This window comes from Sphingomonas sp. Leaf230 (assembly GCF_001421745.1).
Lineage (GTDB): Bacteria > Pseudomonadota > Alphaproteobacteria > Sphingomonadales > Sphingomonadaceae > Sphingomonas.
On sequence record NZ_LMKW01000008.1, the window covers coordinates 518,191 to 574,745 of the forward strand.

The following is a 56,555-nucleotide window of genomic DNA, read 5'->3' on the forward strand; positions in this document are numbered from 1 at the left end:
ACGACGATGTCCGCTTTCCGCGCCGCCGCGGCGGCCGCCTTGACGTCCTTGCCGTCGAGATACGTCACGGTCGCGCCGGTCCGCGCCTGCAACGCCTTCATCGGCGACGACGCGTGATACGTCTTCGGCCCCGGGAACCCACTCGGGAATTCGTCCGCCACGATCAAGCCGTTGGCCGGCGCGTTGTGCGAATAGACCTGGCTCGAACCGCCACCCGACAGCACGCCGACATCGGCATGCGCGCCGATCAGCAGGATCGACTTGGCCGTCTTGGCGATCGGCAACAGCCCCGCGGTGTTCTTGAGCAGGACGATGCCCTCTTCCGCATCCGCGCGGGTCACTGCAGCATGCGCCGCGTAATCGATCGCCGTGGCGCGATCACCCGCCACGACCTTGTCGAACGCTCCTACGGAAAACATCCCCCACAGTACGCGCCGCGCCATGTCGGTCGCGCGCGCCTCAGTCACATGACCGTTGTTGACCGCCTCGCGCAGCGCATCCGCGAAGTACGCCGAGCGATCGAACGCCCAGCCAGATTGCTGGTCGAGCCCGGCGTTTGCCGCTTCGCTAGTCGAATGCGTCGCGCCCCAGTCGGACATGACATAGCCCTTGAAGCCCCAGTCGCGCTTCAGGACGGTGTTGAGCAGCCAGTCGTTCTCGCATGCATAATGACCGTTCACGCGGTTGTACGAGCACATCACCGAGCCGGGCTGGCCGACCTCGTTGGCGATCTCGAACGCGAGCAGGTCGGACTGGCGCGCGGCCTGTTCGCCGATCTTGTGATCGATGTTGTTGCGGTTCGTCTCCTGCCCGTTGAACGCGTAATGCTTCATCGTCGATACGACGTGCTGCGACTGGATCCCCTTGATCTCGTGCCCGGTGATGACGCCCGCCAGCAACGGATCCTCACCGCCATATTCGAAATTGCGGCCGTTCCGCGGCTCGCGCGTCAGGTTCATCCCGCCCGCAAGCTGCACGTTGAAGCCCGACAGGAATGCCTCGTTGCCGATCATCGCGCCGCCGGCTTGCGCCAGTTCCGGGTTCCAGGTCGCCGCGGTAGCGATCCCGGAGGGCAGCGAGGTGCGCAGGCGCGGCGTCGGCCCGCGCTGGCTGGCGACACCGACGCCGGCATCGGTCTGCCACTGGCTGGGGATGCCGAGCCGCGGGATGCCGGGCACGATCCCGGCGGACGCGGCCAGGCCGTCCTTCGGATAGACCCAGTTCTTGACCGGCGTCTTCAGCCAGTCGGCATTGGTCGCAAAGTAACCGAAGGTGAGCTGCAGCTTCTCGTCGAGCGTCATCTCCTTGAGGAGCAGATCGACGCGCGCATCGGCCCCCAGCGCAGTGTTCATCCAGGGCCGCGCCTTGGGAGCCTCGGTCCGCGCCGCCGCCGCACCGGGTGCGTTGTTGGTCGTTTGCGCTACCGCGGGCAGTGCGATCGCCAGCACCGATCCCGCGAGCAAACGGACGAACAGGGCGCGGGAACGAAATGCGGTCATGGCTTCACTTTCACGAGAATCTAGTATGCCATGTGTGCCGCGTTCGTCGCGTTACCGCAACCAGCCGTCGCAAGGGCTCCCTTCCCTGAAAGGGAGGGGTTGGGGGTGGGTCGGTTTCCGGATCGTGGAACGTCGGCGACCCAAGCCGGCCTACCCACCCCCTGCCCCTCCCTTTCAGGGAGGGGGGCAGAAGGAGGCGCAACGCTCTACCGAACGTCAGCGAGCGCCTCCGCCATCAGCCGAAAGTCCTTCCTCGCGTGGCGCGGGTGCGATCAGGCCTGGCCGAACCCGCCCCCGCCTGGTGTCTCGATCGCGAACACGTCGCCGGCGTGCATGTCCACCTTGGCCGTCGAGCCGAGCCGTTCGACGCCGCCATCCGCGCGCTCGACCGATGCCGAGCCGAGCCCGCCACTGTCACCGCCGGCCATCCCGAACGGCGCCACGCGGCGGCGGTTGGCGAGGATGCAGGCGGTCATGTCTTCGAGGAAGCGCACGCGCCGCGTCGCCCCGTCGCCGCCGTTATGCGCGCCTGCCCCACCCGAGCCGCCGCGGATCGAGAATTCCTCCAGCAACACCGGGAAGCGCGTTTCGAAGACTTCCGGGTCGGTCAGCCGGCTGTTCGTCATGTGCGTCTGGATCACCGAGGCGCCATCGAAGCCGGGGCCCGCGCCTGCCCCGCCGGCGATCGTCTCGTAATATTGGTGCACGGCGTTGCCGAAGGTGAAGTTGTTCATCGTCCCCTGGCTGGCGGCCATCGCGCCGAGCGCGCCGAACAGCGCGTCGGTGACGACCTGGCTAGTCTCGACGTTGCCGGCGACGACCGCCGCCGGATAGCGCGGGTTGAGCATCGAGCCTTCGGGCACGCGGATCGTCACGCCGCGCAGACAGCCGTCGTTGAGCGGCACGGCCTCGTCGATCAGCGCGCGGACGACGTAGAGCACCGCCGCGCGGACGATCGAGACGGGGGCGTTGAAGTTGGTCGGGCGCTGGTCGCTGGTGCCGGCGAAATTAACCTCCATCGTCGCGGCATCGCGATCGACGCCGACCGCCACGCGGACGACGGCGCCATCGTCCATCTCGTAGGCGAACGTGCCGTCGTCGAGCGTCGCAATCAGGCGGCGGACCGCGGCGTCGGCATTGGCCTGGACATGCTCCATGTAAGCAGCGACGACGTCCGTGCCGTACTCGTTCGCGAGTCGTATGAGACCAGTCGCGCCGCGTGTGCAGGCTGCCAGCTGTGCGGCGAGATCAGCGATATTCTGGTCGACGTTGCGTGCGGGATAGGGGCCGGACGCGAACACCGCGCGCAATTCCGCTTCGAGGAAGCGACCTTCGTCGACCACCAGCACGTCGTCGAGCAGCACGCCCTCTTCCTCGACCGAGCGGCTCTCGGGCGGCATTGATCCGGGCGTGATACCGCCGACGTCTGCGTGATGCCCGCGGGCGGCTACGAAGAATGCCGGCGCATCGCCGTCATCGTCTGCGAAGACCGGCATGATGACGGTGATGTCAGGCAGGTGCGTGCCGCCGCGATACGGCGCGTTGAGCGCGTAGGCATCGCCGCGGCGGATACCGCGGCCGTCTGCGCCGCCGCCTCGTGCGTCGATGATCGTGCGGATGCTCTCGCCCATCGACCCCAGGTGAACTGGAATGTGCGGCGCGTTCGCGACGAGGTTGCCGTGCGCGTCGAACAGAGCACAACTGAAGTCGAGGCGTTCGCGGATGTTGACCGAGGCCGCGGAACGCTGGAGCGCGGCGCCCATCTCCTCGGCGATGCTCATGAACAGTCCGGCGAAGATCGCGAGCCGGACGGGATCGGACTCGGTGCCGACGCTGGCACCGATACGGGGGGCGATGCGGTCGAGGATCAGATTGCCGATCGGATCGACGCGCGCACGCCAACCGGGCTCGACGATGGTGGTCGAGACGCTGTCGAGGATCAGCGCGGGGCCATCGATCGCGTGTCCGGCGGGGAGGCCTTCGCGGGCAAGGACGGGCGTGTCGTGCCATGCGCCGGCCATGTAGACGGGCGCGACCGACAGCGGCGCGGCTGGCTCTTCGGGGAACGCGACGAGCGCGGCGTCGATCGGCGGACTCTCGGCGATCGCCTCGGCGACGATCCGGTCGGCGATCAGCGGTGCTTCGCTGGCAAACCCGAACTGCGCGATGTGCGCGACGTCGAACGCGGCGATCATCACGGCCGGTTCATCGAGATCGAGTTCGATGGTGTGGTCGGTCTGGCCTCGGCGAAGATGCACGCGGCGTTCGATCCGGACGTAGTCCGCCGTGACGCCCTGCGCTACCAGTGCTTCGCGCGCGGCCTCCGCCAGCCCGTCCAACGCTTTGACGATCTCAGCGTAATTCGCGAACGCCGCGCCCGACGTAGCCTCGCGAAGAACCCGGCGGTCGGCCAGCCCCATTCCGTATGCCGACAGCACCCCGGCCAGCGGGTGGATCATCACCCGGTCCATCGCCAGCGCATCGGCGACGAGGCACGCATGCTGCCCCCCGGCCCCGCCGAAGCACGCCAGCGTGTAGCGCGTCACGTCATGCCCGCGCGCGACGGAGATCGTCCGGATCGCATTCGCCATGTTCGCCACCGCAACCGCGATGAACCCTTCGGCGGCGACCTGCGGATCAAGCGGCAGTTCCGCGAACCGGGCAGCCACCGCCTCGGCATCGAGCGGCTGGTCGCCTGCCGGCCCGAACAACGCCGGGAAGAATTCGGGGCGAACCTTGCCGAGCATCACGTTGCAATCGGTGACGGTGAGCGGCCCACCGCGGCGGTAGCACGCCGGCCCCGGCACCGCGCCTGCGCTCTCGGGGCCGACGATCAGCCGCTCGCCATCGAACCGACAGATCGAGCCGCCGCCCGCCGCGACGGTGTGGATCCGCAGCATCGGCGCGCGGATGCGGGCGCCAGCAATCAGTGTCTCGGTGTCGCGTTCGTAGGTGCCGGCATAATGCGACACGTCCGTCGAGGTGCCGCCCATGTCGAAGCCGATGATCTGTTCGAACCCGGCCTCACGCGCGGTCGCGGCCATGCCGACGATGCCGCCCGCGGGGCCCGAGAGGATCGCATCCTTGCCGCGAAAGCCTGCGCCGTCGACCAGTCCGCCCGACGACTGCATGAACAGCGCGCCCTGCCCCAGCGCGTCGCTGAGCCCTGCGACATAGCGATCGACGACCGGCGACAGATACGCATCGACGACGGTCGTATCCCCGCGCCCGATCAGCTTTATGAGCGGCGCGACGCGGTGACTGACCGAGATTTGGGTGAAGCCGATCTCAGCCGCGATTGCCGCCAGCGCTTCCTCGTGCGCCGTGAAGCGATAGCCGTGCATAAGAACAATCGCGACCGCGTGAAGTCCACTATCAAAAGCAGCCTGCAAGCCCGCGCGCGCCGCGTCGACGTCGAGCGGACGGAGCACGTCGCCCTCCGCCCCGACCCGCTCGTCGATCTCCACGACATGCGCAAACAGCGGCGGTGGGCGGTTCACGTCTCGCGCGAAGATGTCGGCGCGTTCCTGGTGCCCGATCAGCAGCGCATCGCCGAACCCGCGGGTGATCGCGAGACACGTCGGCTCGCCCTTGCGCTCGAGCAGCGCGTTGGTCGCGACCGTCGTCCCGATCCGCAGTTCAAGCGGCACGTCCGCCCCGTCGGTCAACCGCCGGATCGCCTCGACCGCCGCATCATCATAGCGTTCGGGATCTTCCGACAGCAGCTTGGCGGTGACGATCCGCCCATCGGGTTGCCGCGCGACGACATCGGTGAACGTGCCGCCGCGGTCGATCCAGAACTGCCATGTGGTCATCGGTTACTCAGCCCAGAAATTGCGTCATCCGCGCCGCGGGATCGGTCCACGCGACCCCGCGATCGTCGAGCCATGAATCGTCGTAATAGGTGCAACCATAGCGGTCGCCGCCATCGCACAACAGCGTGACGATGCTCCCCGTCTCGCCCGCCGCCGCCATCTCCTCGACGATCTGCGCGCACGCCCAGAGGTTGGTCCCGGTCGAACCACCAACGCGCCGCCCGAGCCGGTCGGACAGCGCGCGCATCGCACCGATACTGTCGGCGTCCTCGACCGCGATCATCCGGTCGATGACGCTCGGCACGAAGCTCGGCTCGACCCTCGGCCGCCCGATCCCCTCGATCCGCGACGCGCACCCCTCCGGCAACGCAACCACCGATCGGTCCTCGAAATGGCGGTGAAACACCGAGTGCACCGGGTCCGCGACGCACAGTTTCGTGTCGTGCCGGCAATAGCGGATGAAGCGCCCGATCGTCGCCGACGTGCCGCCCGTCCCCGCGCCGCAGACGATCCAGGACGGGCACGGATGCTCCTCCTCGGCCATCTGTGCGAAGATGCTCTCGGCGATGTTGTTGTTGCCGCGCCAGTCGGTTGCCCGCTCGGCGTAGGTGAACTGGTCAAGATAATGCCCGCCGGTTTCCGCCGCGAGCCGGTGCGAGACCGCGTAGACCGTGCGCGGATCGTCGACCATGTGGATCTCGCCGCCGTGAAAGCGGATCGCGTCGAGCTTTGGCTTGGCGGTCGTCGCGGGCACTACGGCAATGAACCGCAGCCCCAGCATCCTGGCGAAATACGCCTCCGACACCGCGGTCGACCCCGACGAGGATTCGATCACCGTCGTCTCCGGCCCGATCCATTCGTTGCACAGCGCATACAGGAACAGCGACCGCGCGAGCCGGTGCTTGAGACTGCCGGTCGGATGCGAACTCTCGTCCTTCAGGTACAGCACAATGCCGGGATACCGCGGCAAATCCACCCGAATGAGGTGCGTGTCGGCGGACCGGTTATAGTCCGCCTCGATCCGCCGCACCGCCTCCGACAACCAGCGCCGGTCGACGCGCTTCCCCGTCATTGCAGGCGTCATTGCAGCCCGTGACGAACCAGCATCGCGGTCGGCTCTGGGTCACGCCCGCGGAACGCACGGAAGCTGTCCGCCGCCGGCCGCGTCGCACCGCGCGCGAGCACTTCCTCGCGGAACCGGTCGCCGGTCTTGCGATCGACCAGGCCAGCCTCCGCGAACGCCTCGAAGCCATCGGCTGCCAGCAATTCGGCATAGAGATAGCTGTAATAGCCCGACGCATAGCCGCCTGCGAAAATGTGGCTGAACGCGTGCGGGAAGCGGTGCCATTCCGGCGGGCGGATCACCGCCACCTCGTCGCGCACCGCCTCGATCACCTCGATCGGATCGCTGCCCATCGTGCCGAGATGCAGCAGCAGGTCGAACAGCGCGAACTCGACCTGGCGCAGGATGAACATCCCCGCCTGGAAATGCCGCGCCTTCACCATCCGCTCGAACAGGTCGGCGGGGAGCGTCTCGCCGGTCTTGTAGTGGCCCGACATGCCGGTCAGCACGTCCTTGTCCCAGGCGAAATCCTCCATCAGCTGGCTCGGCAGCTCGATCGCGTCCCACTCGAACCCGTTGGTGCCGGCGATGCTCGGCCGGTTCACCTTGGTGAAAAGCAAATGGATGCAGTGGCCGGTCTCGTGCAGCAGCGTGGTCACGTCGTTGTGGCTCAGCAGCGACGGCGTCTCGCCCCCATCCGGCGCAAAATTGCAGACGAGATACGCGACCGGCACCGTCACGGTATTGCCGTCGTGCAACCGCGGCCGCGCCTGCGCCATCCATGCGCCACCACGCTTGCCGGTACGTGCGTGCAGGTCGAGGTAGAGACCCGCGAACACCGTCCCTGTCTCGTCCACCACGTCGAAGAAGCGTGCGTCGTCGTGATACAGCGACACGTCGTCACGCTCGACCAGCTTGATGCCGAACAGCCGCTGCATCAGAATCTGCCAGCCTTCCATCACGCGCTCGACCGGGAAATACGCCTTCACCACCTGCGCATCGACCGCGTAGCGATCCTGCCGCAACCGGTTCGACACGAAGCCCGCATCCCAGGGCTCGAAATCGGCGATCCCCAGATGTTCGGCGGCAAACGACTTGAGCTCGGCGAGGTCGCGCTTCGCCGCCGGCTTCGCCCGCCGCGCCAGATCGCGCAGGAAGGCGATCACCTCGGCACCATTCGGGGCCATCTTGGTCTCCAGCGACCACGCGACCGGATCGGTGAAGCCGAGCAGCTTGGCGCCCTCGTGCCGCAGCTCGAGGATCCGTGCGATCCGCGCGCTGTTGTCGAATTCGCCCGCGTTCGGCCCCTGATCCGACGCGCGTGTCGCGAATGCACGGTACATGCGGGCGCGCAACTCACGGTTCTCGGCGAAGGTCAGCACCGCGTTGACGCTCGGCTGTTGCAGCGTGACCAGCCAGCCCGCCTGCCCCTTCGCCTTGGCGGCATCCGCGAACATCGCCTTGTCCGCGTCCGAAATCCCCGCGAGATCGGCCTCATCCGTCACCAGTTCCGACCACGCATCGGTCGCATCGAGCACCGCGCTGCCGAACTCGTTCGACAACCCCGACAGCTCGACCGAAATCTCGCTGAACCGGTCCCGTGCCTCAGGCTCCAGCGCCACGCCCGACAGCGTGAAGTCGCGGATCGCCTGCTCCACCGCGACCCGGTCTTCGGTGGCCAAATCGGCAAACTCGGGCGACACGCTCAGCGCCACGAACACCTCGTACAAATCGCGGTTCTGCCCGACCTTCATGTCGTTCTCGACGAGCCGCTTCTGCCCCTCGGAATACGCCGCGCGCAGCTCGGGCGTGTCCGCGACGCCGTGCAGATGCGACACCGCCGACCATATCGCGCCGATCTCGGTATTCGCGCGCTCGTACGGCAGCCACGCACCCGCGAAATCGGTCGGCCGCGCGGTCGTCAGCGCCTCGACCATCGCCTCATGCCGCGCGATCGCCTCGTCGAGCGCAGGCGCGATCTGGTCGGGCGACAGCTCGGCGAAACGGGGCAGCGACAGCGTATCGAGAAGCGGGTTCGTCGGGGCAGTCATGAGAAATCCTTCAGCATTCGACGACGTTGACGGCCAGGCCACCAAGCGACGTCTCCTTATATTGCGAGCGCATGTCCTCACCGGTCTGGCGCATCGTCTCGATCACCGCATCGAGGCTGACGATATGGCGACCGTCCCCCCGCAGCGCCAGATACGCGGCGTTGATCGCCTTGATCGCACCCATCGTGTTGCGCTCGATGCACGGGATCTGGACCAGCCCGCCGATCGGATCGCAGGTCAGGCCGAGGTTATGCTCCATCCCGATCTCGGCGGCATTCTCGATCTGTTCGTTGGTCCCGCCGAGCGCCGCGACGAGCGCGCCCGCCGCCATCGAGCAGGCGACGCCGACCTCGCCCTGGCACCCCATCTCCGCCGCCGAAATCGACGCGCGCTTCTTGTAGAGAAACCCGATCGCCGCCGCGGTCAGCAGGAAATCATGCGCACCCTTCGGCGTAGGGTCCTTCGTAAACGTTTCGTAGAAGCGCAGCACCGCCGGCAACACACCCGCCGCACCATTGGTCGGCGCGGTCACGACGCGGCCACCCGCCGCATTCTCCTCGTTCACCGCGAGCGCGTACAGGCTGACCCACTCGAACACGGCCGAGGGATCCGCCGCGGTATCGCGCGCCTGCAATCCCTCGAACAGCGCCTTCGCCCGCCGCGGCACCTTCAGCCCGCCCGGCAAAATGCCACCCTGCCGACACCCGCGATCGATCGACGCAAACATGGCGCCGCGGACGGCGTCGAGGAACGCATCTGTCTCGCTCTCAGGCCGCCACGCGATCTCGTTCTCGCGGACGATATCGGCGATCGTCATGCCGGTGGCATCGCCGGTCGCGAGCAGCTCCGCCCCCGACGAGAATGGCCGCGGCAACAGGATGTTCGCCTTCACCGGCCCCGAGCCCGCCTCGACGATCGCCCCGCCGCCGATCGAGAAATAGGTCCGCTCGACGCTCCGCCCGTCGCCGAACGAGGCGGTGAACGTCACCGCGTTAGGATGCCCCGGCAGGAACGTCTGCGCATGGAACAGAAGGTGCTGGCTCTCCTCGAACCCGATCTCCACTCGCTCGGCCAGCATAAGCCGCCCGCTAGACCGGATCGCTGCCAGCCGCACCGGGATCAGGTCCGGATCGATCGTCTCCGGCTGCGCGCCGCTCAGGCCCAACATCACCGCACTGTCGGTCGCATGCCCCCGCCCGGTCAGCGCCAGCGAACCATAAAGGTCGACGCGCACCGCCACCGGCTGCTCGTCCGCGACCAGGTCGGCGAACAACCACGCAGCACGCATCGGCCCGACGGTATGCGAACTCGATGGCCCGATCCCGATCGTGAACAGGTCGAGGATGCTGATCGCCTGGTGGCAATCGGGGCGAGCGCGAGTCTGCTCGTCCGGGCGATCAAAGGTCAGCGGGGTCATGCATCGCCGTTACGAGACTATACCCCGCGCCGTCCATCCGAAGCTGACTCAGCGCCTATTCCCCCGCCCATTTCTTGAGCCCATTCCGTGAGCAGCGTGTACGCGATCGCATAAGGCGGCGGCGCGACGAACGGCCCCTCCTCCCCACGCAACACCGCGCGCACCATCTCGCGCGGCACCCACATCGCATCCTCGAGCTCGTTCACGTCGAGCGTGATCGCATCGTCCTCGGCCTCGGCGACGCACGCCATCATCAACGAAGACGGAAACGGCCAGGGCTGGCTCGCGATATAGCGCACCTTGCCGACCCGAACGCCCGACTCCTCGAGGATCTCACGCGCGACCGCCTCCTCGATCGACTCGGCCGGCTCCACGAAACCGGCGAGCGCGGAATACCGCCCCGGCGGCCACCCCTTGCCGCGCCCGAGCAACGCACGCCCGTCATGCTCGGCGATCATGATCACCACCGGATCGACGCGCGGGAAATGCTCGGTCCCGCAGTTCGGACACTTCCGCGCCCACCCCGCCCGGAACATTTCGGTCGGCGAACCGCACTTCGCGCAAAAACCATGCCGGACATGCCAGTCGATCACGCTCCGCGCACCAGCGTACGTCGCCGCCTCACCGGGCGCGAGCGACGCCAGCACCGCCATCAGCGCAGGCGACCGCATCGCTGGTGCATTGTCGACGCGCATGCCCGCCAACAGCGCCGCGAAATGCGGCCGCCCGGTCTCGTCGAGCCCGAGCAGGATCGGCTCGGCATCGTCCGGCATGTCCGCCATCGACGTCCAGGCGAGGTGCCCGTCGTCGGTCGTGCCCGGCAGCAACCCGTCGAGCACCAGCAACCGCGCACGCCAGTCGCGCTGCGCCGCCTCCAGCCCTTCCGGATCGTGACGCAATGCATCGGACCGGTCGAGCGTCCCGCCGGTAAACCCAGGTGCGTCCATCACGCTCATCGGCGCAACCTCGCCGCATCCTGCATCAGCGCCGCGACCACCTGCTGGCGGAGCGGTATCCGGTCCGCCGGGAAGTAATTGACCATCACGTTGCCGCGCGAATGCTTCGCCGGATCGACCCATGCGATCGTGCCCGCCGCACCACCCCAGGCATAGGTGCCCTTGCCCGGTCCGTTCGGCGTATCCGCGAGCACCACCGAACCGCCCGCACCGAAGCCCATGTTGCTCCCCTGCGTCCCTCCGGTGCCGCCGCCGATACCGCCGAACACGACGCCCGCCGGCAACAGGTTCGACGTCGCCAGCGCGATCGTCTCGGGCTTCATCACGCGCACGCCGTCGAGCGTGCCGCCGTCCTGGATCATGTGCAGGAACCGATCGTAATCGCGCGCCGACATCACCAGTCCCGCGCCGCCGTACGGAAAGCTCGGTTTCTGCGCGAACACCGAGTTCGCCGCCGGATCGAGCGGCGTCCGCGTATCGCCGACGAACGCGTAGTTGGTAGCGAGCCGCCCGATCTCGCTCCGCGGCACCTGCCAGAAACTCGACTTCATCTTCAGCGGATCGAACAGCCGCGTCTGCACGAACCGTTCGAAGCTCATGCCGCTCGCGACCTCGATCACCCGACCCATCACGTCCAGCCCGATCGAATAGCTCCACTTGGTACCCGGATCCGCGATCAACGGCAGCGTCGCGACGCGGTTGACGAACTCCTCGAGCGACTTCGGCCGGACGGGCCGCATCTTCTCTTCCATCGCCGCACTGACCGACAGCGGCAGAATCCCGAGCCGCTCATATTCCTTGAGCAGCGGCCCCTTGGTGACGATCGTGTAGCCGAGCCCCGCGGTATGCGTCAGCAGGTTGCGGATCGTGATCGGCCGCGTCGCCGGGCGCGTGGCGAGCGACGTGTCGGGGCTGGTCGCCACCTTCATGTCCTTGAACGCCGGGATGTATTTGCTGACCGGATCGTCGAGGTTGAGCTTGCCGTCCTCGACCAGCATCATCGCCGACATCCCGGTGATCGGCTTGGACATCGAATAGACGCGCCACAGCGAATCGGGGCCTGCCGCCGGAGCATTGGGGGCGTCGCTGATCTTCCCCGCTGACGGGAACAGCGTGGGACCGTCGCCGGCGCCGAACGCACCGACGATCCCCGGCATCTTGTCCTGCGCGACATAGCTGTCGAACAACGCGGACGTGGCAGGCAGCAGCGCGTTGACCGGGATCGTCATCCGCGGCGTCGGCCGAGCCTGCGGGCTGACCTGCTGGCGCGATTGCGCCTGCTGGGCATAGGCCGTGGCGGCGGCCAGCGCAACAAGTCCGCCAGTCGAAATCCAGTGCACCAGTTTCATGCAGCTCTCCGTATGGTCTTGCCGGCTTTGGCGAAAACGGTCGGGAGCCCGGCGGTATCCAGCTCGTCGATCGGCCACCATTCGCTTGCCGTTGGAACGCGCGGTTGATGCGCCTCGACCGTCGCCACCGCAAGCGTCAGTTGCAGATCGAAATGCGTAAATCCGTGCGCGACGGTTGCGTCCAACATCCGCCAATCGGCCTGCGCCGGCGCATCCTCGAAACCGGGGGGAACATCACCCCAAGGCCCGGTCGGAAACGCCCTCATCCCGCCCAGCAGACCCTTGTCCGGCCGCCGCACCAGCAACACCTGCCCGTCGCGCTCCAGCCAGAAGATCGTCCCGTACCGCTGGGGCTTGGCCGCCTTCTTCGCCTTCACCGGCAACCGCTCGGGCGCGCCCTGCTTGAAGCCTTCGCAAAACGCGCGGATCGGACACAGCAGGCACTTCGGCGCGCGCGTCGTGCAGATCCCCGACCCCAGATCCATCATCGCCTGCGCGAAATCACCCGCCCGAGCATCCGGCGTGATCGAATCCGCCGCCACCCGAATCGCCGGTCGCGCAGCCGGCAAAGGCGTCTGAATCGCAAACACTCGCGCGACCACCCGCTCGACATTCGCATCGACCACCACCGCGCGCTCGCCAAACGCGATCGCCGCCACCGCTGCGGCCGTGTAAGCGCCGAGCCCAGGCAGCGCGCGCAGCTCCACCTCGGTCCGCGGAAACTCCCCGCCATGCTCGGCCACCACAGCCTTCGCCGCCTTCACCAGATTGCGCGCCCGAGCATAATAGCCAAGCCCCGCCCAGGCCGCCATCACATCGGTGTCATCCGCCGCCGCCAGACTCGCGAAATCCGGCCACCGCGCGGTCCACGCGAGGAACCGCGGCGTCACCGCGGCCACCGTCGTCTGCTGCAACATCACCTCGGACAGCCACACCCGGTACGGATCGATCGTCTCGCCCGGCTTCGCGCGCCACGGCAGGTCGCGGCGATGCGCGTCATACCAGTCGAGCAGGGCCCCGGAGACCGAAGAGCGCTTGGCGTTCACGCGTCGCCTATGGCATGGGTTCGCAGATGAGCAAGCCGCCCGTTTCTGTGCCAAAATCTGCGACGCCCAAGCCGGCGACGACCAAGTCTGCGTCAGGGCGCATTAAAGGCAGGACCGACCCCGACGCCCCGCGCGAGAACCGCTCACGCGCGGTCGCCGAGCTGTTGCCCGCGATCGGCGGCGCGGCATTCCGGCGATTCGGCTTCGTCCAGTCGTCGATCGTCAGCCGCTGGCCCGAGATCGTCGGCGCGAAACTGGCGGGCGCGAGCATCCCCGAATCGATCCGCTTCCCGGTCGGCAAGAAACAGGACGGCGTCCTGACCCTCACCGTCCGCGGCGCGCACGCACCGATGATGCAGCACATCGCCCCCGAGATCATCGAGCGCGTGAACCGCTTCTTCGGCTACGCGGCCATCGTGAAGGTCGCGATCCGCCAGGGCGAGGTCGCCGCCCCCGTCCCGCGGAAGGCCCCGCCTTCGATCCGCCCAGTCCCCGTCGATCTCGGTATGAGCCTGAAGGGCATCGCCGATCCGGAACTGCGCGCCGTCCTCGAATCCCTCGCCGCCGGCGTCGCCTCGACGCACGGCCTTCCCAGGATCAACTGATGCGCGTCCTCCTTGCCGTCTCCGCCCTCTTCCTCCTGACCGGCGCCGCGCCCAAGCGCGACTGGTCGCAGACCGCGCGCATCCTCCCCTCGGGCGCCTACCTGATCGGCAACCCCGCCGCGCGCGTGAAGCTGGTCGAATACGCCAGCTACACCTGCTCGCACTGCGCCGACTTCTCGGTAAAGTCCGAACCCGTGCTGAAGCGCCAGATGATCGCGTCCGGCTCGACCAGCCTAGAAGTCCGCAGCTTCATCCGCGACCGGCTCGATCTGGCAGCAGCGATCCTCGCCCGCTGCACCGGCCCGAGAGGCTTCTCCGCCACCTCGTCCGCGATCTTCGCCGCACAGCCGCAATGGCTCGAGCGCGGAATCGAATACCAGCAAGGCAACGCCGCGCGCCTGAACATGTACCCGGCAGCGGCCCAGATCCGCGCCAACGCAGACGGCTCCGGCCTGACCGCGTTCGTCAAGGCACGCGGGCTCTCGGACGCGGCGATCAACGCGTGTTTCGCCAACCAGCCCGAGATCGACCGCATCGTCAAACTGACTGCCGACGCGCCGAAGGAGATCGACTCGACGCCGACCTTCTACCTCAACGGCAGACTCGTCCCGCACGTCGGCTGGGAACAGCTCGAACCCGCGCTCCGCAAGGCAGGCGCCCGTTAATTCACGTGATCCACTGGAGTAACCCGATGAAGTTCCTGACCACGCTCGCCGTCCTGCCGCTCGCGCTCGCCGCCTGCTCGAAGAACGACTCGACCGGTAACGTCGACCAGCCCGCCGCCGCGCCCGTCGCGGCCGCCGCAGCCCCCGCCGGCCAGAACTGGACCGAGACCGTCGTGAAGACCCCCGAGGGTTACCTGATGGGCAACCCGAACGCGCCGATCAAGCTCGTCGAATACGGCGCACGCTCGTGCCCGACCTGCGGTGCGTTCGGCCGCGAAGCGTACAAGCCGCTGACCGAAAAGTACGTCTCGACCGGGAAGGTCAGCTTCGAATTCCGCGACTTCCTCGTCCACGGCGCGCCCGACGTGGCGCTGACCCTGCTCGGCCAGTGCGGCGGCGTCGCGCCGTTCTTCCCGATCCTCGAGCAGATGTACGGCAACCAGATCGCCTTCCTCGACAAGCTCCAGGCGATGACCCCCGACCAGCAGAAGGCGCTCGCCAACCAGCCGCCGACGGTCGTCGCGACCAAGCTCGCCGAACAAATGGGCGCGATCGATTTCGTCAAGCAGCGCGGGATCCCGGAGGCGAAGGCGCGCGCCTGCCTCGCGGATCAGAAGCAGCTGGAAGTAATGGCCAAGCCGACCGAGAATGCGATGCAGGCCGGGACGGTTACGGGCACGCCGACGTTCCTGATCAACGACAAGAAGCTCGATCAGGTCGTGAGCTGGGATCAGATGGAGAAGGCGCTGAAGGCGGCTGGGGCGTAAGCTAACCCCGCCACCAGTAACTACCACCCCGGCGAAGGCCGGGGCCCAATTGGAAAGGTCGCAGTAACGGAGCGCAACTTTCGTTAGCGCCGTCTCCCAATTGGGCCCCGGCCTTCGCCGGGGTGGTGCAATGTTGGCGCACTCAGTCGAATGGCAGCAGCTCCTTCCGTGTTCTCCCGCGAAGGCGGGAGCCCAGTCTGGGTCCCCGCCTTCGCGGGGAAACAAGGTTTAGGGCTCCGTTCGCGATAGGATCCAACTTTAGTCGTCGGGGGGCGCAAGAAATGCAGATCAAGCGCCTCCGCATCACCGGCTTCAAGAGCTTCGTCGACCCCGCCGACCTCCGCATCGAACCCGGCCTAACCGGCGTCGTCGGCCCGAACGGTTGCGGTAAATCCAATCTCCTCGAAGCCCTCCGATGGACGATGGGCGAAGCGAGCGCGAAATCCCTGCGCGGCGCCGGCATGGAAGACGTCATCTTCGCCGGCACCGCCACCCGCCCGCCGCGCGACTTCGCCGAAGTCTCGATCCTCGCCGAAATTGCCGGCGACGAACGCGAGATCGTCCGCCGGATCGAACGCGGCGCCGGCTCCGCCTACCGGATCGACGGCCGCGACGTCCGCGCGAAAGACGTCGGCCTCCTCTTCGCCGACGCCGCCACCGGCGCGCACTCCCCCGCGCTCGTCAGCCAGGGCAAGATCGGCGCGGTCATCGCCGCCAAGCCTGCCGACCGCCGCGCGATGCTCGAGGAAGCCGCCGGGATCGCCGGCCTCCACGTCCGGCGGAAAGACGCCGAGGGCAAACTCCGCGCCACCGAAGCCAATCTCGCCAAGGTCGACGAGATCATCTCCGGCCAGGACGCGCGCGCCGCCACGCTGAAGCGCCAGGCCCGCGCCGCCGAACGCTACCGCCTGATCTCTGCCCAGATCCGCGTCGCCGAAGCGCGCACAGTGTTCGCCCGATGGCGCGAAGCCGCCACCGCAGCCGACGCCGCCAAGGCCGAAGCCGCCACCGCCGAAACCCGCGTCCGCGCACTCACCGACGCCGAACGCGCAGCCGCCGCAGCACAGCATCGCGCGATCGAAGCCGTCTCCGCCGCCCGCACCGCAGCGCTCATCGCGCGCGACCTCGTCGGTGATCTCGCGCACCGACTTGCCGCGCTCAAAACCGACAAGGCCAGCGTCGAGCGCAGGATCGCCGACCTGACCGACGCCCGCACCCGCATCGCCGAGGACCGCGCCCGCGAAGGTTCACTCGCCAGCGACGCCGCCGCCGCGCTCGCCCGCCTCGCCGACGAGGCCAAGGCGCTCGACACTGCGATCGCCGACGCCACCGCCGCGATTCCCCATCTCGACGCAGCACTCGCCGAAGCCGAACGCACCGCCCGTGACGCCGAAGTCTCCCTCGCCCAGGCACTTGCCACGCAAGCCCGCGACGCAGCCGAAGTCCGCGTCGCCAGCGCCGCGCTCGCCGCCGCCCGCACCCGCGCCGACCGCGCCGACCGCGATGCCGCCCAGATCACCGCCGCTCTCCGCGCCCTCGGCGACCCCGTTCCGCTAGCCGCAGAGCGCGAAACCGCCGCCGAAGCCCGACGCGCCGCGACCGCCGCCGCAGAGTCCGCCCGCCAGGCCATCGCCCAGGCAGACACCGACGAAGCCGCCGCGACCAGCGCGCGAGACGCCGCCGAAACCACCCGCGCCACCGCTCGCGCAGACCTCGCCGCGATCGACAGCGAAGTGACCGCTCTCACCAAGGCAACGCAGCGCAACGGCCGCGACCGATTGCTCGACCACGTCTCGGCCAAGACCGGCTACGAACGCGCGCTAGCCGCCGCACTCGGCGACGATCTAGACACCAACCTAGACGCATGGGCCGGCGCCAAGCCCCACGAAGACGACCCCGCCGCACCCGCCGACACCGAACCGCTGGCAAGGCATGTCGAAGCGCCCCCCACCCTCGCCCGCAGGCTCGCGCAGGTCTTCGTCGTCGACACCGACCGCCAGCAACACCTCGCCGTCGGCCAACGCATCGTCACCCGAGACGGCCAACTCCGCCGCTGGGACGGCTTCACCACAACCGGCACCGGCGCGGCCGCCGCCGAACGCCTCGTCCGCCGCAACCGCCTCGCCGCGCTCCAGGCCGCCCGCCCCACTGCGGCCAAGGCGCTGGAAGACGCCGAACGAACCCGCGCCGCGATCGACGAGCGCATCGCCCAGGCTAGAGGCCAGTCGCAAACCGCCCGCGCCACCCTGCAACGCGCCGAAACCGCCGCGCGCGACGCCCTCCGTCAAGAAGACCGCGCCGCCGCCGCGCTCGAACGCCTCGCCACCCAGCGCACAGACCTCGACGTCCGCGCGCACCGTATCGCCGACGACGTCGCCGACGCGCACGCCGACCGCGCCCGCGCCGAAGCCGCGATGGCCGCCGTCCCCGACGGCACCGCCAACGCGCGCCAAGTCGCCGCGCTCCAATATGATACCGAACGCGCCCGCGCCGCTGTCGCGCAGGCCCGCGCCGATCGCACCACGCTCGACCGCAGCATCGCCGCCCACCGCGAACGCCTGGCCGCCGCGCAAGCCGACACCCGAAGCTGGCGCGCGCGCGCCGGTGAAGCCGCCAAGCGCATCGCCGCCATGGACTCGCGCGAAACCACGCTCGGCACCGACCTGGCCGCGATCGCCGCTCGCCCCGCCGCCCTCGACGCAGAGATCGCCATGCTGGACAGCGAGCACCAGGAAGCCCGCACCACGGCCGACGCCCTGCTGGCCATCGAACGCACCGCGGAGACCGCCGCCCGCACCGCCGACGACGCCCACCGCGCCGCTACCGAAGCGCTAGCCGTCGCCCGAGAAGCCCGTGCCGGCGCGATCGCCCGCGTCGAAAACCACGAAGCGCGCCGCCTCGATCTCGGCCGCCTCTCGGGCGAGCGCTTCCAATGCCCCGCGCCCGTCCTCCCCGAGCGCCTCGGCTTCGCGGTCGCCGACGTCCGCGCGCCGGCCGAAGAGTCCGCCACGCACGACCGCCTCACCACCGACCGAGAGCGGATCGGCCCGGTCAACCTCGTCGCCGAGACCGAACTCGCCGAACTCGAAGATTCCGCGCGGGGCAACGCGGTCGAGCGCGACGAACTCGGCCAAGCCGTCAACCGCCTGCGCGGCTCGATCGGCACGCTCAACCGCGAAGGCCGCCAGCGCCTGCTCGCCGCGTTCGAAGCGGTGAACGGCCATTTCCAACGCCTATTCACCACGCTCTTCGACGGCGGCGCCGCGCACCTCGAGCTGATAGACTCCGACGACCCGCTCGAAGCCGGACTTGAGATCATGGCGCAACCACCCGGCAAACGCCTTCAGTCGCTCACCCTCCTGTCGGGCGGCGAACAGGCGCTGACTGCAGTCGCGCTGATCTTCGGCCTGTTCCTTACCAACCCCGCGCCGATCTGCGTTCTCGACGAGGTCGACGCGCCGCTCGACGACGCCAATATCGAGCGCTTCTGCGACCTGCTCGACCGCATGTCGCGCGACACCGACACGCGCTACCTCGTCGTCACGCACAACGCCGTCACGATGAGCCGCATGCACCGCCTGTTCGGCGTGACGATGATCGAACGCGGTGTCAGCCGCCTCGTCTCGGTCGACCTTCAAGCCGCAACCGGACTCATTACAACGGCGTAGGGAGACAATCCCCGTTCGCGACGTTGATCCTCGATGTTCCTCGACGAATCCAGCATCTGGCCGCGCAAGGAGGACCTGCCTCCCCGCAAGCCCGTGTATCGTCACGAGAAGGCGCTGACCCGCCTGATCTTCGTCTATCTCTTCCTGTTGCTGCTCCTGCCCGTGAGCCTCGGCGGCATGGTCGACCTGATCCGCTATCTGTTCAGCTGACTTTCGGGTGTCCTACACAACCTGATCCTGCCACCGTCGTGAATCCGCAATCGTCCACGTCTGGGCCTAAGTGCAGACATCGGAAAAATGCTCCCAGCGTCTGCACTTCGTGCACTTCCAGCATCGGGGCCGACCCGAAAGGTAGCCGGTACAACGACATAGCGACAAGTTGATCTCCATCACTCGACACCACTTTTCACGGAACGTAAGACGAACGAATGGCCCAACTCGACACCCGTGAAAAGCTCGAGATCCTCGCCGACGCGGCCAAATACGATGCGTCCTGCGCATCGTCCGGCACGACCAAGCGTAATTCGAAGGACGGCAAGGGGCTCGGTTCGACCGAGGGCATGGGCATTTGCCACGCCTATGCGCCCGACGGTCGCTGCATCTCGCTACTGAAGATCCTGCTGACCAACAGCTGCATCTTTGACTGCCATTACTGCATCAACCGCAAGAGCTCGAACGTCCGCCGCGCGCGCTTCACGGCGAAGGAAGTCGTCGACCTCACCATCGCCTTCTACAAGCGCAATTATATCGAGGGGCTGTTCCTCTCGTCGGGCATCATCGCATCGTCGAACTATACGATGGAGCAGATGGTCGAAGTCGCGCGGAGTTTGCGCGAGGATCATCATTTCCGCGGCTACATCCACCTCAAGACGATTCCCGACGCCGATCCCGAGCTCGTCCACCAGGCCGGGCTGTACGCCGACCGCGTCTCGATCAACGTCGAACTCCCGACCGCGAACGGCCTGAAGCGTCTCGCCCCCGAAAAGGACGGCGTCCGCATCGAAACTGCGATGGCGGAGGTGAAGGCCTCGATCATCGACGGCAAGGACGCCAAGGCCAAGTACAAGTCCGCGCCGAAGTTTGCCCCTGCTGGCCAGTCGACCCAGATGATCGTCGGCGCCGACGCCGCAACCGATGGCGACATCGTCCGGAAGGCGTCGACCCTGTACGACCGCTTCGGCCTGCGCCGCGTCTATTATTCCGCGTTCAGTCCGATCCCCGACGCGAGCGCCGTCCTCCCGCTGCAACGCCCGCCCTTGATGCGCGAGCACCGGCTGTACCAGTCCGACTGGCTGATGCGCTTCTACGAATTCCAGCCCCACGAGGTGGTTGCTGCCGCCGACGACGCGACCGGCATGCTCCCGCTCGACATCGACCCCAAGCTCGCTTGGGCACTCAAATTCCGCGGCTCTTTCCCGGTAGACGTCAACCGCGCGCCCCGCGAAATGCTCCTCCGCGTCCCCGGACTCGGCGTAAAGGCAGTCAACGGCATCCTCACCAGCCGCCGCTGGCGCCGCCTGCATTTGGCTGACATCGCCCGCCTGACGGTCTCGGTCGCCAAGCTCCGCCCCTTCATCATCGCCGAAGACTGGCGCCCGGTAGCTCTGGCGGACAAAGCCGAGCTCCGCCCCATCATCGCCCCAAAACCCAAGCAAATGGAAATGTTCGCGTGAGCCCCGCGCGCACCCTGCCCCCCTCCCTGAAAGGGAGGGGTTGGGGGTGGGTCGGCCCGAGGCTCACGCGGCATTCCCTCGAAAGCAACCAGCCCCCTCCCTTCCAGGGAAGAAGGTAAAGATGCGCGTCGTAACCCTATCCGAACCCGACGACTTCGACGGCTGGCGTGACGCCGCGCGTGGCCTGATCGCCGAGGACGTCCCCCCCGACGACGTCGTCTGGCAAGTCGGCGACGAGCCAGTCGACCTGTTCGCAACCGTCGCCGAACCCGCCCCTGCCCCGCCCCCCGGCGCGTTCTCCGTCCCCCGCGCCTTCATAGACCTAGCCCGCAGCGCCATCCTCGGCAGCGACCCAGAACGGTTCGCCCTGCTCTACACGCTGCTTTTCCGCCTCCGCCGCGAACAAAAACTGATCGAGGACCGCGCCGATCCGCTCGTCCGCCGCCTCGACCGGATCGCCAAGGACGTCCGCCGCGACATCCACAAGATGCGCGCCTTCCTCCGCTTCCGCGAGGTTGAGGAGGACGGCGGAACCCGCTTCGTTGCGTGGTTCGAACCCGACCACCACATCGTCCGCGCCAACGCAGCCTTCTTCGTCAACCGCTTCGCCAGCATGCGCTGGTCGATCCTGACGCCCGAAGTCTCGATCCACTGGGACGGCAAGGCGCTCAGCGAAGGCCCTGGCGCGAGCAAGGCCGACGCGCCCGACGGCGACCCGACCGAGGAAGTCTGGAAAACCTATTACGCCAGCATCTTCAACCCGGCGCGCGTGAAAATCGGCGCGATGCTGAAGGAGATGCCGAAGAAATACTGGAAGAACATGCCCGAAACCGCGCTGGTGCCGGGCTTGCTGGCGGCGGCGCAAGCAAGGGAGAGCGGAATGATCGCGAGGGCGCGCGACACGGTAGGTGGTAACAGCCTGATCGCGTGGGAAGCACTGCGCGACGAGGCCGCCGGCTGCACCCGCTGCCCGCTCTACAAACCCGCGACGCAAACCGTGTTCGGCGAAGGCCCAATCGATGCGCCACTGATGTTCGTCGGCGAGCAGCCAGGCGACCAGGAGGATATCGCCGGACGCCCGTTCGTCGGCCCGGCCGGCCAGATGTTCGACAAGGCAATGGCGGAGGCGGGAGTCGACCGCTCCCGCGCGTACGTCACCAACGCGGTCAAACACTTCAAGTTCGAACAACGCGGCAAACGCCGCATTCACGCCAAACCGGGCGCGGGCGAAATCGACGCCTGCCGCTGGTGGATCGAGCAGGAACAGATGCTCATCAAGCCAAAAGTAACCGTGGCGCTAGGCGCGACGGCGGCGAGATCGCTGTTCGGGAAGGTGATCACGATCGGCCGTGAGCGTGGCCGGGCGCTGCAATTGCCGGATGGCGGCGAGGCCTGGATCACGGTTCATCCAAGCTATCTGCTAAGGCTACCCGATCCAGCGCAGGCGGCGGAAGAGTATGCGCGGTTCGTCGAGGACTTGCGGACGGTCGGCGGCCGGATTGCTTGATCACCGAACGAGCAAACTTCACGCTCCCTATCTCCGTCATCCTGACGAAAGTCAGGATCCAGAGGCGAATAGCGCAACGCCAGTTACCCTGGTTCCTGACTTTCGTCAGGATGACGAGCTTCTCAGTCGAGCGCCTCTTCACCGTCATTACATGCTGTTCGGTTCTGGTCCCAGCCGGCCCGCAGGATCGTCGAGCGCTTCGATCGCGGCCATGTCCTCGTCATCCAGCGTCAGATCCAACGCCGCAAAATTGTCCGCGAGATGCTCGGCATCCGACGCCTTCGGGATTACCGAAAAACCGTTCGCCAAATGCCACGCCAAGATGACCTGCGCCGCACTTCGACCATGCTTGTCCGCGATTCGGACGATCGCGCCATCCTGCAACAGCGTCTTGCCCTGCCCCAACGGGCTCCAGCTCTGCGTCATGATGCCGTGCGCCTCATGATACGCGCGCTGCTCGCGCTGCTGGAAATTCGGGTGGAGTTCGATCTGGTTGACCGCGGGTGTCACGCCGGTCGCCGCCACGATCGCGTCGATATGCTCGGGCAGGAAGTTCGACACGCCGATTGACTTGGCTTGTCCGGCATCGCGCAGCGCAATCATCGCCTTCCAGGCTTCGACATACTCGTCCTGCTTCGGCACCGGCCAGTGCATCAGGTACAGGTCGACCGATTCGACACCGAGCAATGCAAGGCTCTCGTCCATCGCCGCCTCGGCGTCGCCCTGGCGATCGTTCCAAAGCTTGGTCGTCAGGAACGCGTCCGCTCCCTTGTACCCATCGCCGACGCCGCGTTCGTTCTCGTAGACCGCCGCGGTGTCGACCAGCCGGAAGCCGATATCGAGCCCGGAGCGGACGATCGCCGCGGCCTGGCTGTCGGGGATCTGCCACGTGCCCATGCCAAGCTGAGGCATCGTGCGGCCGTCGTTGAGTGTAAGATCTGTCATGCCGCAAACAGCGCATGACACGGCCGGCGGTTCCGATTGGCTCTTCCCTTCCGCGCCCGGTTCGCGCAATCGACCGAGCCATGTTCGAAAAGATCCTGGCCGTGCTGGCCACCTTCACGATCGGCGTCATCTCGTCGGGTGGCTATGTCGGCATCGCGCTGCTCATGGCTATCGAAAGCGCGTGCATCCCGCTTCCGTCCGAGATCATCATGCCCTTCGCCGGGTACCTTGTCTCGACCGGGCGGTTCGACCTGTATCTCGCCGCCACCGCAGGCGCGATCGGGTGCAATCTCGGCTCGATCGTCGCCTACGAGATCGGCAAGCGCGGCGGGCGGCCGATGGCAGAGCGTTGGGGCCGCTACTTGCTGATCGGACCGGGTGAGCTTGACGCAGCCGACCGGTTCTTCGCACGCTGGGGCTCGATGGCGGTGCTAATCGGCCGCCTGCTCCCCGTCATCCGCTCATTCATCGCGTTTCCCGCCGGCGTCGCGCGGATGAAGCTTGTACCGTTCCACGTCTACACGTTCATCGGATCATGGCCGTGGTGCTTCGGGCTGGCGTGGGTCGGCATGAAGCTCGGCGACAAATGGGACAGCGATCCGCGCGTAAAGGCCGCGTTCCACAGCGCCGACCTGCTGATCGGCGTCGTCCTGATAGCCCTCGTCGGCTTCTACATCTGGCACCGGGTGCGCGGACTGAAGCGTCACCCGTAACCACGGAGCTTTGCTAACGCGCGCAGATCGTCGTCGCGCGTAGGAACGATCGACTGCATGCGGCGCTGATACGCCGCGACGATCTCGGGACCAGCCTTGGCAGGTGAACCGCTGTCGAATGGCGGCGCGGGGTCATATTCCAGACCGAGTTGCACCGCTCGAGCATGCGCCTCGCCGCGGATCATCGCGGTCAGTGTCAGCGCGAAGTCGATCCCCGCGGTCACGCCGCCGCCGGTCACGCGGTTGCGATCGACCACGGTCCGCGCATCGACTGGGATCGCGTTGAACAGCGTAAGCATGTCGCGTTGCGCCCAGTGGCACCCGGCACGATAGCCATCGAGCAACCCTGCCGCACCGAGGATCAGCGATCCGGTGCACACGCTCGTCACCCACGTCGCCTCAGCGCCGACCGTCTGGACCCACGCCATCGCCTCGTCGTCGGCGATCACGCCGTTTATGCCGAAACCGCCGGGCACGCATAGAATATCGGCATACGGCACGTCCGCAAAGGTCGCGGTCGGCAGGATCGAGAAACCCGCGTCGGTCGACACCGGATCGAGCGTCTTCCAGACAAGATCGAGGCGAGCGTTGCCGAGCCGCGACAGAACCTGCGCGGGGCCGGTCAGGTCAAGCTGCGTCACGTTCGGGAACAGCAGGAAGGCGATGCTCAGCGGTTTGGTCATGTGATTGCTCCTTGCGATAGGTTCTTACGATCAAGAATCGCGACATCGCTCGGAATCGCCTTAGCTCGCTGAAAAACAGCGCGAGTCCGGCAACGTGCAATGACCACGCTCGCCCGAAGTGCAGAAAGTGCAGACGCTGGCGCAGCATTTTCCCCTGTGCCCGACGCACCGTAGGAGGCGGTTTGAGCGAACGCGCCTCCGATGGCTGCCGACGTCATTCGCGCATCATGCCACTCCATCCGCCTGTAGGACAGTTACGTCTAAAACAGCGCGCGCGGGTGTCAGGCGAACAGCCACGTCCCGAGCATCAGCGCGGTCATGACGGCGGCAAGAAAAATTGCAGAGTAGGCGAGAAGTCTTTTTCGTAACCATCGACGCGGATCGGGCGCGGACGGTTTTCAATTTCCGGATGTTAGCCCACCCGTTTGCCCCCTTTTGTGCGCCAAGGGACGGTAAGCGGTGCGAAAAGCCGACCCACCCCTGCCCCTCCCTTTTAGGGAGGGGGGAAGTAGAGGCGCTGCCGCTTACGACCGCTTTATGGGAGGACGGGGACTTCTGCCGCGCGCGTCTTGTTCTCCAGGCGCGATTCCTTGACGCGCTGGTTGAAGCAGCCGGAGGCGCCGCCGGGGCCGACCGCGGAGCAGCTGCCGATCGTGTTGACGCCGACGCCTGCGTCGAGCGTTCCCTGTGCCTTAGTCGCCCAGCTGGCATTTTCGGGAGTCACGACGAACTCGCGGAGTTCCTTGGGGACTCGGTACTGCTCCTGCGCGCTGCGGCGGACGCAGACGACGATTTCCTCGCCATTCTGGTTAGTCGGGCAGCGTTCGTTGCCGAACAGCGTGAGGACGCCGTTGATCGGCGCACTGCGCGAGACCTCGCCGGGGGCGGAGATCGGCTTTGCCTTGCCGGTAGCGCCGGGCAAGGCGGGGGCCAGCGTCGGCCCCTTGGCAGGCAGTTGCGCCAGCGTCGGCGGGGCAGGCTTCGCAGTCTGCGCGACCGCGGGTCCGGCAACGAGCAACGCCGCCGCGAAAAGCATCTTCATACGCATCACTCCCACAATCCGTATCTCATTGTATCAGCCGGATTTCAGATCCGCTTGGCGGTCGCGATCGCGACCTTGCAGCCGAGCCGGATCGCGGCACTCAATACCGGATAGCCCGGCGTCTCCTCCGCCCCCGCGGCGATCGCGGTGGCCTTGTGCTCGAGTTCCTCGGCCTGGAAATCCAGGATCGCTGCCGATAGCTCGGGGTCGCTGGCGCCAAGCTGAACAAGCTGTTCCTCGTAATGCTTGTCGATCTCGGTCTCGACCGCCGCCGTGCACGCCATCGCAGCCCGCGGGCTGATCGCCGCGGTTACCGCGCCGAGCGCAAAGCCGGCCACCTTCCAGATCGGCTGCAAAACCGTCGGGCGGACGCGGCGCTCGACGATCATCTTGTCGAAGAACGCTCGGTGGCGTTCCTCCTGTTGCGCCATGTGATGGATCGAGCGTGATGCCGGGTGACGATCGCCGAGTACGGCAAGCTGGCCCGCATAGATACGGATCGCGCCGTATTCGCCGGCCTGGTCGACGCGGATCATCGAATCGGTGGCGCGCTTGGCGTCGCCTGGCTTCCAGCCGCTCATCTCGTCTTCCTCATCAGTGCGAATATGGTGAACGCACCGACGAGGGAAAAGATCGCGTTGAAGCCGGCGAGCGAAATCCCGAGCAGTTTCCACTGTGGCGAATCGCAGCGCACCATCGGCGCGTTCATGATCGCGGCGAGGCGCTCGGCAGCGGTGGTGCCAGCCATAGAGACGGTCGTGGTGCAGGCGGTAAAGCCGTTCCACCAATGATATTCGACGCCGGCATGCGCGACGCCGATCAGTCCGCTGAGACCGATCAGCAACCCAGCGATGATCACCAGCGACGCCCGCAGCGAACGGCCGGGGACGAAAAACGCCGCGCCCGCGATCAGCACCGCGGAATAATGCGGCCAGCGCTGCCAATGGCACATCTCGCAGGGGTACAGCCCGCCGAGATATTGCGAGCCCAACGCGCCGAGCAGCAGGAACGCCGGCAGCAACAACGCGATGGCGCGCGCGATCTCTTCGTTCTTGGTCATGCCAAGCCCGCGACGCACGCTCACTTGGTGGGCGCCTTGGTGGTGTCCGTGGGATCGGGCTTGATCGGGCGGGGCTTGGTCGCGGCGGCGACCTGCGTTGCCCCGCCGAGGCGCGCCACCGTCTTCAGCGCATAATAGAGCTGGAAGTCGTCGATGCCCTGTTTCTTCAACTGGTCGGGCGTCTGCGAGAAGCGCGGATCGGTCTTGGTATCCTCCTCGAGCACTGCGTTGTCGGCCTTCACCTCGTTGATCAGGTGTTTGCGGAGGTCGGCCTCACGGAACACCGGGCGCGACTTGTAGTCGGGATCGGTGAGCTGCGGCACCTTGATGTCGGGCTCGATCCCGCCCTCCTGCACCGAGCGGCCGGACGGCGTGAAGTAGCGCGCCGTGGTCAGGCGTAGTGCGGTCTCGGGGCCGAGCTGGAGCACGGTCTGGACCGAGCCCTTGCCGAAGCTGCGCTCACCCATGATCAGCGCGCGGTGGTGATCCTGGAGCGCGCCGGCGACGATCTCGGACGCGGAGGCGGTGCCGGGATCGGTGAGGACGACGACCGGCAGGCCGTGCGCGTCGTCGCCGGGCTTGGCGTAATAGCGCTCGATATCGGTCTTCTCGCGGCCGCGCTGCGAGACGATCTCGCCGTGATCGAGGAACGCGTCGCTGACTTCGATCGCCTGTGTCAGCAGACCGCCGCCGTTTTCGCGGAGGTCGACCACGTATCCGAGCGGGCGGTGGCCGAGCGACTTGTCGATGCTCATGATCGCCGCGCGGGTGTCGGCGCCGGTATTCTCGCTGAAGGTGTTGATGTTGATATACCCGACGTCGCCGCGGACTTCCCACTTTACCGGCTTCTGGACGATGATCTCGCGCATCATGGTCACGTCGAGCGGCTTGTCGCGGCCCGGACGGACGAGGCCGAGCGTGATCTTGCTGCCGGGCTTGCCGCGCATCTTGCCGACCGCCTCGTCGAGCGAATCGCCGTAGATCAGCTTGCCGTCGATGTGCGTGATGTAGTCGCCGGATTTGACGCCGGCGCGGGCAGCGGGGGAATCCTCCTGCGGGGCAACGACCTTGATCGCGCCGTCCTCCATCTGCACCGTGAGGCCGAGACCTCCGTAATTGCCTTCGGTCATGATCCGCAGGTTTTCGTAGTCGAGCGCGTCGACATAACTGGAGTGTGGATCGAGGCTGGCTAGCATGCCCTGGATCGCACCCTTGATCAGCGTCTTGTCATCGACCTTGTCGACATATTCCGCCTTCACGCGGTTGAACACGTCGAGGAACTGGTCGAACTCGCGGTACGTATCGGTGTCGACTGCCGCCATCGCGGAGGTGGCCAATGGGATCAGCGTCAGCGCGCCGACGATCGCAGTCGCGGCAAGGAACGGGGTACGCAGTATAGGACGAGGCATCGATAGTCCTGCAACCTGAGAAAAGACGTGTCGTACGGTCGTGACGGCGTAGCGTAGCGGAACGCTGGCGGCAACGCGCAGAGCAAAGCGGGGTCGAGGACTAAATAGGGACTGACTGAGGGGATTTCGATCTTCCCCTTGGCGGGGAGGATTGCAATCTAGCCATTAGGCTTGCACGGTCAGCGCAACCCCATCAACGAAGCGGCATCCACCGGCCGGCCCTGACGGCGGAGTTCGACGGTGATGCGGGGGGCTTCACTGGGCGCGGTGCCGAGCGGGGCGCCCATCGCGATGCGGTCCCCGGGTTTTGAGATGGCTGCGGCGAGGCCCGTAATCAGACTCGTCCAGCCATCGGCGTGATCGATGATGACGATCGTGCCATAGCCGCGGAAACGGCGGACGTAGCGAACCGTGCCGGCCGCGGGGGCGACGACGCGCGCGCGCGGGGCGGTGGCGAAGGTCAGGCCGCGCGATCGTACGCCGGAGTCGGAAACCTCGTCGAAACCAGTGACGAGCTTGCCCGCTACTGGCGTGCGGTACACGCCGCTCGGGGGCGCTGGGGGCGTGGTGCCGAGCGCAATCGGGCGGGGGATCGGACCGGCAAGCGCGATCAGACTGGCCGCGGTAGCCTTGGCGTTGGTCGTGGCGGCCATGCCGTCGACGAGATCGCGCGCGCGTTCGCCGAGCGCCAATGCGCGGTCGGACTCGCTGAGTGCGCCTCGGCCGAGCCTCTGGCTACGCTGGCGGTGGCGTGCCTCGAGGCTCGCCAGCGCGACGCGGTCGTTCTCCAAACGCGCGCGGCTATCGGCGAGTACCTTGACGGCGAGCGTGGCGCTGAATTGCAGGCGATGCGTTTCAGCGAGTTCGATGCGGACGGCTTCGGTACGCTGGCGGACCACGGGAAGGGCGCTGCCCAGAACTGCGCGGACATGGACGAGGTCGTCGACCGATCCCGGCTGCGCAACCGCGACGATGGTCGGGCGGCGGGCGAGCGATTCCAGTGCCGCGAGCAACCGGGCGACGGGCGCTTGCGCACGACCGAGCTTGGCGCGTTGATCGGTCAGGAGGCGGTCGACTAGCGCCACACGGGCGCTGGCCGTCGCGAGATTAGCCTCCGCGGCAGTAACGCGCGCCGCGAGCGCCTGTTCTTCACGCCGCGCCTTGTCGGCGGCGTTGCGCTCCTGGGTAGCCGCGGCGGTGAGTTTAGCGGCACGGCGCGCGGCGATCGCGGCATCGCGCTTTGCCGCGACCAGACGCGCCTGCTCGCTCGCGACCTCGGCCGTGTCGTTGGTCTGCGCGGTCACGCCGCCCGCCACCGCGAGCAACGCCGCGACGACGAGGCCCCTCCCCATCCTCATGCATCACCCTTCGCGGTGATAGGGGTGGTTGGCAAGAATGCTGGTCGCGCGAAAGAGTTGCTCGGCAAGCATCGCGCGGGCGAGCAGATGCGGCCAAGTCGCGCGGCCGAACGAAAAGAGCAGGTCCGCCTCGTCGCGCGCCGCATCGTCGAAGCCGTCGGCGGCCCCGATCATGAACCGCGCCTCGCGCACGCCGTCGTCGCGCCACCGCTCGAGCTTTTGCGCGAACTGCGTCGAGGAGAGCGTTTCGCCCTTCTCGTCGAGCAGGATGCGCTTGGTCTGTTCCCCGACCAGCGGAATCTTGCCGCCGGTGTCGGGAAGCTCGCTGACCTTGGTCGGCCAGACGATCCGCTTCAGATAGCGGTCGACCAGTTCGGCCTCGGGCGAGCGCCCGATCCGTCCACGGGCGACGATGTGGAGCAGCATCGCCGCCTCTAAGGTCGGTTAGTCTTCGTCGGTGAAGGTCGGCACCGGCGGCGGGGCCGGCGCGTCGCCGAACGCCCACATCCGCTCCAGATTGTAGAAGCTGCGGACTTCGGGGCGGAACAGGTGGACGATGACGTCGGTCGCGTCGATCAGCACCCAGTCCGCGGTCGGCAGGCCTTCGATCTTCACCGGACGCTTGAACTCGGCCTTGATCCGCTCGGCCAGCTTCTGCGCCATCGAGGCGACCTGGCGGGTCGAACGACCGCTGGCGATCACCATGTAATCGGCGATGCTGGTCTTGCCCGCGAGCGGGATCGAGATGGTCTCGACCGCCTGGTCGTCGTCGAGCGACGCGAGGATCAGGCGATGCAGCGCCTCAACCTCTTCGGGGTCGGTCGCGCGAGGGGCAGTAGGGGAAGTGGCCAAGTCAGCTCCTGAGTAAGACTACCGAGCCAGCAACGTGCTGGGCCCAGTCGGGATTTTCGGCACGCAGGCCGGTTGCGGAGGTCGGGTCGGGTCGGAAGCGCAACAGCACGAGGGCCGGCAATCTCCACGTCGTCCAGCTCTTCGCATGGTCTGTGCGCCGTTGGAAGCGCCGCAGCCAACCCATCGCGGGGGCCGCGAGGGCGCGCCCGTCATATCCCGGACGCGCGATTACCGCAATCGGAACCTCGCGGGCGATCTGCCGCCAGTTCTTCCAGCGGTGGAAGTCGGCGAGATTGTCCGCCCCCATCAACCAGATGAACCGCATTTTGGGATAACGCCGCTTGAGCTTGCGGATCGTGTCGAGCGTGTAGCGCGTGTGGAGCCGCGTCTCGATATCGGTTGCGCGGATCGGCGCACGGCGCGCCATTTTCCGCGCGGAGGCGAGGCGCGTAGCGAGCAGAGCCATGTCGTTGGCTGCATCCTTGAGCGGGTTGCCAGGGGATACCAGCCACCACGCCTCGTCGAGCGCGAGCGCGTCGATCGCCGCCAACGTGATGCCACGATGCCCGCGGTGCGCAGGATTGAACGACCCGCCGAGGATACCGACGTGGGTCATAGGAACTGCTGTCGGTCACGCGCGACATGAATGACGCGGACGATGAACAGGTCATCGTCCGCCAACCGATAGAGCAAGATGTAAGGCGTACCTGCGACGCGCCATTTACGCAGTCGGGTATTTGGCACCGCTGGCCCCGCGCCCGGGTAATCCGCCAGAAATCTGGCTGCGTTGACCGCCGAGGTGCCAACCCGGCTCGCGGTATTCGGATCGATCTTGTCGAACTCGTCATCGATCGTCGCAACATCGGCCTGCGCGTCGCGCGACCATCTTACGCCCCTCATGCAGCGTTGGCGGTCTTATGCCGTTGCGCAAACCAGGCTTCCATTTCCTCCTGGGTCAGATAATCGCCTCGCGCGATCGAATCCTCGCCGGCCTGAATGAAGTCCAGAAATTCGAGTTCTTCGTCGACGCGACGCGCGATCGCTTCGGCAGCGATGGTACTAGCGTCGACACCGCGGCGCTGCGCCAGTGTCGCGAGTTTGTCGGCAACGCCGGGCTCGATCGCGATCATCAAGGTCGATGCGTTCGTCATGTCGCGAACATGCGCTTTCCACCTCTTACAATCAACCGCGCACCTGGCCGGTGCCGCGGCCGATCCATTTGTAGGTGGTGAGGCCTTCGAGCGCTACCGGGCCGCGGGCGTGGAGGCGGCCGGTGGCGATGCCGATCTCCGCGCCGAGGCCGAACTCGCCACCGTCGGCGAACTGGGTAGAGGCGTTCCAGAGGACGATCGCGCTGTCGACGGTGGTCAGGAAACGCTCGGCGATCGCGGCATCTTCGGCGACAATAGCGTCGGTGTGGTGCGAGCCGTGGCGGGCGATGTGCGCAATCGCACCGCCGATGCCGTCGACGATCGCGACCGAGGCAATCGCGTCGAGATATTCGGTGTCCCAGTCGACCGCTCCGGCGGGAACAATCTCGGGAACTAGGGCGCGCGCGCTTGCATCGCCGCGGACTTCGCAGCCCGTTGCAGCGAGTCTTCGGATCAGGGCGGGTGCGTCCACATAGTCACGGTCGACCAGCAGCGTTTCCATCGACCCGCAGACGCCGGTGCGGCGCATCTTCGCGTCGACGACGACTGCTTCGGCCATCGCCGGATTGGCCGACGTATGCACGAAGACGTGATTGATGCCGTCGAGATGCGCGAGGACGGGCACGCGCGCTTCGGCCTGGACGCGCACCACGAGACTCTTGCCGCCACGGGGGATGATCAGGTCGATCACCCCGCCCGCTTTCAGCATCGCGCCGACTGCTGCGCGATCGGTGGTGGGCACGAGTTGGACCGCGCCAACTGGCACCCCGCCCGCCTTCAGCCCCGCGACCAGTGCTGCGTGGATCGCGCGATTGCTCTTTACCGCTTCGGACCCGCCGCGCAGGATCGCCGCGTTGCCGGCCATCACGCATAGCGCTGCGGCATCCGCCGTGACGTTGGGACGGCTCTCGTAGATGATGCCGATGACGCCGATCGGCACGCGGACGCGTGAGAGCTTCAGGCCGTTCGGACGCTTGCTGGAATCGATCACCTGCCCGACTGGATCGGTGAGCGCTGCCACGGCCGCGACACCGTCAGCCATCGCCGCGACACGCGCTTCGTCAAGCCGCAGCCGATCGAGCAGCGCACCCGACAGACCCGCCTCGTCCGCGAGGGTCATGTCCTCGGCGTTCGCCGCAACGATCTCAACAGATGCTGCCCGGATCGACTCCGCCGCCAATACAAGCGCCGCGGCTTTAAGCGCCGACGGCATCGCTGCTAGAACCAGCGCGTCAGAACGCGCGCGTGCGCCCATTTCTGCGATCATTTCGGTCGGTTTTTCTGCGTCGGCCATAGTCCGGCCGGTACCATGCGAAGCCGCTCGCGCCAACGTCAGGAACTCGTTACGCTGCCGATATTGCAGGGGGACGCATGACTGGAGATATCGGGGCAGCGGCGGATATCGCCACAGGTACGGTCATTGGGCGCCCGTTCGAACCGAGCGCGGGCGAAGCGCATGGCGCGCCTACGGGCCATGGTACGGACGGTGCGTTGTGCCTGAATTGCGGGACGCGGTTGTTGGGCGAGCACTGCCATGCTTGCGGCCAATCAGCACACGTCCACCGCTCGCTCGGCGGGATCGGGCATGAGATCGCGCACGGGGTTTTCCATTTCGAAGGCAAGATATGGCGGACTTTGCCGCTGCTGGTGCTGCATCCGGGTGCGCTCACGCGGCGGTATGTCAATGGCGAGCGGGCGCGGTTCGTGTCGCCGCTGGCGCTGTTCCTGTTCACCGTCTTCCTGATGTTCGCGACGATCGGCGCGGTCGGCGGGGAAATGACGAAGGACTTCATCCGGAACGAGCGTACCGGCAAGACGTCCGACTATGCGCGCGAGGCCGCCAGGGCTCGCCTCGCACTGAACAAAGTCGAGGCGCAGCAGGAGGTTGCGAAGCGCGCGCCCGCCAAATATTCGGGGGAACAGCTTGCCACTCTCGATCGGCAGGCGAGCGCGCTGCGTACCACTGTCCGTGCACTGAGGGTCGCCGCCGATATGCAGAATGGGGGCGCCAACGGGACGCTTTTCGACCTCGGCGACTTCAGGACCGGCTGGAAGCGGCTGGACCACGGTATCGGCAAGGCGAACGGCAATCCGGGCCTGATGTTCTACAAGCTGCAGACCAGCGCGTATAAATACAGCTGGGGGCTAATTCCATTATCCGTGCCGTTCATGGCGCTTCTTTTCCTCTGGCGACGCCAACATCACCTCTACGACCACGCGATCTTCGTGACCTATTCGCTGGCGTTCATGATGCTCCTGACGATCGTGTTGATCGTCGCGGGCGTCATAGGCGTCGCGGAGGGCTGGATCGTGATGGCGGCGATGTGCGTGCCGCCAGTCCACATGTTCGCGCAGCTTCGTGGGGCTTATGAGTTGCGGAAGTGGTCGGCGGCTTGGCGGACGATGGCGCTGTTGACGTTCGCGTTCACGGTTTTGCTGGCGTTTATCGTACTGCTGTTGCTGCATGGGTTGACGGACTGATCGCATCTGGCGGGTTCTGCAAACTCCCGTTCGTGCTGAGCGAAGTCGAAGCACCTTCGCGCGGGGCATGCCCTTCGACTTCGCTCAGGACGAACGGCGACAAGAGGACACCCTCAACACCTCCCCCAGACATCTCACCGGCAGGGGTAGAGGTTCGCCAGGACGCGGGCGTAGCCGTCCTTGAGGGGGCGCTTCTGGTAACTGGCGGGGAGCTCGTTCAGCCCGTCGAGCATGTCCATGATGCCGACGGACTCGCCTTCTGGAACGCAGGCGATCGGGGGCTTGCCGGCGGCGGCGCGGGCGGCGCGTTCCGCCTTCAATTGATTGGTTGCGGCCTTGGCTTCGGCCTTCAGGGCGGGGAGGTCGGGGGACATGAGCGCCATCGGGCCCTGGTCGCGCAGCGCGTTGGCGCGGGCCAGGAAGGTGCCGACGGTCATTGCCGCGCTTGCCGGCATTGCCGCGCCGACCATCAGTAGCGCTGCGACTACAGCCTTGGAACGCGAATACGGCATGGGCGGCCTTTCCGAGAAAAGACCGCCCATAGAGCTACTTAAGTGACTGTCCGGTGAACCGGATCACGCCCCCAAAGGGGTTGGCGTCCCGAACGGACCCGACGGGCGCCGCGTCTTGGGGATCGACGTGCCCGCACGCGGGACGGTCGACGCCTTCGCACCCGGATCCGGACGATCGAGATCCTCGCCGGCGATCAGCTTCTTGATCTCGTCACCGGTCAGCGTCTCAAACTCCAGCAACGCGCCGGCCACGGTGTGAAGCTGATCTACATGATCGCTCAGCACCTGCTTGGCGCGGTCGAGACCGCCTTCGACGATCCGCTTGATCTCGTCGTCGATCAACTGCGCGGTCTGGTTCGACATACGCGACGGACGGCTCGACGAGTAGCCGAGGAACGACTCGCCCTCGGGCTCGCCATATTCGAGCGGACCGACCTTGTCCGACATGCCCCAGCGCGTGACCATGTCGCGCGCCAGACCTGTGGCGTACTGGATGTCGCCAGACGCGCCGGACGAGACCTTGTCGTAGCCGAAGATGACTTCCTCGGCGACGCGGCCGCCCATCGAGACCGCGAGGTTCGCGTACATCTTGTCACGATGATAGCTGTACGAGTCACGCTCGGGCAGCCGCATGACCATGCCCAGCGCACGACCGCGCGGAATGATCGTCGCCTTGTGGATCGGATCCGACGCAGCCTCGTGCATCGCGACGACGGCATGGCCGGCCTCGTGATACGCGGTCATCCGCTTTTCGTCGTCGGTCATGACCATGGATCGACGCTCGGCGCCCATCATGACTTTGTCCTTGGCCTCCTCGAACTCGGCCATCGCGACCAGACGCTTGCCCTTGCGCGCCGCATGCAGCGCCGCCTCGTTGACGAGGTTGGCGAGATCGGCACCCGAGAAGCCGGGCGTGCCGCGTGCGATTACGCGAGCGTCGACGTCGGGGGCGAGCGGCACCTTCTTCATGTGCACTTCAAGGATCTTGATGCGACCCTCGATATCCGGACGCGGCACCGTGACCTGGCGATCGAAACGGCCTGGACGCAGCAGCGCCGGGTCGAGCACGTCGGGACGGTTGGTCGCGGCGATGATGATGATGCCTTCGTTCGCCTCGAAGCCGTCCATCTCGACCAGCAGCTGGTTCAGCGTCTGCTCGCGCTCGTCGTTACCGTTGCCAAGACCGGCGCCGCGATGACGACCGACCGCGTCGATTTCGTCGATGAAGACGATGCACGGTGCGGACTTCTTGGCCTGCTCGAACATGTCGCGGACACGGCTCGCACCGACGCCGACGAACATCTCGACGAAATCGGAACCCGAGATCGTGAAGAACGGCACACCGGCTTCACCCGCGATCGCGCGAGCGAGCAGCGTCTTGCCGGTACCGGGCGAACCGACCAGCAAGGCGCCCTTGGGGATCTTGCCGCCGAGGCGCGCGAACTTGGTCGGGTCTTTCAGGAACTCCACGATCTCCTCGAGTTCTTCGCGCGCTTCGTCGATGCCAGCGACATCCTGGAAGGTGACCTTGCCTTCCTTCTGCGTCAGCATCTTCGCGCGGCTCTTGCCGAAGCCCATCGCGCCGGATCCCGAATTCTTCTGCATCTGCTTCAGGACGAAAAACGCGATGCCGAGGAACAGCAGGAACGGCAGCGACTGGTACAGCAGCAGCGCCAGCATCGACGGGCCCTCTTCGGGCTTCGCGCTGATCGAGACGCCCTTCTCGCGCAGCTTCGGCACGAGCGTCGAATCGGGGATGGGGTACGACTTGAACTTATCGCCGGTGGACAGCGTCCCCGAGATCATGTCGCGCGAGATGTTGACGTCCTTGACGGTACCCTCGTCGACCTTGTCGAGGAACGCCGAATACGCGATCGTGTTGCCACCCGACGCAGCCGTGCGGCCGTCGAACATGGTCACGAACAGCGCCAGCGCGAGCAGGATGCCGACCCAGATCAACAGGCTCTTCATCCAAGGATTGCCGCCGCCGCCGTTTTCGGGACCGCCATTGCCGGGGCCCTGGGGCTTCTGACCGCGGTTGTCGTTGTCGCTCATGGGTGCACGATACCTTTCACTGCACAAGATAAGCGTGCGCAGGTTAATGGCAATGGAACAACGCGCGACTTGCGTTGATCAGTGTGAACGGACGGGCGCGCTAATCGGTTCGGCGCGGTGGTGCCTCGCGGAAGCGCCAGATGTCGCCGCGAACGCTGGCGATGATCCCGGCTTGGGTGGTGCGCTTGCCGGTCATCAGCGAGTCGAGCAGGCTTTCGATATTGGCGGCCTCGGTCCATTCGGGCGCGACGATGCCGGCGTCGGTGCGGACCGTGCCGATCGCGCGGCGCGCGAGGCGGCGAAGGATTTCGCGGGGCAGCTTCTCGACCGCGAGCTTCACCTCGCCGCCGCCGACCTTGGCGCGTTCGGTCCAGATCCAGTCGACCATCGCGCGGACGTCGGTGTCGGTCTCGGCGAGCGCGGCGGCGGCGCGCGCGAGGTTGGGCGTGCCGAGCCATTCGTTCTGGTCGAGCAACCGGCGGAAGCGGGTGCGATCGTGGCGGTCGTCGTGGTTCGAAGGATCGTCGAAGAACGGTACCTCGGCACGGCGGACGATCGCGCGGAGTTCGGCGCGGCGCCAGTCGAGCAAGGGGCGGATCACGGTGAAGCCGTGGACTTCGGTGCGGGCGCGGACACCGGCGAGGCCGGCTAGCCCTGACCCGCGGGCAGCGCGCATGAGGAAGGTCTCGGCCTGGTCGTCGGCGTGATGGCCAGTGACGAGCGCCCCTGCCCCGATCGCGCGGGCGTGGTCGGTGAGAAGGGCATAGCGCGTGGTGCGGGCCTGCGCCTGGATGCTGGCACCGGTGATCGGTTCGCTGGGGGCGAGCGTGGCGTGTGGAATGCCGAGCGTTGCGCAATGCGCGGCGACCATCGCGGACTCCTCCACCGCTTCGGGGCGAAGGCGGTGGTCGATGCTGGCGACCGTGAAGCCGGGGGGGAGCGCTTCGTGCGCGAGGGTGAGCATCGCCATGCTGTCGGGGCCGCCGGAGACCGCGAACAGCGGGTTGGCGATGTCGCTTGCCAGGCGCGCGAAGTCGGCGGCGAAGCGGCGTCCCTCTTCGGTCATGCGGAGACAATCCTGACGGTCGAGCAGTCACCACCCCGGCGGAGGCCGGGGCCCAATTGGGGGACGGTGATGACTAAGCGTAGCCCGCCGTTACGACGACCTTGCCAATTGGGCCCCGGCCTCCGCCGGGGGGGGGCTGGTGTGCGACGTGAGGTCACGGACAGGTCGGTACGCGTGCGCACTGGAAGATGCCTTACTTGCACTTCGCCGCGCTGCGCCCGGCGGCAACCTGCCCCTTCATCGCCGACGCCATCTTGGCGCCGTAGACGTCGTTGAGCTCGTCATACACCTTGCACGCATCGGCAGGCTTGTTGAGCTTGGTCAGCGCCTGGCCAAGATACAGCAGGCTGTCCGGCGCGCGCTCGCCCTCGGGCATCTTCTTGTAATTGTCGTAGAACGCCATCGATGCGAGGCTCGGCTTGCCCTCATCGAGATACGACCGGCCGAGCAGGTTCTGCGCATAGCTGGCGCGCTTACTCTTGGGGTATTCGGCGACGACCTTCTTCAGTTGGGCCTCGGCCTGCGGGTATTGCTTGGCGGCCCACAGGCGGTAGCCGTACATATACTCGTCCTCCGCCGGATCGCCGGTCGAAGGCTTCTCGACCGAGACCTTGATCGGTGTGGCAGCGCCGGGCTTGCTCGCGGCTTCGGGGCGTGTTGTCGGGCGTGATGGACCACTCGACTGACCACCCGCTTGGTCATCGGATTCGATCGGGCCACCAGTCCCCGCCCCCGTCGCGATCGGCGCGGGACCGGTCTCGAGCGTCTTCAGCCGCGCGTCGTTCGAACGGCGGTAATTGTCGAACGCGTCCTGCAACTGGCGGGTGCGGTTCTGGTTCTGCTCGATCTGCTCGGTGAGCGAGGTCATCTGCTGTTCGAGCGACGTGACGCGCTGGTTCACGTCAGCGAGCGCGCTCGTCGCGGGTGAGCCGGGCCCCGGGCCCTGTTCGCTCTGCGGCGCGCGGACTTCGGGCTGGAGCATCTGGCCCGCACCACCCGGGAAGACCTTGCGCTGGACCGCGCGCATTTCGCTTTCGAGCTTGCCGACGCGGCCCTCGACATTTTGTGCCTGTACGGCAGCGGGCAACAGCGCCGCGAGGCAGACGCCGACCAGAATTAACTTACGCATGGGCCACACCCCCCGGTGGATTGGTTAATCGTCCGGGTATAGCTGCACTACCCATCCTGTCGCCAGCCTTAAGACCCTGGCGATGGTCGGCTGCAATCACGGATTGGGCGTTGCCGTAGCGGCGGGTGGTGGATTGGCGGCCGCGTCGAGGTTGGCGCGCTGCGTTTCGCTCAACGGACGACGCGGCGTGCGGGGACGGCTTGCAGTACGCGACCGCTCGGACGACCGCGTCGACGTCGCTTCGGTCGCGGCAGGCGTCGTCTGAGGCTCGGGCGTGCCGGCAATCCGCGCGGCAATTGCCGGCGCACCCACGGACACGTCCTTGATCGCGCGCTCACCCGTGCCGAGCGCAGGCGCCGCGGCGCCGTTGAGCGTCACCGCCAGCTTGTCGGCGCGACCGATGTTGATCTTCGGGTCCTTGGCATCCTTCGGCACGTCGAACTTTTCGCCGGGCTTCATCGTGCCGAGGTAGAGCGTCTTGTTGTCGGCATCGTAGACGCGCATCCATACCTCGTCCGAGGCGGTCAGCGTGACCTGCCCGTTGGCGGGCGTGGCCGGCGCAGGAACCGGTTGCGCGGTCTGCGCGGCGGGGTTCGGCGCGGTCTCGGCGATCGGCGTCGTGGTCGAGGCGTTGTTCGAACCACGGAACATGTCGGTGCCGTACCACAGCCCGACCAGCACCAGCACCGCGATCGCGATGCCCAGCGCGACGATCGCGAGGCCACGCGAAGGCACGCGCGACGGATCGGTCATCTCGTACGGTTCGTATTCTGGCTTCTTGCTGCCCAGCTTCGCGACGTCGCTACGGACGATGTTCGCGATCTGCACCTCGTCGATGCCCATCGCGCGGGCATAGGCGCGGCTGAAACCGACCGCGTAGGTCGAGGACGGCAGCGTGGAATAATCGGACGCCTCGATCGCTTCGAGGTGACGCAACGGCACGCGGGTACGCGTCGCGATATCCGCGACGGTCAGGCCCTGCGCCTCGCGCGCCTTGCGGAGAATGTCGCCAGCACGCTCTGGTTGAGCGGGTGCTGCGTTCTGGCCGGTTTCGACCTCGTCCATTCTTGTCTCCGAACACGGGTGCGTAGCGTTTCCCGCCATGTCACCCGTCTTTCAGAGGGCCCCAGCCGTGTCAACGCACCGAACGTCTTAACCGCAGCTTTCCGCCGATCAGACGATTTCGACGCCGTTTTCGGTCGCCCAGTTGGTCAGCGCACCGCGCATGTCGCGTGGCGGGTTGGCCAGCAGCCCTGCCATGTATGCGACGAGCGCAGCGCGATCGAGCGAGCGCGTCATCGCCTTGATCGGGCCGACTGCGGCGGGGGTGATCGACAACCTCTCAATGCCGAGCCCGATCAGCGCCATCGCCTCCAGCGGACGCCCGCCCATCTCGCCGCAGACCGCCAGATCGACCGCGGCGTCGCGGACCGGTGCGACCAGCCGCGCGATGAAGCGGAGGATCGACGGGCTGAGCCAGTCGTAGCGCTCGGCGAGCTTCGGGTTGGCACGATCGGCGGCGAACAGGAACTGCGTCAGGTCGTTGGTGCCGATCGACAGGAACTCGATCTTCGGCAGCAATATGTCGAGCATCTCGGCGAGCGCCGGCACCTCGAGCATCGCGCCGTAGCGGATCGCCAGCGGCATCTTCCGACCGCGCCCTTCGAGCCAGGTCCGCTGCGCCTCGAACAGCGCGCGTGCCTCGTCGAACTCCCACGGCTCGCTGACCATCGGGAACATCACGTTGAGCGTGCGACCGGCGGCGGCTTCTAAGAGAGCGCGTGCCTGCACCTTCATCAACCCGTCGCGCTCCAGGCCGAGGCGCAATGCGCGCCAGCCCATCGCCGGGTTCTCCTCGTCGGAATCTTCCTTGTTGAGATACGGCAGCGCCTTGTCGCCGCCGATATCGACGGTGCGGAAGATCACCGGGCGATCGCCCGCCGCGTCGAGCACTTCGCGGTAGAGCCGCTGCTGGCGCTCGCGTTGCGGCAGCGTGGCGGAGACGAGGAACTGGAACTCGGTGCGGAACAGGCCGATGCCATCCGCGCCAGTGACGTCGAGCGCGGCCACGTCGTCGCGGAGGCCTGCGTTCACCATCAAGGTCAGGCGGTGGCCGTCCTTGGTGACGGGGGGCACGTCGCGGAGCGCTGCGAACGCCGCCTTGCGCTTCTGGCGCATCGCGAGGCGCGCCTCGAACGCTTCCTCCATCGCTGCCGAGGGCCGCGCGAAGACGTTGCTCTCGGCGCTATCGAGCAACAGCATGTCGCCCTCTGCTACCAACCGGCGGATGTCGCGGACGCGGCCGAGCACGGGTACGCCCATCGCGCGCGCGACGATCGTGACGTGCGCGGTGAGCGAGCCTTCTTCCAGGATCACGCCCTTCAGCCGACGCTTGTCGTATTCGAGCAGTTCGGCGGGGCCGAGGTTGCGCGCGATCAGGATCGTGTCCTGGCGAAGACCCATCTGCGCGGCGGTACCCATCTGGCCCGAGACGATCCGCAGTAGTCGGTTCGACAAATCCTCCAGATCATGCATCCGGTCGGCGAGCAGCGGATCGTCGATCTGGCGCATGCGCTGGCGCGTGCGTTGCTGGACGCGCTCGATCGCCGCCTCGGCGGTCAGGCCGGAGTCGATCGCCTCGTTGATGCGCCGCGCCCAACCCTCGTCGTACGCGAACATCTTGTAGGTCTGGAGCACTTCGACATGCTCGCCGCCGACGCCGAATTCGGCTTCGCGCGTCATCCGGTCGATGCCTTCGCGCATCTTGTCGAACGCCGCGTAGACGCGGTGGCGCTCGGCATCGGTGTCCTCGGCAACGGTGTGCTCGATGTGGATGCGCGGCTGGTGGTAGACCGCAAAGCCTGCGCCCATGCCGTCGACGAGCTTCTGGCCGGGAATCCGCATCGCCGCGGTCGACTGCGGCCGGTCCGCGCCGCCGCCGGTGGTGTCGATCAGCCCCGCGTTGGCGATCAGTTCGGAGAGCACCATCGCGACCGTCTGCAACGCCTCGATCTCGACGTCGGCATATCTGCGACGGTCGGTGTGCTGGACGGCCAGGACGCCGACGGAGCGCTCGCGTCGGATGATCGGCACGCCGGCAAAGCTGTGGAAGCGATCCTCGCCGGTCTCGGGCTTGTAGGCGAAATCGGGGTGGCTGGCGGCTTCGTCGAGGTTGAGCACCTCGACATCCTCGGCGATCGTGCCGACGAGCCCTTCGCCGAGCGCGAGCTTGGTGACGTGGACGGCCGCCTGGTCGAGGCCGCGCGTCGCGAACAGTTCGAGCACGCCTTCGCGCAGGAGGTAGATCGAGCAGACTTCGCTGTCGATCGCGGTCGCGATGATGCCGACGACGGCGTTGAGCTTGGCTTGCGCGGAGGTGCGCGACGCCATCACGTCGTGAAGGCTGGTGAGGATTTCGCGGGCGGAGGCGGCGGCCGAAAGGGGCATTGGAGTTGGCTATCAGATGAAGCGCTTGGGTGCCACGCAACAAAAGCAGTGCCGGGGCGAAGTTCGATCGATCTGGCGGTGGGGATTCTTACAAAAGGGATTGGTGCGGATCGCGGCGCGTAAATCTCATCGGCTACGGTTGCCCTCTCCTTCTTGTTCTCCCGCGAAGGCGGGAGCCCAGTCTGGGTCCCCGCCTTCGCGGGGAAACACGGTAGCGCGTACGCAACCCGTTACGCGTCGAACAGGCCGTCCTGGCTGCCGGCTGGTGGGTTCAGACCCAGGTGTTTCCAGCCGCCTGCGTTCAGGAACCGACCGCGAGCGGTGCGCGCGATCAGGCCGAGCTGGATCAGATATGGCTCGATCACTTCCTCGATCGTGTCGCGCGGTTCGCTGAGACCTGCCGCTAGAGTCTCCACCCCGACCGGGCCGCCGCGGTAGATGTCGGCGATCATCATCAGATAGCGGCGGTCCATCGCGTCGAGCCCGAGCGAATCGACCTCCAGCCGGTTGAGCGCCGCGTCCGCCGCGCGCGCGTCGACCGTCTCGTGCCCCGCGACGTTGGCGAAATCGCGCACGCGGCGTAGCAACCGCCCGGCGATGCGCGGCGTACCCCGGGCCCGGCGCGCGATTTCCATTGCGCCGTCCTTGGCGATGCCAAGCCCGAGCAGTCCCGCCGCTCGCGTGACGACGCGCTCCAACTCCTCGACCGTGTAGAATTGCAACCGCACCGGGATGCCGAAGCGATCGCGTAGCGGCGTGGTCAGCAACCCCTGCCGCGTGGTCGCACCGATCAGCGTGAACCGCGGCAGGTCGATCCGCACCGAGCGCGCGGACGGTCCCTCGCCGATCATCAGGTCGAGCGCACGGTCCTCCATCGCCGGGTAGAGCACCTCCTCGACCGCGGGCTGCAAGCGGTGGATCTCGTCGATGAACAGCACGTCGCCGTCCTCGAGATTGGTCAGCAGTGCGGCGAGATCGCCCGACTTGGCGATCACCGGGCCCGAGGTGGCGCGGAAGCCCACCCCCATCTCGCGCGCGACGATCTGCGCGAGGGTCGTCTTGCCGAGCCCCGGCGGCCCGAAGAACAGCACGTGGTCGAGCGCATCGCCGCGCGATTTTGCCGCCTGGATGAAGATGCGCAGATTCTCGCGCGCGGCCTTCTGCCCGACGAATTCGTCGAGCGTCTTCGGGCGCAGCGCGGCGTCGACGTCTTCGGGGCGCTTGGCGGCAGTCAGGATGCGGTCTGTATCGGTCACACCCTGCGATAGCGCGCTCGCGGTGAAGGGGGCAAGGCGGCTATGGGTGTGGGATGACCAACGACACCTCGCACCCCGATTTGTATCTGTTGGGCGGAGTCTCGCCCGCGCTGGAGGCGACGCTTGTCGAGCGCTTCACGTTGTACCGCGAGGATCCGCCGGCAACGACGCGCGCGATCGTCGGTGGCGGGAGCAGCGTGGTCGATGCGGCGCTGCTCGATCGCCTTCCCGCGCTGGAGATCATTGCGATCCACGGCGTCGGGTACGACGGAATCGACCTTGCCGCGACCAAGGCGCGCGGCATCGCGGTGACGACGACGCCCGACGTGCTGACCGACGATGTCGCGGACCTTGCGATCGGGCTTATGTTGGCGGTGCAGCGGCGGATCGTTGCGAACGACCGTTCGGTGCGCGGCGGCGGGTGGCAGGTCGATCTTGCGCGCCGGGCTAGCGGGCGGCGGATCGGGATTTTCGGGCTGGGGCGGATCGGTAGAGCCATCGCCAAGCGTGCTGCGCCGTTTGCGAGCGAACTCCATTATACGGCGCGCTCCGCCAAGCCGGATTTCGCGGGCGTGTTCCATGCCGACATCGCTTCGCTTGCGGCGGCGTGCGACGTGCTGATCATTGCCGCGCCTGGGGGCGACGCGACGTCGCATATCGTGGATGCGGGGGTTCTCGCGGCGCTTGGCGAGGACGGTATCCTCGTCAATATCGCTCGGGGAAGCTTGGTCGACGAACCGGCGTTGGTGGCGGCACTTATGGACGGGACGATCGCCGGCGCGGGGCTGGACGTGTTCGCTGACGAACCTGCGGTTCCCGACGCGCTGAAGGTGATGGATCAGGTCGTCCTGTCACCCCATCAAGGCAGCGCTACGGTCGATGGTAGGGCTGCGATGGCAGCGTTGGTCATCGCGAACCTCGACGCTCATTTTGCGGGTAGGGACCTACTTACGCCGCTCTAAGGACGAGGTGGCCGTAGTACGAATACCTCCCGGGTCATCTCCGTCATCCTGACGAAAGTCAGGATCCAGGGTTATTGGCGCTGCCGATTGCGGCTCTGGATCCTGACTTTCGTCAGGATGACGGCCGGAAAATTGATGTCAGCAAGCTGTATTACCGTTCTCCTGCGGACGCGGGAGCCTAGGGTAACGGAGCGCGAGGATTGTGATCCTGGACTCCTGCGTACGCAGGAGAACGGCGATCGTCCGAACCCTAAGACTTCGACGCCTTGCGTAGCGCCAGCCGGACCAGTGCATCGAGCGAAGCGCCCGGTCCCAGTTCCTCGTCCGCCGCCGCCACCGCAACGCTCGCCTCGTTCGGCCGGAACCCGAGGTTGAGCAGCGCCGACACAGCATCCGCAGACGCGCCCGGCGCGGCGTTGACCACCGCCGGCCCAAGGCCCAGCGCAATCCCGCCGACCTTGTCCTTCAATTCCATCACGATGCGCTGGGCGAGCTTGGGCCCGACACCGTTCGCACGCGCGACCATCGCCTTGTCGCCGCTGGCAATCGCGCGTGAGAGATCGACGGGCTCCAGCGCGGACAGGATCGCGAGCGCGACGCGGGCACCAACCCCCTGCACGCCGGTCAGCAGGCGGAACCAGTCGCGCTCGTCCGCGCTGGAGAAGCCGACCAGCCGCTGGAAATCCTCGCCGATGAGCAACTCGGTGAACACCGTGCAGGCTTCGCCGATCGGGCCGAGCGCCGACAGCGTGCGCGCCGAGGCGCCGACCAGATAGCCGACGCCGCCGACGTCGATCACGGCATGGTCGATGCCGGTCGAGTCCAGCCGTCCTTTGAGATGCACGATCATTGGATCAGGCGGTAGAACATCGACGGCGCGGCGTCATCCCGTCAAAATACAGGCTTCCCGGCTCGATCGACGCGCACGTCGGTCAGGCGTTTGGTTGCGGACGACCCTGCTCGCCCGTCGGACGGTTCTGGACGGGCGCGGCGGCCTTCGCGGTTTCGTGCAGCGCCTGGGTCGGCGCGCCGATCACCATCGCGCGGGCACGCAGGCTGGCGCGCAGGAATACGGTGTCGGACGCGATGAAGCGGCGCGGGGTCGTGCCGAGGAACGTGCCGGCGTCGCGGAGGAAATGCGAGGCATCGAAATAGCTACTGTCGATCTTCGAATAGTCCGCCATGCCGTCCGTCCGGATCAGGCTGATGAAAGATCGCAGGAACCGCGCGCGCCTCAGCAACAGCTTTGGCGGCATGCCGAAATGGCGCGTCGCCATGCGTCGCAGCTCGTGCGTCGGGATGTCGAGGCGGTCGGCGACGTCCTTCATCTCGATCACGCCGTCGGTGACGGTCAACGCGGTGAACGCGCGGATCAAATCCTCGCGCGGGTGCGGGCGAGTGAAAAACGCGCCGAACACCGCATCGAGCAGCGGCTTGATCATCGTGTCGTCGTCGAGCGCGTCGAGCCCTTCGACCAGCCGCGCGGAAAGGTCCGATCCCAGCGCCGAACCGAGCGGCACGACGCGGTTGTGGAACTCGCCCGCCGACCGCGCGGTGAGCCGCGACCAGCCGAGCGCACTGAGGCCGATGCCGACGGCGATCCCGCCACGCGTCTCGGTCCGGAAGGCGCGGCTGGTCGGACCGTAGAAGCTTGCACGATCGAGCGGGCCGAAGCGGTGGTTGCCGACCGACACGGTCAGCGGCCCGGCGTCGACCAGCACGGAGATCATCGCTGGTGCCGGCAGATACCAGTTGAGCATCGGCGTACGGTCGTTCGAGGCGTAGATCGCGTACCCCGTCAAATACTCGGACAGCGCGGGATCGGGCAGGTCGTACCGCATCGTCATGCCCGCGGGCATCGCGAACGCCGAGGCCGGAACATTGTTGCTGTTCGTTCCACCTCGTACGTGTTCGACAAGCATCGCGCCGCCCTTAATCTAAATTAAAAAATCACGGGCGGCGCTGCCACAGCAATGCAGGCTTGGCTATTAAAACTTGATTGAGGTGTAATTATAGCGCTCAGGCGCTGATCTCATTCAAAATGAACCAAGTTTTGTCCGAGCGGATATTGGCTGGGGTTGATATTTGTGATGCGGCTAGCCGTGGCGCACGTCTTCGGATGCTACACCGGGGACGGCGTTACCTCGCGTTGGTCGGATCGCCGGAGAGATCAGGCGCCTATGCCGCTACGTCGCGCCAGGGCGGCGGCACTTGCGACGTGATGCGCGTGCGTGATCGCAACCGCGAGCGCGTCGGCGGCGTCGGGGCCGGCGAGTTTCGCTCCGGGCAACAACACGGCCATCATCGCCTGGATCTGCTTCTTGTCTGCGCCGCCGGTGCCGACGACGCCCTTCTTGACGGTCGACGGGTGGTATTCGCCGATATGCAGCCCTGCGCCCGCCGCGGCGAGCAGGACGACGCCGCGCGCTTGCCCGAGCTTCAGCGTCGACTGCGCGTTGGTGTTGCCGAGCACTTCCTCGACCGCGGCGCCGTCGGGGCGCTCGGTGCGGATGACGTCGATCAGCGCGTTGTAGAGCGCGGTGAGGCGGCGGGGGAGCGCCATCGACGGATCGGTCTTGATCTGGCCGTTGGCGATATGGCTCAAGCGGTTGCCGTCGGCGCGGATGACGCCCCAGCCGGTGGTGCCGAGGCCGGGGTCTAGTCCGAGGATGATCATGCGCAGGTAGAAGGAGAAAGTTGGTTCGCGCGGAGGCGCGGAGACGCGGAGAGGGTGCGTTCTTGGCGATCGTCTTGCGTTAGCGGGACTTTCAGTTCTCCGGGCCGGCCGGCAGAGATGAGGCCGCTGACGCGGAGGAGGTCGCCACGAAACACAACTCTCCGCGTCTCCGCGTCTCCGCGTGAACCAACCTTCTTCATCTCAGCCGAGCGTTTCCATGATCTCGTCGGATATTTCGTAATTGCCCCACACCGTCTGCACATCGTCGTCGTCGTCGAGCGCGTCGATCAGCTTGAACAGCGTCGCCGCATCGTCCGCACCGACCGCGACCATCACCTGCGGACGCCAGGCGAGTTTCGCGCCTTCGGCCTCGCCGAGCTTCGCTTCCAGAGCCTTGGCCACCTCGTGCAGGTCGCCCTGGGCGGTCCAGACCTCATGGCCGTCCTCGCTCGACGTGACGTCCTCCGCCCCCGCTTCGAGAGCCGCTTCGAACACCGTGTCGGCATCGCCCGCGCTCGCCGGGTACGAGATCAGCCCGACGCGGTCGAACGCGTGGCTGACCGAACCGCCTGCGCCGAGGTTACCGCCGTTCTTGCCGACCGCGACGCGCACGTTGGTCGCGGTGCGGTTGCGGTTGTCGGTCAGCGCCTCGATGATGAGCGACACGCCGCCGGGGCCGAAGCCCTCGTAGCGGATCTCTTCGTAATTCTCGGCATCGCCGCGGCTAGCCTTGTCGATCGAGCGCTGGATGTTTTCCTTCGGCAGCGACGCCGCCTTGGCCGCGTTCACCGCCGCGCGCAGGCGCGGGTTCATGTCGACGTCGGGCAGGCCCATCTTGGCCGCGACCGTGATTTCCCGGCTGAGCTTGCTGAACGCCGACGAGCGCTTCTTGTCCTGCGCGCCCTTGCGGTACATGATATTCTTGTATTTGGAATGGCCTGCCATCGGTGCCTCTAATAGCCTGATGCGGTGGCTTTAGGACGGCGAGGCCGTTTTCGCCAGAGCGTCGATCTTCTGCTCGATCGCGTCGAGGCGCGCGAGCACCAGATGATCGATCTTGTGATGCACGCGCAGGATGTCGAGTTCGGCGCGCAGGTTGGTCTCATAGTCCAGGCTGGCAGCGAGGCGATCCTTGGCCGATTGCCGGTTCTGGCTCATCATGATCACCGGCGCCTGGATCGCGGCGACCGTCGACAGCAGCAGGTTGAGGAAGATGTAGGGATACGGATCGAACGCGCGTCCGAAATGCGCGAGGATGTCCGAGTTCAGCAGCATCCAGCCGATCAGCACTGCGCTGAACGCGATGATGAACCCCCACGACCCACCGATCGCGGCGACGCGGTCCGACAGGCGTTCGCCGAACGTCGACCGCTCGTCGGACACGTCGGCGGCATCGCGGCTGACCGTAGTCCCCGCCTCGATCCCCGCGAGGACGCGGCGCTCCTCGTCATCGAGATCGCTCGGCGCCTTGCCGAGCAGTCGCTGCGAGAGATCGGCGAGCAGGGATTGTTTCGTGGCCATGGTTTGCGCCCTAGCCCGGACTGCGGATTATGCCAGCGCAAAGCCGGGCTTGCGACGCAAGCGACAAAGACTCCTTGCTCCCACACGCCCGCACCTGCCAAACGCGCGGCATGACGGTTAGCGTGAATATGGGCACCGACGGCAATGGTACTGCCGTCGGCGTCGACCTGGAGGAACTACTCGCCACCCGCCTGTTGGTGCAGGGCAATTCGGGCTCGGGAAAATCGCATCTGCTGCGCCGCCTGCTCGAGCGATCGGCGGGCCACGTCCAGCAGATCGTGATCGACCCGGAGGGCGATTTCGTAACACTCGCGGGGCCCCATGGCCACGTCGTGATCGAGGCCGGCGACTATAGCGAACGCGAGATCGCACGGATCGCGACGCGGTTGCGCGAACATCGCACGTCGGCCGTGCTCAGCCTTGAGGGGCTGGAAGTCGAAGGCCAGATGCGCTGCGCCGCGTCGTTCCTGTCCGCGCTGTTCGATGCGCCGCGCGAGCATTGGTACCCGGTACTGGTAGTAGTCGACGAAGCGCAGATGTTCGCGCCGGTGACCGGCGGCGAAGTGTCGGAAGAGGTCCGCCGTGCGTCGCTGGCGGCGATGACGAACCTGATGTGCCGTGGGCGTAAGCGCGGCCTAGCCGGCGTGATCGCGACTCAGCGGCTGGCGAAGCTTGCGAAGAACGTCGCGGCGGAAGCGTCGAACTTCCTGATGGGCCGCACTTTCCTCGACATCGACATGGCGCGCGCGGCGGATCTGCTCGGGATGGAACGGCGCCAGGCCGAAGCGATTCGCGATCTCCAGCGCGGCACGTTCATGGCGCTTGGACCGGCAGTCTCGCGCCGGCCGATCACGGTGAAGATCGGCGACGTCGCGACCTCCGCGCGCAGCGGGAGCCCGAAGTTGACCCCCCTCCCCAGCGCTGCGCCGATGGACCTGCAGGACCTGTTGTCCGAGCCGGTGGTCGACGCGCCCGAACTCGGCCTGATGTTCGATTCGCGCCCGCGTCGCGTGCCGGCGGAGGAACTGCTCGACGGCATCGCCCGCCCGCCCGAGCCGCGCACCGCCGCACCGCCGCCGCCCGAAAAGACCGACGACGAGGTCGAGGCGGTCTACGCCGACGTCTTCCGCGCGATCGTCGAGGATCCGGAGTCGACGCTGCGGCCGCCGTCGGTGCTGTTCCAGGATTTCCAGGTGCGCTGCCGCATGGGGGGCCTTGCCAAGCCACCGCTAGACCTGCCCGGCTTCGTGCGGCGGCTGAGCTGCGCCCGCGCCGGCATCTTCGACATGACCGACGAGGCGTGGACGGCAGCGCTGGACGTGGCGAGCGGCCTGCCGGACGACATGCTGGGCGCGTTCCTGCTGGTCGCGCGTGCGGCGCGCGAGGGTGAACCGTGCCCTTCGGACGCGCGCATCGCAGCGACGTATGGTACGAGTTCGCTTGGCCGTGTGAAGCGTCTAATCGGCTACATAGAGAGCCGCGAACTGATCGTGTGCCGCACCGATCTCGCCGGCAAACGCTCGATCACGATCCCAGGGCTGGGCTGGACGACGCTGCCGGCGGAGGCGGCGTAGATCGTCATCCGCGGATCGGGGTGAACTGCAACGACAAGAACTGCCAGTCGCCCTTGATCCGTCGCGCGACGAAGCCGGCCCGCAGCGCGCGCGTCTGAATCTGGCCGTCCTTGCCGGGCATGGTGTAAGCGATCCGCATCGTGACGACACCGATCGTGCCAGCGGGCCGTGCGACGGTTTCGGTAATCGTCATCGGCGGTGCGGCTGATTTCTTGTCGGCTGCGTAGAACCCGATCACGCGCTCGCGGGAATCGACCTCACCGACCGGAGACACTTCCTGGTATTCGGGCGCCATCATCGCGATCATCGCCGCTTGATCGAACTGGTTGCGGACCCGGACGAACGCCTCGGCACGCTGACCGAGTTTTTGGATGTCGACCTCAACCGATTGCGCCGCGGCAGGAACACTAACCAATGATGCCGCCGCAATCCCCAGAAATACCCGCATTCTTGCCCCCCGATGCAATGTTGCATAACGGCAATACACCTAAGCTTCAGGTGCAGCAATGACGCTGCCGGTTGCCGAACCTAGAATGCGAACGCGATGGCGAGACCTGCGATGACGCCGACTTGTACCATCGCGATGAGCTGGAGCCGACCGACGAATGGTTGCTTTCGTGTCTTGTGCCGGTAGCGATTGCGCGCCCAGAACGCGCCCGGGCTGCCGCCAAGTGCGGCCAGCCAGAGCAACCGCGCTTCCGAAATCCGCCATTTGCCAGTCAGCGATCGCCGCTTGTCGAGCGCGAACGCGGCGAACGCGGCGAACGCGGCGACCGTGATGACGTTGACCAGCACCAGCAAGAGGACGGCCGTGATGACGGCAAGCGCACTATTCGGCGCGGTCAACGGTCCTCGCAACGGATCCGCATTTTAACCATGCGGACCTCTGCACGCTCGCCCGCATTCGCGCGCATCTTGACCATGTGGTCTTTCACGCCAATCTGGAATTCCGCCGGCCCGGTAACAGTGCATACCATCCCGTTGGCGACGCTGGCACACGCATCGACATATTGGCGTGCGTTAGTGATGACCGAGTCTTCAGCCGGACCGAGCCCCATCGAAACATAGCTCGATCCACCGAACAGTGCGGTACCCAGGCCGCCGAGCGTCTTTAGCTCCCATGCGGCGTGGCCGTCAGACGGTTTCGCCGTCTTCATACCGAGCTCGGTTGCGACCCGCTGGCAGAAGCTGGCGTTGGCCGCCCCCTCATCCGACTGGGCGGGGGCGGCCATAGTAGCCAGCGCGAGGGCGGCGAGAAAACGGATGGTCATAGCCGGACACTAATCCGCAACCGATGACAGTTCTGTTAAACACGTCAAAACCGACGCGTTTGGCCGTCTCATCGCCCTGGCGAAACTCAGATCATCCCCAACGCCTGGAGATACACCTCGAGGATCGCTTCCTCCTCCTGATACTCTTCCTTCTTCTTCTTCCGGATCGACAGGATCTTCCGGATCGCCTTGGGGTCGTAACCGCGGCCCTTGGCTTCGGCCATCACGTCCTTGATGTCGTCCGAAATACCCTTCTTCTCTTCTTCGAGACGCTCGGCGCGCTCGATCAGCAGGCGCAGTTCGTCCGCTGCGACCGCGCCGCCGCCCATGCCGTGTTGCCGTTCGTCAGACATCGAAAATTCCCCACTCGCCAGCGCCCACGCGCCGGTCAAAAGCCAATCAAGATACAAGCCCGCACCGGTGATCGCCGTCCGGAGACGTCCTGAATCATGCCGAATTGGGTGCGGGCCAGCGTCTAGGCGTTTACCGTGTTCGGCTCAAGCGACCCTGCGGGGGATCGTCGCGAATCAATTGCAGCCGTTCTCAGACCACTGCGTTCTTCGCGACGCTCGCCTTCATCCGTTCGAGCTGCTCGGGCGTCGCGTCGCCCTGGTGGTGCGCCTTCCACTCCGCATACGGCATCCCGTACACAGTCTCGCGTGCGGCATCCTTCGACAGGCCGCCCGCTTCCTCGACCCAGTCGGACAGGCAATTGCGACAGAAACCGGCGAGCCCCATCAGGTCGACGTTCTGCGCGTCCTCGCGGTGGCGGAGATGACGGATCAGGCGGCGAAAGGCCTGTGCCGCTACGGCATCGTCCAAAGTATCGAGGCGATCGGGGTTCATTACTATGCTCCGTGGTTGATCCCGCGGAGATAGGGTTTAAGGCCCGTCGCGGCAAAGACCTCCCCCAGGAAACGCCGAGGAAGACGCACCGCATGACCAAGGCCATCGCACCCCGTTCGCGCAAAGTCCGCATTCTAGCGACGCTCGGCCCTGCCAGCAGCACCCCCGAGATGATCGCTACCCTCTTCCGTACCGGCGCGGACGCATTCCGCATTAACATGAGTCACGGCGACCAGCAGTCGAAGATCGCCGTGATCCAGGCGATTCGCGCGCTGGAAAAGGAATATGGTCGTCCGTCGACCATTCTCGCCGATCTCCAGGGACCGAAGCTGCGCGTCGGCAAGTTCGACGGCGGCCGCACCGTACTCGAAACCGGTTCGACCTTCGTGCTCGACCGCGACCCGACGCCAGGCAATGCTACCCGCGTCGAGCTGCCGCACGACGAGATTTTCGCAGCGATCGAGCCGGGCGCCCGCCTGCTGCTCGACGACGGCAAGCTCGTGCTGCGCGTCGTGTCGCACAGCCCGCGCGAGATCACGACGCGGGTCGAGGTCGGCGGTGCCCTGTCGAACAGCAAGGGTCTGAACGTCCCCGACGTGGTGCTGCCGATGGCCGCGCTGACCGAGAAGGATCGCAGCGATCTCGACTTCGCGGTCGACCAGGGCGTCGACTGGATCGCGCTGTCGTTCGTGCAGCGCCCCGAGGATCTGTGGGAAGCGCGGAAACTGATCGGCGGCAAGGCGGCGCTGATGGCGAAGATCGAGAAGCCGGCGGCGATCGAGCGGCTCGAGGAAATCGTCGAGGCGTGCGACGGCGTGATGGTCGCGCGCGGCGATCTCGGCGTCGAACTGCCGCCGCAGCAGGTGCCGCCGCTGCAGAAGCGCATCGTCGAGGTTTCGCGCCGGATGGGCCGCCCGGTGGTGGTCGCGACGCAGATGCTCGAATCGATGATCACGTCGCCCTCCCCTACGCGGGCGGAAGTGTCGGACGTCGCGACGGCCGTGTATGACGGTGCGGACGCGATCATGCTGTCGGCGGAGAGCGCAGCGGGCGCGTGGCCGGTCGAATCGGTGGCGATGATGGACGCGATCGGCGTGTCGGTCGAGGCCGATCCCGAGCACGGCGACCGCATGCACTTCACCGTGATGAAGCCGGATCCGACGACTGCCGACGCGCTCGCCGAGGCGGCAAAGACCATCGCCGCGACGGTGTCGGCGGTGGCGATCATCTGCTTCACGACCTCGGGCTCGACCGCGCGCCGCATCGCGCGCGAGCGGCCTTCGGTGCCGTTGCTGGTGCTGACGCCCAGCCACGAGACCGCGCGGCGGCTCGGGCTGCTGTGGGGGACGCATGCCGTGCATACGCGCGACGTCGAGTCGTTCGAGGACATGGTGGCGAAGTCGAAGCGGATGGCTTTGCGGCATGGGATGGCGAAGGCGGGGGATCGGGTTATCGTGCTGGCGGGCGTACCATTCCGGACGCCTGGGTCGACGAATGTGCTGCACGTCGTACGCATCGTGGGCGATGAGCTGAAGGGGCATCATTCGCAGGTTTGAGTTTGGCGCGAGTGTAGAAGCCCGCCGCTAGGCCAAGGCGCCGACCTATCCTTCCCCCCTCCATGAAAGGGAGGGGTAGGGGGTGGGTCGGCTTCCACATGCTCCATCGGTACTGGCTCAAACCAGCCAACCCACCCCCACCCCCTCCCTTCCAGGGAGGGGAGCGAAGTAAGGGCGTTTGGTGGTGTTCGTGGTCGACACCACAAAAGGTGGCGCCCCTCTCTACGGGCCTCACGCCGGCAACCCCAGTCGTAGAAGCACCTCAATGTGCATCCGCATTAACGGAAACCGAGCATCTACCGCTCCCCCGCGAAGGCGGGGGTCCAGGATGACGGCATACCAGGGTATTTAGCTGGGCCCCCACATCCGCGGGGGAACAGCCTCGGTGTGGATCGCAAACGCCACCACCCCGGCGACGGCCGGGGCCCAGTTGGGGGACGGCAATGGCGACGCTCCCCACTCCGTTGCGGCAACCTTTCCAATTGGGCCCCGGCCTCCGCCGGGGTTGAGTTCGCCACCGGGGCGGGGCTCGCAGCCATAGCGAGCCTAATCTAGGCTAGCGCTCCCCGCCCGAATACGCGATGCCGCGCAGACGGACCGCACGGGAGGGCGAACGCTATGACTTTACGCGAGAAGATCGGCTGGGGCGCACTCGCCCTGCTCGCAGCCAGCGCGCTCGCGGTCGTCGCGTTCGAACGGGGCGAGCATGTCAACGCGCTGTGGATCGTCACTGCGGCGGTCTCGGTCCAGCTGATCGCGTACCGCTTCTACGCGCGCTACATCGCCTGCCACGTCATGCAGCTCGATCCATCGCGGCAAACCCCCGCCCTTCGCCGAGCCGACGGCCTCGACTACGTCGCGACGGATCGCAACGTCCTGTTCGGCCACCACTTCGCCGCCATCGCCGGTGCCGGCCCGCTCGTCGGCCCCGTGCTTGCCGCGCAGATGGGCTATCTCCCCGGCACGCTCTGGATCCTTGCCGGCGTCGTGCTGGCGGGCGCGGTGCAGGACTTCATGATCCTATTCATCTCGATGCGGCGTGACGGGCGTTCGCTCGGCGAACTGATCCGCATGGAGATGGGCGCGATCCCCGGCGTGATCGCGCTGATCGGTGCGTTCGCGATCATGGTCATCATCCTCGCCGTGCTCGCGCTGATCGTCGTCCGCGCGCTCGCCGGCAGTCCCTGGGGGCTGTTCACCGTCGCCGCGACGATCCCGCTGGCGTTCCTGATGGGCATCTACACGCGCTGGATCCGGCCCGGGAAGGTCGGCGAAGTCTCCGTTCTCGGCGTCATCGGGCTGCTGGCCGCGATCGTCTATGGCGGCACGGTTGCCGCCTCGCCGACGCTCGCACCGCTGTTCACGCTGACCCCGGTGCAGTTGTGCGTGCTGATGGTGGGCTATGGCGCGGTCGCCTCCGTCCTCCCCGTATGGCTGCTGCTCGCGCCGCGCGACTATCTGTCGACCTTTCTCAAAATCGGTGCGATCGTCGCGCTGGCGATTGGCATCGCCGTCGTCGCGCCGCCGCTCAAGATGCCCGCGCTCACGCCGTTCATCGACGGTAGCGGCCCGGTCTGGTCGGGCGGGCTCTTCCCGTTCCTGTTCATCACGATCGCGTGCGGCGCGGTCTCGGGCTTCCACGCGCTGATCGCCAGCGGCACCACGCCGAAGCTCATCGCCAGTGAAGGCGACGCGCAGTTCATCGGCTATGGCGCGATGCTGATGGAGAGCTTCGTCGCGATCATGGCGCTGGTCGGCGCGTCGATCCTCGATCCCGGCGTGTATTTCGCGATGAACAGCCCGGCGGCGGTGGTCGGCACCGACCTCGCTTCGGCCGCCACCGCAGTGACCGCGATGGGCTTCCCGATCACGCCCGAACTGCTCGCGCAGACTGCGAAGGACGTCGGCGAGACTACGATCGTCAGCCGGACAGGTGGCGCACCGACGCTGGCGGTGGCGATGTCGGAGATCTTCAGCCACCTCGTCGGCGGGCAGGCGATGAAGGCGTTCTGGTATCACTTCGCGATCCTGTTCGAGGCGTTGTTCATTCTGACGGCAGTCGATGCGGGGACGCGCGCCGGGCGTTTCATGCTGCAGGACCTGATCGGGCTGGCGGTGCCGTCGTTCCGCAATGCGTCGGCGATCTTGCCCGGGCTGATCGCGACCGCGCTGTGTGTCGTTGCCTGGGGCTTCTTCCTGTACCAGGGCGTCACCGATCCGCTTGGCGGGGTGAACACGCTGTGGCCGCTGTTCGGCATCTCGAACCAGATGCTCGCGGCTGTCGCGCTGGTGCTGGCGACGGTGGTGCTGTTTCGGATGAAGCGGCAGCGGTACGCGTGGGTGACGATCCTGCCCGCCGCGTGGCTGTGCCTGTGCACGATCACCGCCGGGCTGATGAAGCTGTTCGCGAGCGATCCCAAGGTCGGCTTCCTCGCTCACGCGTCGAAGTTCGCGGATGCGGCGGCGCGGGGCGAACTGCTGGCGCCGGCCAAGACTATGGCGGAGATGCAGCGGATCGTCCTCAACGACCGGATCGACGCCGGGCTTTGCGCGCTGTTCCTCGCGGTGGTGTTGTCGATCGTGGTCTTCGGCATCCGTACCTGTCTGGCGGCGCTGAAGATCGACCGGCCGACGGTGACCGAAGTCCCGCCGCAGCTGGTGGCCGCGGAATGATCCGGGCGCTCTACGCGAAGGCCCGCGAGACCGCGTTGCTGATGGTCGGCGTGCCGTCCTATGCCGCGTATCGCCAGCACATGGCCGAGCGGCATCCGGACCATGCGCCGATGGACGAGCGCGCGTTCTTCCGCGATCGGCAGGAGGCGCGGTACGGTAGCAAGGGCGGGGGACGCTGCTGTTGACCGATGTGCTTTCGACTGTCGCGCGACTCCGGGCGGCGACGGCAGCGGAT

Annotated in this window: 53 protein-coding genes (2 of these 53 only partly in view); 15 read left to right on the plus strand and 38 right to left on the minus strand. The window is 66.7% G+C overall.

The features are described 5' to 3' along the window. The 8 genes from ASE82_RS07970 to mutY all read right to left on the minus strand — a co-directional run. Positions 1 to 1,499: the 5' portion of a glycoside hydrolase family 3 C-terminal domain-containing protein gene (locus tag ASE82_RS07970; RefSeq protein ID WP_056061166.1), read on the minus strand. The gene continues 805 nt to the left of window position 1, outside the view; 1,499 of the gene's 2,304 nt are visible here — the first part of the coding sequence; its start codon is at positions 1,497 to 1,499; its stop codon lies off the left edge, out of view. Positions 1,500 to 1,771: 272 nt separating this feature from the next. Further along, positions 1,772 to 5,314 carry a hydantoinase B/oxoprolinase family protein gene (locus ASE82_RS07975; protein ID WP_056061169.1) on the minus strand — a complete coding sequence of 1,181 codons (3,543 nt, stop codon included), beginning with the start codon at positions 5,312 to 5,314 and terminating at the stop codon, positions 1,772 to 1,774. Positions 5,315 to 5,321: 7 nt separating this feature from the next. Beyond that, positions 5,322 to 6,386: a PLP-dependent cysteine synthase family protein gene (locus tag ASE82_RS07980; RefSeq protein ID WP_056061172.1), complete on the minus strand. Its 1,065-nt coding sequence runs from the start codon at positions 6,384 to 6,386 to the stop codon at positions 5,322 to 5,324. Between the two features lie 8 nt (positions 6,387 to 6,394). Further along, positions 6,395 to 8,428 carry a M3 family metallopeptidase gene (locus tag ASE82_RS07985; RefSeq protein WP_056061175.1) on the minus strand — a complete coding sequence of 678 codons (2,034 nt, stop codon included), beginning with the start codon at positions 8,426 to 8,428 and terminating at the stop codon, positions 6,395 to 6,397. Positions 8,429 to 8,438: 10 nt separating this feature from the next. Next, positions 8,439 to 9,845 carry an L-serine ammonia-lyase gene (locus ASE82_RS07990; RefSeq protein WP_056061178.1) on the minus strand — a complete coding sequence of 469 codons (1,407 nt, stop codon included), beginning with the start codon at positions 9,843 to 9,845 and terminating at the stop codon, positions 8,439 to 8,441. A 17-nt stretch (positions 9,846 to 9,862) separates the two neighbouring features. Next, a complete protein-coding gene (gene nudC, locus ASE82_RS07995; RefSeq protein ID WP_056061825.1) occupies positions 9,863 to 10,792 on the minus strand; it encodes an NAD(+) diphosphatase in 930 nt (309 codons plus the stop codon). Positions 10,793 to 10,797: 5 nt separating this feature from the next. Continuing rightward, on the minus strand, positions 10,798 to 12,150 hold the full coding sequence (locus tag ASE82_RS08000; protein ID WP_056061179.1) for a serine hydrolase domain-containing protein: 1,353 nt from the start codon (positions 12,148 to 12,150) through the stop codon (positions 10,798 to 10,800). Beyond that, positions 12,147 to 13,196 carry an A/G-specific adenine glycosylase gene (gene mutY, locus ASE82_RS08005; RefSeq protein WP_056061182.1) on the minus strand — a complete coding sequence of 350 codons (1,050 nt, stop codon included), beginning with the start codon at positions 13,194 to 13,196 and terminating at the stop codon, positions 12,147 to 12,149. The genes ASE82_RS08000 and mutY overlap by 4 nt, the downstream gene beginning before the upstream one ends. Positions 13,197 to 13,222: 26 nt before the next feature. Between mutY and ASE82_RS08010 the strand changes: the two genes are divergently transcribed. The 7 genes from ASE82_RS08010 (at position 13,223) to ASE82_RS08035 (ending at position 22,081) form a co-directional block, all read left to right on the plus strand. Continuing rightward, positions 13,223 to 13,801, plus strand: a complete 579-nt coding sequence (locus tag ASE82_RS08010) for a DUF721 domain-containing protein (RefSeq protein ID WP_056061827.1) — start codon at positions 13,223 to 13,225, stop codon at positions 13,799 to 13,801. Then, positions 13,801 to 14,466, plus strand: a complete 666-nt coding sequence (locus ASE82_RS08015; protein WP_056061185.1) for a thioredoxin domain-containing protein — start codon at positions 13,801 to 13,803, stop codon at positions 14,464 to 14,466. The genes ASE82_RS08010 and ASE82_RS08015 overlap by 1 nt, the downstream gene beginning before the upstream one ends. Before the next feature lie 26 nt (positions 14,467 to 14,492). After that, the gene (locus ASE82_RS08020; RefSeq protein ID WP_056051660.1) at positions 14,493 to 15,233 is read left to right on the plus strand and encodes a thioredoxin domain-containing protein; all 741 of its coding nucleotides are present in this window, start codon (positions 14,493 to 14,495) and stop codon (positions 15,231 to 15,233) included. Between the two features lie 281 nt (positions 15,234 to 15,514). After that, positions 15,515 to 18,901 (plus strand): chromosome segregation protein SMC, encoded by a 3,387-nt coding sequence (smc, locus tag ASE82_RS08025; RefSeq protein ID WP_056061188.1) that lies wholly within the window; start codon positions 15,515 to 15,517, stop codon positions 18,899 to 18,901. A 33-nt stretch (positions 18,902 to 18,934) separates the two neighbouring features. Continuing rightward, on the plus strand, positions 18,935 to 19,111 hold the full coding sequence (locus ASE82_RS19835; RefSeq protein ID WP_200910688.1) for a hypothetical protein: 177 nt from the start codon (positions 18,935 to 18,937) through the stop codon (positions 19,109 to 19,111). Positions 19,112 to 19,329: 218 nt separating this feature from the next. Further along, positions 19,330 to 20,574 carry a putative DNA modification/repair radical SAM protein gene (locus ASE82_RS08030; RefSeq protein WP_056061191.1) on the plus strand — a complete coding sequence of 415 codons (1,245 nt, stop codon included), beginning with the start codon at positions 19,330 to 19,332 and terminating at the stop codon, positions 20,572 to 20,574. A gap of 121 nt (positions 20,575 to 20,695) precedes the next feature. Then, positions 20,696 to 22,081 carry a UdgX family uracil-DNA binding protein gene (locus tag ASE82_RS08035; protein WP_056061192.1) on the plus strand — a complete coding sequence of 462 codons (1,386 nt, stop codon included), beginning with the start codon at positions 20,696 to 20,698 and terminating at the stop codon, positions 22,079 to 22,081. Positions 22,082 to 22,228: 147 nt separating this feature from the next. On the opposite strand, the gene ASE82_RS08040 is transcribed toward ASE82_RS08035, so the two are convergent. Further along, on the minus strand, positions 22,229 to 23,026 hold the full coding sequence (locus ASE82_RS08040) for an aldo/keto reductase (protein ID WP_056061196.1): 798 nt from the start codon (positions 23,024 to 23,026) through the stop codon (positions 22,229 to 22,231). Between the two features lie 80 nt (positions 23,027 to 23,106). Here ASE82_RS08040 and ASE82_RS08045 point away from each other — a divergent pair, with 80 nt between their 5' ends. After that, entirely contained in the window at positions 23,107 to 23,739 is a 633-nt protein-coding gene (locus tag ASE82_RS08045) for a DedA family protein (RefSeq protein WP_056061199.1), read from the plus strand. Here ASE82_RS08045 and ASE82_RS08050 read toward each other — a convergent pair. The 12 genes from ASE82_RS08050 to ASE82_RS08105 form a co-directional block, all read right to left on the minus strand. After that, positions 23,730 to 24,422: a DJ-1/PfpI family protein gene (locus ASE82_RS08050; protein ID WP_056061202.1), complete on the minus strand. Its 693-nt coding sequence runs from the start codon at positions 24,420 to 24,422 to the stop codon at positions 23,730 to 23,732. The genes ASE82_RS08045 and ASE82_RS08050 overlap by 10 nt on opposite strands. A 535-nt stretch (positions 24,423 to 24,957) precedes the next feature. Further along, positions 24,958 to 25,464 (minus strand): hypothetical protein, encoded by a 507-nt coding sequence (locus tag ASE82_RS08055; protein WP_056061205.1) that lies wholly within the window; start codon positions 25,462 to 25,464, stop codon positions 24,958 to 24,960. 44 nt (positions 25,465 to 25,508) lie between these two features. Then, positions 25,509 to 26,045, minus strand: coding sequence for a demethoxyubiquinone hydroxylase family protein (locus tag ASE82_RS08060; protein ID WP_056061210.1), 537 nt, complete (start codon positions 26,043 to 26,045; stop codon positions 25,509 to 25,511). Continuing rightward, complete coding sequence (locus tag ASE82_RS08065) at positions 26,042 to 26,524, minus strand: disulfide bond formation protein B (protein ID WP_056061213.1); 483 nt, start codon at positions 26,522 to 26,524, stop codon at positions 26,042 to 26,044. Before ASE82_RS08065 ends, ASE82_RS08060 begins: the two co-directional genes overlap by 4 nt. A gap of 20 nt (positions 26,525 to 26,544) precedes the next feature. Further along, entirely contained in the window at positions 26,545 to 27,933 is a 1,389-nt protein-coding gene (locus ASE82_RS08070) for a S41 family peptidase (protein WP_056061215.1), read from the minus strand. A gap of 179 nt (positions 27,934 to 28,112) precedes the next feature. After that, positions 28,113 to 29,291 carry a murein hydrolase activator EnvC family protein gene (locus ASE82_RS08075; protein ID WP_335337805.1) on the minus strand — a complete coding sequence of 393 codons (1,179 nt, stop codon included), beginning with the start codon at positions 29,289 to 29,291 and terminating at the stop codon, positions 28,113 to 28,115. 3 nt (positions 29,292 to 29,294) lie between these two features. Beyond that, on the minus strand, positions 29,295 to 29,717 hold the full coding sequence (locus tag ASE82_RS08080; protein WP_056061222.1) for a 23S rRNA (pseudouridine(1915)-N(3))-methyltransferase RlmH: 423 nt from the start codon (positions 29,715 to 29,717) through the stop codon (positions 29,295 to 29,297). 18 nt (positions 29,718 to 29,735) lie between these two features. Then, a complete protein-coding gene (rsfS, locus tag ASE82_RS08085) occupies positions 29,736 to 30,143 on the minus strand; it encodes a ribosome silencing factor (protein WP_056061225.1) in 408 nt (135 codons plus the stop codon). 1 nt (position 30,144) lies between these two features. Beyond that, a complete protein-coding gene (locus ASE82_RS08090) occupies positions 30,145 to 30,759 on the minus strand; it encodes a nicotinate-nucleotide adenylyltransferase (RefSeq protein ID WP_056061228.1) in 615 nt (204 codons plus the stop codon). Further along, positions 30,756 to 31,043 carry a type II toxin-antitoxin system RelE/ParE family toxin gene (locus tag ASE82_RS08095; RefSeq protein ID WP_056061230.1) on the minus strand — a complete coding sequence of 96 codons (288 nt, stop codon included), beginning with the start codon at positions 31,041 to 31,043 and terminating at the stop codon, positions 30,756 to 30,758. The genes ASE82_RS08090 and ASE82_RS08095 overlap by 4 nt, the downstream gene beginning before the upstream one ends. Further along, on the minus strand, positions 31,040 to 31,273 hold the full coding sequence (locus ASE82_RS08100) for a CopG family ribbon-helix-helix protein (protein WP_132833367.1): 234 nt from the start codon (positions 31,271 to 31,273) through the stop codon (positions 31,040 to 31,042). The genes ASE82_RS08095 and ASE82_RS08100 overlap by 4 nt, the downstream gene beginning before the upstream one ends. Before the next feature lie 52 nt (positions 31,274 to 31,325). Beyond that, positions 31,326 to 32,588 (minus strand): glutamate-5-semialdehyde dehydrogenase, encoded by a 1,263-nt coding sequence (locus ASE82_RS08105; protein ID WP_056061237.1) that lies wholly within the window; start codon positions 32,586 to 32,588, stop codon positions 31,326 to 31,328. A 77-nt stretch (positions 32,589 to 32,665) separates the two neighbouring features. Between ASE82_RS08105 and ASE82_RS08110 the strand changes: the two genes are divergently transcribed. Further along, positions 32,666 to 33,775, plus strand: coding sequence for a DUF3667 domain-containing protein (locus ASE82_RS08110; protein ID WP_056061241.1), 1,110 nt, complete (start codon positions 32,666 to 32,668; stop codon positions 33,773 to 33,775). Positions 33,776 to 33,909: 134 nt separating this feature from the next. Here the strand turns inward: ASE82_RS08110 and ASE82_RS08115 are convergent, their stop codons facing one another. From ASE82_RS08115 to ruvB, 7 genes are all read right to left on the minus strand, one after another. Further along, positions 33,910 to 34,287: a hypothetical protein gene (locus ASE82_RS08115; protein WP_235524618.1), complete on the minus strand. Its 378-nt coding sequence runs from the start codon at positions 34,285 to 34,287 to the stop codon at positions 33,910 to 33,912. Positions 34,288 to 34,350: 63 nt separating this feature from the next. After that, positions 34,351 to 36,342, minus strand: coding sequence for an ATP-dependent zinc metalloprotease FtsH (ftsH, locus tag ASE82_RS08120; protein ID WP_056061244.1), 1,992 nt, complete (start codon positions 36,340 to 36,342; stop codon positions 34,351 to 34,353). 100 nt (positions 36,343 to 36,442) lie between these two features. After that, on the minus strand, positions 36,443 to 37,408 hold the full coding sequence (gene tilS / locus ASE82_RS08125; protein WP_056061248.1) for a tRNA lysidine(34) synthetase TilS: 966 nt from the start codon (positions 37,406 to 37,408) through the stop codon (positions 36,443 to 36,445). Positions 37,409 to 37,601: 193 nt separating this feature from the next. After that, entirely contained in the window at positions 37,602 to 38,537 is a 936-nt protein-coding gene (locus ASE82_RS08130) for a tetratricopeptide repeat protein (RefSeq protein WP_056061251.1), read from the minus strand. A 96-nt stretch (positions 38,538 to 38,633) separates the two neighbouring features. Next, a complete protein-coding gene (locus ASE82_RS08135; protein WP_056061254.1) occupies positions 38,634 to 39,602 on the minus strand; it encodes a helix-turn-helix domain-containing protein in 969 nt (322 codons plus the stop codon). A 108-nt stretch (positions 39,603 to 39,710) separates the two neighbouring features. Next, entirely contained in the window at positions 39,711 to 41,984 is a 2,274-nt protein-coding gene (gene ptsP / locus ASE82_RS08140; RefSeq protein WP_056061256.1) for a phosphoenolpyruvate--protein phosphotransferase, read from the minus strand. Positions 41,985 to 42,214: 230 nt separating this feature from the next. Continuing rightward, a complete protein-coding gene (gene ruvB / locus ASE82_RS08145) occupies positions 42,215 to 43,240 on the minus strand; it encodes a Holliday junction branch migration DNA helicase RuvB (RefSeq protein WP_056061260.1) in 1,026 nt (341 codons plus the stop codon). Positions 43,241 to 43,293: 53 nt separating this feature from the next. Between ruvB and ASE82_RS08150 the strand changes: the two genes are divergently transcribed. Beyond that, the gene (locus ASE82_RS08150; RefSeq protein WP_056061262.1) at positions 43,294 to 44,202 is read left to right on the plus strand and encodes a 2-hydroxyacid dehydrogenase; all 909 of its coding nucleotides are present in this window, start codon (positions 43,294 to 43,296) and stop codon (positions 44,200 to 44,202) included. 250 nt (positions 44,203 to 44,452) lie between these two features. On the opposite strand, the gene ruvA is transcribed toward ASE82_RS08150, so the two are convergent. From ruvA to ASE82_RS08175, 5 genes are all read right to left on the minus strand, one after another. Then, positions 44,453 to 45,052 carry a Holliday junction branch migration protein RuvA gene (gene ruvA / locus ASE82_RS08155; RefSeq protein ID WP_056061267.1) on the minus strand — a complete coding sequence of 200 codons (600 nt, stop codon included), beginning with the start codon at positions 45,050 to 45,052 and terminating at the stop codon, positions 44,453 to 44,455. 82 nt (positions 45,053 to 45,134) lie between these two features. Next, a complete protein-coding gene (locus ASE82_RS08160) occupies positions 45,135 to 46,124 on the minus strand; it encodes a hypothetical protein (RefSeq protein ID WP_156348816.1) in 990 nt (329 codons plus the stop codon). A gap of 248 nt (positions 46,125 to 46,372) precedes the next feature. Then, positions 46,373 to 46,879 carry a crossover junction endodeoxyribonuclease RuvC gene (gene ruvC / locus ASE82_RS08165; protein WP_056061275.1) on the minus strand — a complete coding sequence of 169 codons (507 nt, stop codon included), beginning with the start codon at positions 46,877 to 46,879 and terminating at the stop codon, positions 46,373 to 46,375. A 201-nt stretch (positions 46,880 to 47,080) separates the two neighbouring features. After that, a complete protein-coding gene (locus ASE82_RS08170) occupies positions 47,081 to 47,824 on the minus strand; it encodes a YebC/PmpR family DNA-binding transcriptional regulator (protein ID WP_056051712.1) in 744 nt (247 codons plus the stop codon). 30 nt (positions 47,825 to 47,854) lie between these two features. After that, the gene (locus tag ASE82_RS08175) at positions 47,855 to 48,400 is read right to left on the minus strand and encodes a DUF1003 domain-containing protein (RefSeq protein WP_056061278.1); all 546 of its coding nucleotides are present in this window, start codon (positions 48,398 to 48,400) and stop codon (positions 47,855 to 47,857) included. Positions 48,401 to 48,510: 110 nt separating this feature from the next. Between ASE82_RS08175 and ASE82_RS08180 the strand changes: the two genes are divergently transcribed. Continuing rightward, positions 48,511 to 49,974, plus strand: a complete 1,464-nt coding sequence (locus tag ASE82_RS08180; RefSeq protein ID WP_056061281.1) for an ATP-binding protein — start codon at positions 48,511 to 48,513, stop codon at positions 49,972 to 49,974. Between the two features lie 4 nt (positions 49,975 to 49,978). Here ASE82_RS08180 and ASE82_RS08185 read toward each other — a convergent pair whose 3' ends face one another. The 5 genes from ASE82_RS08185 to ASE82_RS08205 form a co-directional block, all read right to left on the minus strand. Next, on the minus strand, positions 49,979 to 50,422 hold the full coding sequence (locus ASE82_RS08185; protein ID WP_082441375.1) for a nuclear transport factor 2 family protein: 444 nt from the start codon (positions 50,420 to 50,422) through the stop codon (positions 49,979 to 49,981). Positions 50,423 to 50,502: 80 nt separating this feature from the next. Then, positions 50,503 to 50,820, minus strand: coding sequence for a DUF1294 domain-containing protein (locus ASE82_RS08190; protein WP_056061285.1), 318 nt, complete (start codon positions 50,818 to 50,820; stop codon positions 50,503 to 50,505). Continuing rightward, positions 50,817 to 51,245: a hypothetical protein gene (locus ASE82_RS08195; RefSeq protein WP_056061288.1), complete on the minus strand. Its 429-nt coding sequence runs from the start codon at positions 51,243 to 51,245 to the stop codon at positions 50,817 to 50,819. The genes ASE82_RS08190 and ASE82_RS08195 overlap by 4 nt, the downstream gene beginning before the upstream one ends. A gap of 86 nt (positions 51,246 to 51,331) precedes the next feature. Beyond that, positions 51,332 to 51,574, minus strand: a complete 243-nt coding sequence (locus tag ASE82_RS08200; protein WP_197942503.1) for a DUF2312 domain-containing protein — start codon at positions 51,572 to 51,574, stop codon at positions 51,332 to 51,334. A gap of 214 nt (positions 51,575 to 51,788) precedes the next feature. Further along, positions 51,789 to 52,091, minus strand: coding sequence for a DUF1244 domain-containing protein (locus ASE82_RS08205; RefSeq protein ID WP_056061291.1), 303 nt, complete (start codon positions 52,089 to 52,091; stop codon positions 51,789 to 51,791). 92 nt (positions 52,092 to 52,183) lie between these two features. Between ASE82_RS08205 and pyk the strand changes: the two genes are divergently transcribed. The 4 genes from pyk to ASE82_RS08225 all read left to right on the plus strand — a co-directional run. After that, on the plus strand, positions 52,184 to 53,647 hold the full coding sequence (pyk, locus tag ASE82_RS08210) for a pyruvate kinase (RefSeq protein ID WP_056061294.1): 1,464 nt from the start codon (positions 52,184 to 52,186) through the stop codon (positions 53,645 to 53,647). A gap of 618 nt (positions 53,648 to 54,265) precedes the next feature. Beyond that, positions 54,266 to 56,320: a carbon starvation CstA family protein gene (locus tag ASE82_RS08215; RefSeq protein ID WP_056061297.1), complete on the plus strand. Its 2,055-nt coding sequence runs from the start codon at positions 54,266 to 54,268 to the stop codon at positions 56,318 to 56,320. Continuing rightward, positions 56,317 to 56,505: a YbdD/YjiX family protein gene (locus ASE82_RS08220; RefSeq protein WP_056061299.1), complete on the plus strand. Its 189-nt coding sequence runs from the start codon at positions 56,317 to 56,319 to the stop codon at positions 56,503 to 56,505. The genes ASE82_RS08215 and ASE82_RS08220 overlap by 4 nt, the downstream gene beginning before the upstream one ends. Positions 56,506 to 56,510: 5 nt before the next feature. Beyond that, positions 56,511 to 56,555, plus strand: partial view of a biliverdin-producing heme oxygenase gene (locus ASE82_RS08225; protein ID WP_056061836.1) — the 5' end (the start) only. The gene runs 465 nt beyond the window's last position; the window shows 45 of its 510 coding nt (coding positions 1-45); it begins with the start codon at positions 56,511 to 56,513; its stop codon lies beyond the right edge, outside the window.

Excerpts from the sequence above, each read along its gene's own strand:
- ASE82_RS08050 (WP_056061202.1), bottom strand. The coding sequence starts at position 24,422 with ATGACCAAACCGCTGAGCATCGCCTTCCTGCTGTTCCCGAACGTGACG.
- pyk (WP_056061294.1), top strand. The coding sequence starts at position 52,184 with ATGACCAAGGCCATCGCACCCCGTTCGCGCAAAGTCCGCATTCTAGCG.
- ASE82_RS08115 (WP_235524618.1), bottom strand. The coding sequence starts at position 34,287 with ATGCCGTATTCGCGTTCCAAGGCTGTAGTCGCAGCGCTACTGATGGTC.
- ASE82_RS08130 (WP_056061251.1), bottom strand. The coding sequence starts at position 38,537 with ATGCGTAAGTTAATTCTGGTCGGCGTCTGCCTCGCGGCGCTGTTGCCC.
- ASE82_RS08060 (WP_056061210.1), bottom strand. The coding sequence starts at position 26,045 with ATGAGCGGCTGGAAGCCAGGCGACGCCAAGCGCGCCACCGATTCGATG.
- ASE82_RS08000 (WP_056061179.1), bottom strand. The coding sequence starts at position 12,150 with ATGAAACTGGTGCACTGGATTTCGACTGGCGGACTTGTTGCGCTGGCC.
- ASE82_RS08185 (WP_082441375.1), bottom strand. The coding sequence starts at position 50,422 with ATGCGGGTATTTCTGGGGATTGCGGCGGCATCATTGGTTAGTGTTCCT.
- ASE82_RS08070 (WP_056061215.1), bottom strand. The coding sequence starts at position 27,933 with ATGCCTCGTCCTATACTGCGTACCCCGTTCCTTGCCGCGACTGCGATC.
- ASE82_RS07980 (WP_056061172.1), bottom strand. The coding sequence starts at position 6,386 with ATGACGGGGAAGCGCGTCGACCGGCGCTGGTTGTCGGAGGCGGTGCGG.
- ASE82_RS08010 (WP_056061827.1), top strand. The coding sequence starts at position 13,223 with ATGAGCAAGCCGCCCGTTTCTGTGCCAAAATCTGCGACGCCCAAGCCG.
- ASE82_RS08100 (WP_132833367.1), bottom strand. The coding sequence starts at position 31,273 with ATGATCGCGATCGAGCCCGGCGTTGCCGACAAACTCGCGACACTGGCG.
- ASE82_RS08170 (WP_056051712.1), bottom strand. The coding sequence starts at position 47,824 with ATGGCAGGCCATTCCAAATACAAGAATATCATGTACCGCAAGGGCGCG.
- ASE82_RS08040 (WP_056061196.1), bottom strand. The coding sequence starts at position 23,026 with ATGACAGATCTTACACTCAACGACGGCCGCACGATGCCTCAGCTTGGC.
- smc (WP_056061188.1), top strand. The coding sequence starts at position 15,515 with ATGCAGATCAAGCGCCTCCGCATCACCGGCTTCAAGAGCTTCGTCGAC.
- ASE82_RS08205 (WP_056061291.1), bottom strand. The coding sequence starts at position 52,091 with ATGAACCCCGATCGCCTCGATACTTTGGACGATGCCGTAGCGGCACAG.
- ASE82_RS08045 (WP_056061199.1), top strand. The coding sequence starts at position 23,107 with ATGTTCGAAAAGATCCTGGCCGTGCTGGCCACCTTCACGATCGGCGTC.
- ASE82_RS07975 (WP_056061169.1), bottom strand. The coding sequence starts at position 5,314 with ATGACCACATGGCAGTTCTGGATCGACCGCGGCGGCACGTTCACCGAT.
- ASE82_RS19835 (WP_200910688.1), top strand. The coding sequence starts at position 18,935 with ATGTTCCTCGACGAATCCAGCATCTGGCCGCGCAAGGAGGACCTGCCT.
- ASE82_RS08090 (WP_056061228.1), bottom strand. The coding sequence starts at position 30,759 with ATGACCCACGTCGGTATCCTCGGCGGGTCGTTCAATCCTGCGCACCGC.
- ASE82_RS08180 (WP_056061281.1), top strand. The coding sequence starts at position 48,511 with ATGACGGTTAGCGTGAATATGGGCACCGACGGCAATGGTACTGCCGTC.
- ASE82_RS07985 (WP_056061175.1), bottom strand. The coding sequence starts at position 8,428 with ATGACTGCCCCGACGAACCCGCTTCTCGATACGCTGTCGCTGCCCCGT.
- nudC (WP_056061825.1), bottom strand. The coding sequence starts at position 10,792 with ATGGACGCACCTGGGTTTACCGGCGGGACGCTCGACCGGTCCGATGCA.
- ASE82_RS08030 (WP_056061191.1), top strand. The coding sequence starts at position 19,330 with ATGGCCCAACTCGACACCCGTGAAAAGCTCGAGATCCTCGCCGACGCG.
- ASE82_RS08200 (WP_197942503.1), bottom strand. The coding sequence starts at position 51,574 with ATGGGCGGCGGCGCGGTCGCAGCGGACGAACTGCGCCTGCTGATCGAG.
- ftsH (WP_056061244.1), bottom strand. The coding sequence starts at position 36,342 with ATGAGCGACAACGACAACCGCGGTCAGAAGCCCCAGGGCCCCGGCAAT.
- ASE82_RS08105 (WP_056061237.1), bottom strand. The coding sequence starts at position 32,588 with ATGGCCGACGCAGAAAAACCGACCGAAATGATCGCAGAAATGGGCGCA.
- ASE82_RS08035 (WP_056061192.1), top strand. The coding sequence starts at position 20,696 with ATGCGCGTCGTAACCCTATCCGAACCCGACGACTTCGACGGCTGGCGT.
- ASE82_RS08160 (WP_156348816.1), bottom strand. The coding sequence starts at position 46,124 with ATGCTTGTCGAACACGTACGAGGTGGAACGAACAGCAACAATGTTCCG.
- ASE82_RS08065 (WP_056061213.1), bottom strand. The coding sequence starts at position 26,524 with ATGACCAAGAACGAAGAGATCGCGCGCGCCATCGCGTTGTTGCTGCCG.
- ASE82_RS08195 (WP_056061288.1), bottom strand. The coding sequence starts at position 51,245 with ATGACCATCCGTTTTCTCGCCGCCCTCGCGCTGGCTACTATGGCCGCC.
- ASE82_RS08135 (WP_056061254.1), bottom strand. The coding sequence starts at position 39,602 with ATGGACGAGGTCGAAACCGGCCAGAACGCAGCACCCGCTCAACCAGAG.
- ASE82_RS08095 (WP_056061230.1), bottom strand. The coding sequence starts at position 31,043 with ATGAGGGGCGTAAGATGGTCGCGCGACGCGCAGGCCGATGTTGCGACG.
- ASE82_RS08150 (WP_056061262.1), top strand. The coding sequence starts at position 43,294 with ATGACCAACGACACCTCGCACCCCGATTTGTATCTGTTGGGCGGAGTC.
- ASE82_RS08015 (WP_056061185.1), top strand. The coding sequence starts at position 13,801 with ATGCGCGTCCTCCTTGCCGTCTCCGCCCTCTTCCTCCTGACCGGCGCC.
- ruvC (WP_056061275.1), bottom strand. The coding sequence starts at position 46,879 with ATGATCATCCTCGGACTAGACCCCGGCCTCGGCACCACCGGCTGGGGC.
- ASE82_RS08055 (WP_056061205.1), bottom strand. The coding sequence starts at position 25,464 with ATGAAGATGCTTTTCGCGGCGGCGTTGCTCGTTGCCGGACCCGCGGTC.
- ptsP (WP_056061256.1), bottom strand. The coding sequence starts at position 41,984 with ATGCCCCTTTCGGCCGCCGCCTCCGCCCGCGAAATCCTCACCAGCCTT.
- ASE82_RS07990 (WP_056061178.1), bottom strand. The coding sequence starts at position 9,845 with ATGACCCCGCTGACCTTTGATCGCCCGGACGAGCAGACTCGCGCTCGC.
- ASE82_RS08220 (WP_056061299.1), top strand. The coding sequence starts at position 56,317 with ATGATCCGGGCGCTCTACGCGAAGGCCCGCGAGACCGCGTTGCTGATG.
- ASE82_RS08215 (WP_056061297.1), top strand. The coding sequence starts at position 54,266 with ATGACTTTACGCGAGAAGATCGGCTGGGGCGCACTCGCCCTGCTCGCA.
- ASE82_RS08080 (WP_056061222.1), bottom strand. The coding sequence starts at position 29,717 with ATGCTGCTCCACATCGTCGCCCGTGGACGGATCGGGCGCTCGCCCGAG.
- ASE82_RS08075 (WP_335337805.1), bottom strand. The coding sequence starts at position 29,291 with ATGAGGATGGGGAGGGGCCTCGTCGTCGCGGCGTTGCTCGCGGTGGCG.
- ASE82_RS08110 (WP_056061241.1), top strand. The coding sequence starts at position 32,666 with ATGACTGGAGATATCGGGGCAGCGGCGGATATCGCCACAGGTACGGTC.
- ASE82_RS08175 (WP_056061278.1), bottom strand. The coding sequence starts at position 48,400 with ATGGCCACGAAACAATCCCTGCTCGCCGATCTCTCGCAGCGACTGCTC.
- ruvA (WP_056061267.1), bottom strand. The coding sequence starts at position 45,052 with ATGATCGTGCATCTCAAAGGACGGCTGGACTCGACCGGCATCGACCAT.
- ASE82_RS08020 (WP_056051660.1), top strand. The coding sequence starts at position 14,493 with ATGAAGTTCCTGACCACGCTCGCCGTCCTGCCGCTCGCGCTCGCCGCC.
- tilS (WP_056061248.1), bottom strand. The coding sequence starts at position 37,408 with ATGACCGAAGAGGGACGCCGCTTCGCCGCCGACTTCGCGCGCCTGGCA.